Below are 43354 nucleotides of genomic sequence, written 5' to 3' on the forward strand. Positions count from 1 at the left end.
AGTACCGCCGATCGATGTAAGTCCCCTGACGTCCCAGGACGCCGGCGAGCCAGTGGCCCGCCGGCGTCCTTGCGTTTAACACCGGCTTTATCCGGGCGGAAAGAGGGTTTTATCCTGCTTTGACATACTCCTGAACGTGGAGCCAACGCAGGAAAGGAGTACGACGATGTACGACGTATGGGCCCCCTTCACCGATTCGTTCACGGCGCGGGATCTCGTCACGCTTCAGTCGCTGAGTCACACCGGGTTGAAGCTGGTGAGCATCAAGCTGTCGCCCATGAGCGAAGCGGCGGGAAAACACGTGCCGGAACTGGCGCTCCCCAGGGATTGCGTGCTGGTTCTGCTGATCAGGGACGACGCGGTGCTCTATCCGCGGGGCGACACGGCGCTGAAGCCGTGGGATCAGCTCTTCGCGGTCGTGGATGAGCACTCGGAAGGGGAGCTGCGCGACGTGCTGACGCGACTGGCCTCATAATCCCAGCCTTAATCCGTTATAATGAAGGCGTGGAAACATTCGTCCAAGTGGGGGGCTGGCGTTCCGCGGCCCTCCTCCTCAATCTCATCACGTTCTTCCTGGCCTTTTCGGCCTTCGCCGTGGGGTGCCTGATCGCCACGCGGATCAGGCGCCTCCTCGGCTCGGGGCTGCTGAGCGGGATCGTCACCTGCTTCTTGATCGCCTCGGGGGCGCTCGCCCTGCGCAGCCTGCTCATCATCCTCCATCACCTGGCGCTCGTCCCCGAGCTCCTGGCGCTCGTCGTGAGCGACGTGGGCCTGCTGGTGACGGGGGGCGCCCTCTTCGCGGCGTATCTCGTCTTCGAGCGCTTCCTCCGGACCAAGGAAGTGCTCTAAGTAGCTCGAAATGAAGTGTCCGCTTGATTCCCCGCCCCACCGGGGGGCGGGGAGGACTCAGGCGGACGATCGATTCAGGCAAGACGCGCTTAGGCCCCTAGCCTCCGACCCTCACGGTGCCGCGCATGGAGGGATGGAAGCGACAGTAATACTCGAACACCCCGGGCGCGTTGAAGGTGAACGAGTAGCTGCCGCCGACCGGAAGGACCCCGTCGAAGGCCCCGATGGTCGAGACCCCGCCTTCGAGCGGATGCGTGACGGTGTGGGCCACGGAGTCCTGGTTGTACCAGATCACCGTGCCGCCGACCGGGACCTGGATGGTCGCCGGGAGGAACTGGTAGGTCCGGATGGCGACCTGGATGGGGCCGTAGTCCACGCCCCGGTAGGGGATGACGTCGGGGGTGTAGTACGGGTAGCCGAAGTAGGGCGTCACGATGATCGTGCGGCGGCGCTCGCGATCGCGGTCTCGATCGTCGCGATCGCGCCGGCCGTCACGGTCGCGCCGGCCGTCCCTGTCGCCCCGGCCGTCTCGGTCTCGGTCGCCGCGTTGCTGGACCTGGTACGTGCCGCCGCCCGCTCCCGCGTCGAGACGCGCGTGCGTCTCAAAAGCGCCAGGTAGCGGCTGGGAGCAGCCGGCCGTGGTCGCGAGCAAGGCGAGCATCGCGACGCTCAAGAGGCTGTTCTTGGGCATGGGGCCTCCTTCACGGAAGAAAGATCGGTCGCTCGGACCAGTGCCGTTCCACCGGCCCACCATAGAGCAGCGAGCGCAATGGACCATGCGTCACCGGCCCCAATCTTTCGACGAAAATGGCTCGTTTCAACCCTTCGCCCAAGCCTCGCCGGGCATCCGTCACAGCCGCGCGGCGAAGCGTTATGGTATCCAGGAAGATGCAAGCGCATCGCCCCCCTGGAGCCCCCCCATGCGAACGGCCTACTTCGACTGCTTCCAAGGCGCCACCGAGACCATGCTGCTCGGCGCCCTGATCGACGCGGGCGCCGACCCCGAGCGGCTGCGCGCGGACCTCGCGGGCCTCGGCGACGGGTGCGCGCTGACGGTGACGCGCGATCGCGACCGCGGCGTCGCGGCCACCCGGGTGACCCTCAAGGCCAAGGACGACGCCATCAAGCGCGAGATGCGCGAGGTGGCGGGCGTCATCCTCAAGAGCAAGCTCGAGACCGGCGTCCAGGAGCGCGCGCTGCGCGTGTTCCACCGCCTCGCGCTCGCGCACGGCCGCCTGCAGGACCTTTCCCCCGAGCGGGTCATCATGCACGAGGCGGGCAGCATGACGGCGATCGCCACCGTCGTCGCCTTCATCCTCTCGCTCGACCAGCTCGGCCTCACCCGGCTCTGCTGCTCCGCGCTGCCCCTCGGCAGCGGCACGGTCAAGACCCCCCAGGGCCTGATGCCCGTCCCCGCTCCGGTCGTGGTGGAGTTGCTCGCGGGCATCCCCGTCTGCGACAACGGCGAGACCGGCGAGCAGCTCACCCCGCTCGCGGCCGCCATGCTCAGCACCCTCTGCCGCGACGCCGGCAAGCTGCCTTCCATGCACCTTTCGAGCCAGGGCTGGGGCGTCGGATCCGGGCGCCAGGCCCCCATGTGCCGGGTGCTGACGGGTGCCGCCGAGGCCGAGGAGGCCGAGCAGCGCGAGACCGTCGGCGTGGTCGAGACGAACATCGACGACGCCAACCCCCAGTTCCACGAGTACGTGGTGGATCGCCTCTTCGAGGCCGGCGCGCTCGACGTCTTCTTGACCCCCATCGTGATGAAGCGCGGCCGCTCGGGCATCAAGCTCACGGCCCTGGTCGCTCCCGACAAGCAGGAGCTCATCACCGACATCATCTTCGCCGAGACCCCGAGCGTCGGCGTGCGGACCTACCAGGCCGAGCGCCGGATGCTCGATCGTGAGATCATGTCCATTTCGACGGACTTCGGCCCCATCCGAGTCAAGGTGGCCCGCCAGATGGGCGCCATCACCAACCTGATGCCCGAGTACAAGGACTGCGTCTCGGCCGCCAAGAAGCAGGGAGTGCCGCTCAAGACCGTGTGGCAGGCGACCCTCTCGCAGGCCCTCCAGCAGACGGGACGTGCGGGGTGACGAGGCGAGGGGCATGCCGCTTTACAGCGCATGCCCCGGCTCGTATCATGGCCGGGTCCCCACGCAGGAAGGAGCCGCCCCATGGTGGAAATGACGCTCTCGGGGGTCATCCTCGAGCCGAAGACCAAGTCCCCCATCGTGGTGCTCAAGGACGAGGACGAGCAGCGCGCCCTGCTCATCTGGGTGGGCGAGCCCGAGGCCAACGCCATCCTGCTCGCGCACGAGGGGATCAAGACCCCGCGCCCGCTGACCCACGACCTCTTCCGCGACGCCCTCGAAGCCCTCGCGGCCCCGATCAAAGAGGTGCGCATCAACGACATGCGCGAGAGCACCTACTTCGCCGAGCTCGAGCTCGAGGTGGCGGGCGAGACCCGGGTGATCGACGCGCGGCCGAGTGACGCCATCGCCATGGCCCTGCGCTTCGGCGCCCCCATCTTCGTGGCCGAGAAGGTCATGGCCGACAGCGCGGTCCCGATCAACCAGAATCGCGACGAGGAGGAAGAGGCCGAGCAGTTCAAGAAGTTCCTCGAGAACGTGAAGCCCAGCGATTTCGGGAAGTTCGGCGGGCAGTCCTAGGCGTTGGACGCCCCGAGCCCCTCGCTGTTCAACAAATGCCGGGTCATGGCCCGGTCCATCAGGGCGGTCTCGGTGGCCTTGACGTGGGAGCGGATGGCGATCGCCTTCTCGCGCAGCTCGGCAGTGAAGGCCTCGTCCTCGATCTTGGCGGCCTTGGCGAGGCCCGCGAGCAGCGCCCCGTCGATGGCGGCCACGGCGGTGCGGACCGCGAGGATGGCCTCGGTGGCGCCGCTGGGCACCCCGTAGCGGAAGACGGACTCGGCCAGGTTGAAGATCTCCTGGCCGTTCTGGGCGATGAGCATGGGCGCCTGGGCCGCGTTCTTGAGCGCGCTCTGCACCAGGGTGTGGCGGAGATCCTGCTCTTCCGGGGTGGTCAGCGGCAGGGCCGCCGCCGCCGCCAGGCGGTTCATCACGGTGGGGTCCTGGTCGATGAGCTCCTCGCTCTGATCGCCGATGGTGGTCGCGCGCGCCAGGATGCGACGCATCTCCTCCTCGACCGGCTCGAAGCCCTCGCGACCGATGGTCATGCGGGCCACCTTGGCCACCAGGGCCGAAGCGATGGCGCAAAGCCACGAGGCAGCGCCGCAGGCGCCGGGGGGGGGCACCTCGGCCAGCTCCTTGAGCAGGTCCTCGACCGGGTAGCGGTACGAGGGCAGGTTCTCCAGATGTTCCAAAGGACTAATGCTCACGTTTCTCGAAGAAGGACGGGCGACTTACGAGGTCAGAATCGCCCGAAGCATCGACCATTATACCACACACGGTTCAGTGGCTTCCGAATCCCCCCTGCCATGCAGCGATCGCCGGTGCGGACGCACCCGATCTCGGATCGCCAGGTTGATACTTTTATAAATATTGGCTAAGATGGATATAATTTTCGATTTTTTCATGCTTAACCAATATCAAATTCGGCCAATGACGCATGCCAGTTGAACAAGGAGACATTGTCCTGATGAACCTCAATTCGAAACAGGCCCTGGCCCTCGCCGGCGCCCTCTCTCTCATCGCGCTCGCCGGCTGCACCGGCATCCCCGGCTTCGGCAACCCGCAGGTCGCCCCCACCGAAGAACACCCGATGGTCGCGACCAAGGCTCGCCTGATCTTCAACAAGCTGACCTTCAACACGCGCGCAGGCTCGCCTGGGTTCGGTAACCACGAGGTCTACATCAAGAACCTGACCGATGCGGACGTCGACATGACGAACTACGTACTCGCCTATCACCCCGACGGCGCCGTCTCGGACAACGTCGCGACCTCGTCCCTCGTCTTCGCCGCCAACGACGCCACCATCAGCGCCGGTGCCACCAAGCGAGTGATCATGGACCTTGGGTACACTCCGCTGGTCGGCCAGGCACGGATCGCCAGCAACATCGGCGTGCAGTACAGCCGGGGCGGCGGCCTTGGGCTGTTCGACAGCCGCATCGCCACTGCGTCGGCCAACATGAAGGACTTCGTCCAGTGGGGCCGTACGGACACGCAGTACGCGCCGGTCGCGGTGACTGCGGGCCTCTGGAAGACTGGCACGGCGATCGCCACCACGTCGCTTGCGAACGTCGACGGCGTCAACATGACGGTCTTCTCCGAGGGCGCGACCGGTTCCACCAACTGGAATTTCAGCACCTTCTAGCGAGTACGCGCTCGCTACCGTTTTTTGATTGATTGAATAAGGAGAGTCGCTCGATGAAATTCCAGATCAAGCTCGGACACATGCTGCCCGTGGCGGCCGGCCTCATGGTCGCCCTCTACGGCTGCGCCCAGCTGCCCTTCAGCACCACCCCCCCCGCCGACAAGCCCCAGGTCGACGGTCGGATCACCTTCAACAACGCCGAGCCCAGCAACCAGCTCCTGCTCGGCATCAAGCGCTTCGACGGCGCCAACTTCCAGAAGCTGACCAACACCACGACCACCGACACCAAGGGCAACTACGGCTTTGCTCGCCTGGTGGACGGCAAGTACCAGGTGTTCTACGACGACCAGGGTGAGGACGTGACCGATCCGACCGTCAACACGGTCGGCGTCTACAACTCCGAGGCCGTCGAGATCGCCTCGGCCAGCACCCCGGCCGCGAGCATCAGCTTCGACGTGAGCTGGGACTTCACCCCCACCATCAAGCCCGAGGGCACCTTCCGCGTCGGCGGCGCCGACACCTTCGGCTTCAAGGCGCTGCCCGCCCACTCGGACGCCGAGTACCAGATCTTGCTCGCCGACAACGACAAGAAGGCCGTCTGGTCCTCCAACTGGGTGAAGACCACCAGCTTCACCTGGAACGGCAAGCGCGGCACCGCCGTCGCGGCCCCCAGCACCGCCTACACCGGCGTCGGCCGTCACTTCTACCAGATCAAGTTCCAGAAGCCCGGCACCACCTACGGCAAGGAAGGCTACTACGGCCAGACCAAGTGGGTGCCCTTCTTCGTCACCCGCTAGTCGAACCCATTCTCATCCTCGATCGGCCGCGCGACAATCGCGCGGCCGATTCTTCATGCAATTGGCCCGATGCTCCTGCCCGAGCTTCCCCTATCGTATGGACTCGCCCCACCCCCATGAGGAGAGCGAGATGAAGCTTCAGCACAAGCTTGGGATTGCCCTGGCGGGCGCCATCGGGACCAGCGCGCTGGCAGGCTGCCCCACCACGACCGTCCCAGGGATCACTCCCGGTTCGCAGATCGTCAGCGGCCGGATCACCTTCGGCGCCGCGGATCCCGGCCAGGAGCTCACCGTCGGCCTCAAGAAGTTCGACGGCTCGGCCTACCAGAAGCTCACCCAGACCACCAAGACCAGCAACGCCGGCAACTATGCCTTCACCGACACGACGCTCAGCAGCGGCAAGTACCAGGCCTTCTACGACGACGGCGGCCAGGAGGTCACCGACGCCACCGTCAACACGGTCGGTGCCTACGTCTCCGAGGCCAAGGACTCGCCTGCGACCATCAACTTCGACGTGAAGTGGGCGTTCTCACCGAGCATCGCGCCCAACTCCACCTTCACGGCCGGCACGAGCACGTTCGGCTTCGCCGCGAACAGCAACGCATCAGGGGCCGAGTACCAGGTCGCCGTCGCCGACGGCAACAAGAGCGTGAAGTGGTCGTCGGCCTGGGCCAGCACCACCAGCTTCAGCTGGAACGGGAAGGAAGGCAGCGAGACGAACACCCCGACCGGGGCCGATCGCGCGGCCGGCAAGCACTACTACCAGATCAAGTTCCGCAAGGCCGGAACGACTTTCGGCGGGGCCGGCTTCTACGGCCAGACCAAGTGGGTGCCCTTCACCCTGGCCCGCTAAGCAGGTCGAGGTAGAGATTGGCATTCGCTTGATTCACCGCCCCCCGGTGGGGCGGGGCTAGGGTGAACGTCTAACGAAACCGTTCCATCAAGCCGCTTACAGCGGCCACCACAACACATGCCTGGTATTGTTAGATGTGAGGGGTGGGGGGATATGATCAAGTTCCTCATGCTTTCGGCTGGAGGCTCGGATCGGTTAGATCCCCCCACCCCCGACCCCGCCCCACCGGGGGGCGGGGAGGTTTCAGGCAGACGTTAGATCCAGCAATGACATGCTTGACGCAAAAAAGGGGAAGCGCGACGCGCTTCCCCTTCCGTCTCTAGCCCACCAGCTCCGTGAAGGCCTTCAGGAAGGCCTCGTTCTCTTCCGGCAGGCCCACGCTCACCCGCAGGCAGTGCGGCAAGCCGAAGCCCTTCAGTGGGCGCACGATGATGCCCCGGGTCAAGAGCGCCTCGTAGATCCGCGTCACCTCGTCCTCGGTGCCCAGATCGAGCATGATGAAGTTGGTGACGCTCGGAACGTGCTTGACGCCCAGGCGCTCGAAGCCCGCGCGCAGCATGGCGAGACCCTGACGGTTGTTCTCGAGGGTCCGCGCGAGGAACGCGTGATCGCCCAGGGCCGCGAGGCCCGCGGCCTGGGCGGGGGCCCCCGCCTCGAAGGGGAGCTTGACCTTGGAGATCTGCGAGATGAGGCTCTCGTGGCCGAGGCCGTAACCGATGCGGATGCCGGCAAGGCCGTAGGCCTTCGAGAAGGTCCGCAGGGTGATGACGTTGTCCGCCCGGTAGAGCATCGAGTCGGGGTAGTCGTAGCCGTCTCCCACGAACTCGTAGTACGCCTCGTCGAGGACGATGATGACGTGGGGGGGCACCGCCGCCAGGAAGCGCTCGAAGGTCTCGCGGTTGAAGTGGGTCCCCGTCGGGTTGTTGGGGTTGGCCAGGTAGACCAGCTTCGTCCAGGGCGTGATCGCCCGGATCATGGCGTCCAGGTCGTAGGCGTAGTCCTTGAGCGGGGTCGTCACGATGGGCACGCCCTGCGCCTTGGCGAGCACCATGAAGCCGATGAACGTCCCCTCGGAGGTCAGGACCTCCTCGTTGCCGTGGAGGAAGGTCCGCACGATGGTCGCGAGGATGCCTTCCGACCCGGCGCCCAGGATGACGTTCTCGGGCTTGACCTTGTACGTCTCGGCAAGGCCCGAGCGCAGGGCGAAGCCCGCGGCGTCCGGGTAGAGGTGAAGGTGAGAGAGGGTCTCGCGAATGGCGTCGAGGGCCTTGGGCGAGGGACCGAGCGGGTTCTCGTTCGAGGCGAGCTTGTAGACCCGCTCGAGGCCGTACTCACGCTGCACCTCTTCGATGGGCTTGCCCGCCTTGTAGGGGACGAGCTGCTCGATGTTGCGAGGCACGAGCTGGGTGCGGGTGATGGGGTGGGGATTCATGAGCGCTGTCTCTCCGGTAGGCATGGGCTTTCGGCCTGCGACGATACGTCAATTATAGCACCCGCGCGGCTGGCGGCCATTTTCCCTCGCGTTGACAGCTCGGATCGAGTCTGATAGCGTGCGAACCATGAATAAGCGAGAGTTGGAAAAGGGCATCGAACTCGATCTTCGCGATCGCATGACCTACGCGGGCTACCTCTGCCTGGACCAGTTGCTGGGGGCCCAGAAGCCCCTGAGCGACCCCATGCACCACGACGAGATGCTGTTCATCATCCAGCACCAGACCTCGGAGCTGTGGATGAAGCTCATCCTGCACGAGCTGCAGGCGGCGATCGCCTTCATCCGGGACGACAAGCTCGACCCCTGCTTCAAGGTGCTGACGCGCGTCAAGAACATCCAGGCGCAGCTCTTCGACCAGTGGGGGGTGCTCGCGACCCTCACCCCCAGCGAGTACGCGGAGTTCCGCGGCGTGCTGGGCAACGCCTCCGGCTTCCAGTCCCCGCAGTACCGGGCCATCGAGTTCATCCTCGGCAACAAGAACGCCGACATGATCCAGGTCTTCAGCTACGCGCCCGAGTGGCACGCGCTCCTGAGCGAGATCCTTCATGCGCCGAGCCTCTATGACGAGTTCCTGCGCTACCTCGGCCGCCGCGGCCTGGCCGTGCCCGAGGAGTGCCTCGAGCGGGACTGGTCGCAGCCCTACCGGCGCAACGAGCAGCTGATCCCCGTGTTCAAGCAGATCTACGAGGATCCCCAGCGCTACTGGGACGCCTACGAGATGTGCGAGAAGCTGGTGGACGTGGAGGAGCAGTTCCAGCTCTGGCGCTTCCGGCACATGCGGACCGTCATGCGGACCATCGGCTTCAAGCGCGGCACCGGCGGCTCGTCGGGCGTCGGCTTCCTGCAGCGCGCCCTCGACCTCACCTTCTTCCCGGAGCTCTTCGACGTCCGCACGGAGATCGGAGCCCGATGATCAGGGCCGCCGTCCATGCCCTGGGCCCCGGTCCGCTGAGCGAGCAGGCGCTGGTCGACCACGTTCATCCGCTGTTCTCTCGCGCGCTCTCGCGTTCCGAGATCTACCTGGCCAACCACTCGCTCGGACGTCCCTTGGATCGGACCGCCGCGGACGTGCAAGAGGCCCTCGACGCGTGGTACCGGGACCTGAACGGCGCATGGGATCCGTGGGTCGAGGCCATCACGGCCTACCGCGCGCGTCTTGCGCACCTCATCAACGCGCCCCGGCCGGACAGCGTGGTCCCCAAGACCAGCGCGGGACAGGGCCTGCGCGCGGTGCTCAACACCTTCGATCGCCCCATCCGGGTGGTCACCACCCGCGGCGAGTTCGACTCCCTCGACTTCATCCTCAAGGTCTACCGGCAGCACGGCCGCCTGGAGCTGGTCTACGTGGAGCCCGACGCCGAGGGCCGGTTCCATGTCGATGATCTCCTGGCTGCGATCGACCAGCGCACGGACCTGGTGGTCGTCTCGCAGGTCATGTTCGTCTCGGGCCAGGTCGTGACGGGACTCGATCGCCTCGTGAAGGGCGCCCATGCCCACGGCGCGAAGGTGCTCATCGACCTCTACCATGCCGTCGGCGCCATGCCGGTGGACGTGGCGGCCCTCGACACCGACTTCGCCGTCGGGGGGTGCTACAAGTACCTGCGCGGCGGCACCGGGGCCTGCTACTTGTACGTTCACCCCCGTCACCTGGACGGTGCCCTGACGACCCTCGACACGGGCTGGTTCGCCAAGCGCGAGCCCTTCGGCTACCAGCGCCCCGAGGTTCCCCTGTTCGGCGAGGGGGGAGATGCGTTCCTCGAGTCGACGCCGGCGATCCTGCCGATCTACCAGGCCAAGGCCGGGCTGGAGCTGGTGTGCGAGCTGGGTCCCTCGCGAATCCGGACCTACTCGCTGCACCAGCAGTCGATCCTGGTCGGGGCGCTTTCCGAGCGCGGCATCGAGGCCCGTGGCGCGCGCGAGGACCAGGGCGCCTTCGTGGTTTTCTCGCACCCCCGGGCGGTCGAGATCGCCAAGCGCCTCATGGCGCGGGGGGTCAACACGGACGCGCGCCACACGTCGCTCAGGCTCTGCCCCGACGTGGCGAACACCGCCGATGAGCTGCGAATCGCGGCCGAAAAGCTAGCCGAAACGATTCAATCCCTGTAACGAGATCCCCCGCCCCCCGGTGGGGCGGGGTTAGGGGTGGGGGGATCCAATCAAGTTCCTTATGGTTTCCACCACCCCGTCGAGATTGCCGAGCACCTCGTTGTTCCAGAATCTCAGCACGCGAAAGCCCTGATCACCGAGCCACGCGTCACGCTGGCGGTCGTATTCGTTTTCCAGGTGCTGACTGCCATCCACCTCGACGATCAAGGACACATCGAGGCAGACGAAATCAACGATGTAGTTCCCAAGCGGGACCTGGCGCCTGAACTTGGCGCCGAGACTCTCGAAGCGCAGGGCGCGCCAGCGCTTGCGCTCAGCGTCGGTGAGATTGTGGCGGAGTTCTTTTGCTCTTGGCGTGAGGTCCATGTGGCACCTCCGACGAACAAGGAACTTGATGAGATCCCCCCACCCCCGACCCCGCCCCACCGGGGGGCGGGGAGACCAGGGGGGAGATCAAAGGGGAAGGTCGCCGACCCAGTCGATGAAGAGGAAGGCCCGGTCCTCGGAGCGGCCGCTGCCCGAGACGTAGTAGCCCCCCGTGAGGCTGATGCGGTCGTTGATGCTGTAGCCGATCGCGGCGTTGGCCCCGCCGAGCGGGCGGTTCCCCGCGATGTGCGTGCCGCCGCTCGTGTAGTCCCCCATCACGTAGAGGTTCAGGGGCAGGTTGCGGAAGTAACCCGCCATCCAGCCGTTGCTGTCGCCCCCCACCGCGGCGGGGTTCGCGTGGTACAGCCCCATGGTGAACTGGCCCAGGTCCATCTCGTTCCATGACAGCCACTTGGTGGCCGTGAAGTGAAGGACGTTCTGCGAGTACTCGAGGCTCGGCAGGCTGACACTGTAGGCGCCGAGGGCGAGCCCCGGCAGCGTCTCGGTCTCGCGCAGCACCCCCAGCTTGAAGTGCGGCTGCAGGGGCATGGGCGAGCTGCTGGGATCGGGCGAGCCGGGGAAGGGGTACATCAGGTCGACGCCCACCTCGAGCGCCCCCGACTCGACCCCCGGCGCCAGCTCGTAGAAGGGCAGGACCCCGCCCACGAACGAACCCTCGAAGAGATAGGGCGATTCGGGAGTCGAGAGCATGCTGGGCTTGAGGTAGTGGTAGGTGCCCAGGTGATACGACTTGAAGGGGGTCACCCCGGCGGTCGGGACGTTCACGACGGCCGTCGGGAAGGCATGAGCGGGAAGGCCCAGCCCAAGCAACAACAAGGCGGACAGCGAGAGCGAACGCACGGGATCCTCCTACGACGAAATGGCGGCGAATGCTGTCAGCTTACCTCGCTCGCCTCGTTCGCGCAACGTGCCGGGCGCTCAGCGATCGCCCTCTTCGCGACCGCCCCTCAGGACGTGCCACCCTCGCGCCTGGGCCTTGGCGTCGTCGACCTCGCCGATGGGGTCGAACTCCGCCGGCAGCTCCAGCTGGTCCGTCGCCCGCTTGTACACGCGGATCTTCTGGAGGATCTGCTCGATCGGCGTGACGCCGCGAGCGGCCATCTCCTCGGCGAGCTCGCCGACCATCCGGCGCCACTCGGGCTCGCTCAGGGTCACGCGCTGCTGGGCCAGGAACGCGTCGATGTCTTCGGGGGTCTTCAGGTGGTCGAACATGGGTGATCCTCTCTGGTGGGGGTCATGGTATTAAACCCACCGAGCGTCCCCGGCAATCCAAAAAGAGCGTCCAACAATACTGTTCCTGCCGTTTTAGCCGCAGGCGCTCGAGCCGCCCACGGCGGCCAATGGCCGTAACATGCCTGGTTTTGTTGGATGCGCGAAGACGCGCCCCCCTCGCCGAGCGAGGGGGGCGCGTCTTTGCGTGCGGCTACGGGGTGACTTCGAGGATGGTCACCGACGCGGCCGGGAAGCTGTAGGCGCCGCTGAGGTTGGCGGCCTTGGTCTCCATCTTGACCTGGCCCTCGCCCGAATCCCAGCCGGCGGTGCCGGTGAGCTGGTAGGCGGTCGCCTGCTTGGGGGTGAAGCCCATCGCGAGCTTCGCCGAGACGGCGCTTGCCTGCGTGCGGTTGGTGACCATCACGTAGACCTTGCCGTCACGCCCCTTGGAGGCGGTGATGCCGAGGTTCGGCATCGACAGGTCGTTGACCTGGGTCGTGGGGATGCCCTGCGGGGTCACCTTGACCTGCTGGTCGCCCCAGTGCCTGGACAGCATCTGCTGGAACATGAAGATCGGCGTCACGCGGCTGGGATCGCCCCCGTAGAAGAAGGCAGCGTCGGCCGAATCGCCGTGGTCGAAGCAGAACTGGTTGGCGACGAGCATGTTGTGGTTCAGCGCCAGGGTCACGGTGTCGGCCGAGTAGAGCGCCCCGAAGAGGCCGCGGGCCTGCTTGGAGTTGCCGTACTGCTCGGTGAAGAACTCGGTGTTCGCGATCTGGACCGGGTGGGAGGCGTACTGCTTGATGGCCGGCTCGATCTTCTCGGACAGGAGCCTGTCGTTCCAGGCGTTCTGGGCCATCAGGGTCTTGGCGTCCCCCTCGTTCTTGAGCGGCCAGCTCGGGTAGCCGTGGTAGATGAGGAAGTCCACGTCGGCGCCCATGGTCTGGAGGATGTTCTTGACGACCTCGCCCTCGGCGCCGCCGCCTTCCCAGCGGAAGTTCGAGTTGGTCGAGGCGACCGCGCCGATCTTGATGGGGGTGGGGCTCGCCTTGCGCATGGCCTGGGCGAACTCCTTGGCGCGCCTGGCGTACTGGGTCTCGTTGGCGGCGTACTGGCCGTGACCTCGCACCATGGACCAGCTGATCTCGTTGCCGATCTCGAAGTACTTGGCGCCCTGCACCGGGAAGGGGTGGGCCTTGCGGTTGGCGTCGTCGGGGTTGTTGAGGTAGCTGACGAAGCGTCCGGCCTCCTGCGCGTCGCCGGTGCCGAAGTTCACGACATGCAGCTGCTCGGCGTCGAGGTCGTTGGCCTCCTTGAGGCCGTTGCGGACGTCGTCGTAGGGGTAGCCCCCGTTCTTGTCCCAGTGCTTCTCGAAGTGGTAGCCCGTCATGTAGTCGTAGTCGAGGCGGCCGTCGGTCGGGCCGTGGCCGAGCCGGTACATGTACTTGCCCTGGCCCCAGCTCGGGCGCAGCTCCTTGAGCTTCGCGATCTTCGCGCTGGCGTTGGGGAAGTAGTCGGTGGTGTGGTTGCGGTTGGTGGCGAGCACGAAGCTGTTCGAGGGGTGGGTGGTCTCGTTGACGTGGATCTTGTAGCCCACGGCTCCGGCCTCGAGGGCCGGCTCCTGCGCGGCCAGGGTGGGGACGTGCCCGCCGAAGCCTTCGACGCTGCCGCCGCCAGGCACCAGGACGCCGGGGGCCACGCCGCAGCCGGCGAGCATGAGGATCGGGGTGGAGAGGGCGAGCATCATGGCAACCTTGGGACGCTTATGGAACATGCGAGTGAGGGTGTCCTTTCTTGTCGGAACGTAACGAGCGGACAAACTTCCGCAATGATTCTTCGTCTCACCTGTCCTACCCGCCTCAAACCCGCAATATTCTTGCGATAGATGTCGAGATGTTGCGTCGGCCCGAACCCGCCGAGCGGCGAAAATGAAGGATGCCGGGCCGACGAATCGACCCGGCATCCGTTTACATACGGCCCGAAAAAGATCTCAGCGCGCCGCGATCGCACCCGACGCGACCTCGTCGGCCTTGCCGGCCGAACCGTAGAGGCGGATCTTCTCGCGGACCACCTCGCTGATCGCGGCGCGGCCGGCGCCCAGCATGGGCCGCGGGTCGATCTGGTCGGGGTCCTTGGCGGCCGCCTGGCGCAGGGCGTCGGTGAAGGCGCGGTTCAGCTCGGAGGCGACCGAGATCTTGCAGATGCCCTGCGCGACGGCCTCGCGGACCTCGTCGTCGGGGATGCTCGAGGAGTGGTGAAGCACCAGGGGCACCCCCGCGGCGTGGCGGATGGCGCTGATGCGCTCGATGTCGAGCTGCGGCCGCTTCTCGAGGAGCTTGGGGATGGCCCCCACGGTGACGGCGAGGCTGTCCACCCCGGTGAGGGTGACGAAGCGCTCGGCGGCGTCGGGGTCGGTGTAGTCCGAGGCGTTGCCCACCACGTCGTTGGGCTTGCCGCCCGAGTGGCCCAGCTCCCCTTCGACCGGGATCCCCATGACGTGCGCGGCCTCGACGATGCGGCGCGTCTCCTCGACGTTGACGGCGAAGGGCAGGGCCGAGCCGTCGAACATCAAGGAGGTGAAGCCCGCGACCAGGCTCTTGAGGTTGAGGTCGAAGTCGCCGTGGTCCAGGTGCATGGCGACCGGGACGCGGGCCTCCTGGGCGGCGGCGCGGACCATGGAGGCCATGGATCGCAGGCCGGCGTAGTGGATGGCCCGCGCCGAGACCTGGAGGAACACCGGGGCCGAGAGGTCCTCGGCCGCCCGGATGATGCCCTGGACGAACTCCATGTTGTGGGCGTTGAAGGCCCCGATGGCGTAGCGGCCTTTGAGCGCGGCCTGAAGGATCGGTGTGGCGTTGACGAGCGGCATGCGGCCTCCAAAGATCAGAGGATGACGGATCGACTGAGGTGACGCGGCGCGTCGGGGTCGGCCCCGTTGCGCACCGAGCGGTGATAAGCCAGGAGCTGAAGGATGGGGGTGTAGAGCAGGGCGCGCGACGCGTCGCTGGGCGCCTCGAGAGCGCCTGCGGCCAACCCCGCGTCACAGAGGAAGTGATGATCGGCCCGCGCGGCGATTGCGGCCTGGTCGGCCCCTGCGATGACGAGCGTCCGCGCCCCGAGGCCCTTGAGCTCGTCGAGGAGGACGGCCTCGTAGGAGGCGCCCACGCCCGTCAGCAGCATGGTCACCAGGGTGTCGGGCCCCACCGTGGACTTGGGGCCGTGGCGGTACTCCAGGGCGTGGTAGGCGATAGCCGAGGGCTCGAGGGCCATCTCCTGGAGCTTGAGGGCCCCTTCGCGCGCGATCGCATGCAGCAGGCCCCCGCCCAGGAAGACGAAGTGCTTCACCGGAAGCTCCGCCACGGCCTTCAGGGCATCGCTCTGGCGCAACGGGGCCTCGGCTTGGCGCACGGCCGCGGCAAGGGCCGCCGCGCGCTCGGCATCGGGCCGCACGGCCAGGGCCCACAGCGCGAGCGCGAGCAGGGTCCCCGTGAAGGCCTGGGTCATGACCACGCTGGCTTCGCGCGCGGGGATGAGGAGGGCGCGATCGCACGCCCCGGCCAGGGGGCTCTCGCCGGTGCAGGTGACGCCATAGAGGGGGCCCGCGACGCGACCCTGGGCCCGGCGCTCGCGAAAGGCCTCGACCGCCTGCAGCACCTCGGAGGTGGTGCCGGTGCGCGAGAGGGCGACCAGCGCGACGCGATCACGGTCTCGGAAGGTGAGCTCGGGGTAGAGGACGAGCTCGGAAGCGGGCACGAAGCGCGCGCGCAGGCCCGTCCACTGCGAAAAGAGGTTGGCCCCCGTCTCGGCGAGGTGATACGAGCTGCCGCAGCCGGTGAAGATGACCTCCTGCCCCTCGTCGAAGGAGAAAGAGTCCAGCTCGGCGCCGAGGCCCTCCCTGACGCGCTGCCAGAGGTCGGGCTGAGCGAAGATCTCGCGAATGGTATGCTCGCCGTGCAAGAAGGGCGTCTCCCCCCGATGTGCCGCCGTGGCGGGCTCGCTCGCCTGTCGTGGCTCATTATACCACGGGCGATCGCAGCCAGGCGCCGGGCGATTTGACAGCTCGCTCGGCGCATCCATATCATGGCGCATTCGCCGAAGCCCTCATCACGCTAGAGAACGGAACACGATGGAAGCAAAGACGTACGAGAACATCCTGGTGACGCGCGAAGGACGGGTGGGGGTCGTCACCCTCAATCGCCCCAAGGCCCTCAACGCCCTCTCGCCCGAGCTCCTGGGCGAGCTGGTCGAGGCCCTCGACGCCTTCGACCGCGACGACGCCATCGGAGCGATGGTCCTCGCGGGCAGCGAGCGCGCCTTCGCTGCAGGCGCGGACATCAAGGTCATGGCCGAGGCCTCGATGGTCGAGATGAGCCAGCATGCGTTCCTCGCGGTGTGGGACCGCGTCGCCCACATGCAGAAGCCCGTGATCGCCGCCGTGAGCGGCTTCGCCCTGGGCGGCGGCGCCGAGCTCATGATGATGTGCGACATGGTCGTCGCCTCCGAGACCACCCGGATCGGCCTGCCCGAGGTCAGCCTCGGGGTCATCCCCGGCGCCGGCGGCACCCAGCGCCTGACCCGCGCGCTCGGCAAGGTGCTCGCGATGGAGATGGTCCTCACCGGCCGCCAGCTCGACGCCCAGGAGGCCCTCTCCCGGGGGCTCGTCAACCGCGTCGTGCCCGCGGAGCTCTTCCTCGAAGAGGCCATGAAGCTCGCCTCCGACATCGCGGGCCGCGCGCCCGTCGCCGTCCGACTGGGCAAGGAGAGCATCAACAGGGCCTTCGACACCTTCCTCTCGCAGGGGCTCGCCTTCGAGCGCAAGAACTTCTGCATGCTCTTCGGCACCGAGGACCAGAAGGAGGGCATGCGCGCCTTCGTCGAGAAGCGCCCCGCCACCTGGAAGGGCAAGTAGCGATGTACGAGACCATCGCCTACGAGGTCCTGGACGCTCGCGTCGCCAGGATCTCGCTCGAGCGGCCCGACGTCCTCAACGCCATGACCGACCGCATGAAGCGCGAGCTGCTCGACGCCTTCAAGCGCGCCGACAAGGACCCCGCGGTCCGCGCCGTGGTCCTGACGGGAAGCGGCCGCGGCTTCTGCTCGGGGCAGGACCTGGCGGACGCGAGCAAGTCCGAGACGGGCCTCGGCGACAACCTGCGCGAGCTCTACAACCCGCTCATCCTCCAGATGCGCCAGATGAACAAGCCCATCGTCGGGGCCGTCAACGGGGTCGCGGCGGGGGCGGGAATGAGCCTCGCGCTCGCCTGCGACCTGCGCCTGGCAGCCGACAACGCCTCGTTCATCGAGGTCTTCGTCCGGATCGGCCTGGTGCCCGACGCCGGCAGCACCTGGCTGCTGCCCCGCCTGGTCGGGCTCGCCAAGGCCTTCGAGCTCGCGGCGCTCGGCGACAAGGTGGACGCCCAGGAGGCCCTGCGCCTCGGGCTGGTCAACCGGGTGGTGCCCGCGGATCGGCTCGAAGCCGAGGCCCTCGCGCTCGCCTCGCGCCTCGCCGAGGCCCCCACCAGGGCCATCGGCCTGATGAAGCGTGCCTTCGAGCGCGCCTACGACCACTCGCTCGGCGACCAGCTGGACTACGAGGCCCACCTGCAGGAGATCGCCGGCCGCACCCAGGATTTCAAGGAAGGCGTCAGCGCCTTTATCGCCAAGCGTCCCCCCGCGTTCACGGGTCAGTAGTAGAGGAGATCGCAATGATCAAGGAGACCCCCATGGTGAAGAGCATCCAGAGCGTCCTTATCTTCGTGAGCGACATGGATCGCTCGGTCGCGTTCTACCGCGACGTGCTGGGCTTCAGCGTCCTCTCGTCCAACCCGGCCATCACCGAGTTCGAGATGGGCGCGATGACCTTCGGCCTTCAGTACATGCCCGCCGAGGCGCGCAAGAACGGCATGGCCGTCACCATCGACTTCGCGGTGGACGACATCCAGGCGATGATCGAGAAGCTGGAGGCCAAGGGCGTCGCCTTCGTCGCCAAGGAGCTGGACCAGCCCTTCAACAAGCTCGCCAAGTTCCAGGATCCGGACGGCAACCTGCTCGGCTTCATCGAGCAGACGAGCTAGTTCTTCCGCACCAATGCCGATGCCCCCCACCTTTCCGTTCAGGTGGGGGGCATCGCCTATCTGGCTAGCGGAACTGGTTGCGGTTGGCCAGTTGCACCGCGGGGCACTGCGACTCGCCCGAGGGCGGGTAGAGATCGACCTTGCAGAGCTGCTCGGTCTTGTAGCTGCAGTGCTGGATCGCCTGGTGGACCGGCCTGCGCTTCCAGTGGTCCATCTGGTTCAGGTAGGTGACCCGCACGGTATGGCCTTCGTGAGGGCAGTGAAACAGGGTGAGCTTGCGTTCGCGCATCGGGTAACCGCCTCCTTCCAGGCTTCTGTACCCGGCCCGAGAGACTTGTCACACCGACTTAATATTCATTTGATAGATTGATCGCATCCAGTTCACACCTACCGGGGAATGATGATCTTATGTCAAGCCGCCATGGAGCCATACGTCGCAGCGCGCGCGCGATCGCGTCCATCGGGGCCGCCTACCTGATCATGGCGGCCCCGGCCGGCGCGCGCGCACCGGAGCTGAAGGCCGCCCAGGCGATCGCCCGGGCGCAGGCCGCGCTCAAGGCCAAGCAGGTCCATCCTGCCATCGAGATCCTCGCGATCCAGATCGGCAAGCCCACCTTCCGCTCGGACCCCGCCGCTCCCGCCCTCTTGATGATGCTCGCAGAGACCTCCGAGGTCTACGTCCAGGGGATCAACGACCGCTACTGGAAGCGATCGCGGCTCGATCCCAGGAGCCCCAGCTGGCTGCCCTATCTTCGCAAGGAGCAGCGCTGGGCGGCCCAGCGCTACGCCTCCTTCCAGTACTTCGACCCGCGCGGGCGCTACCGCTCGGACGGCGTCGCCTACAAGCTGCTGGTCAATCGCTTCCCCCGCCACCCCCTGGCCGAAGAGGCCGCCTGGCGCCTCATCCCGCGCGAGGACGACGGCGAGCACGACCTGAGCGTGGACCCCGCGCTGATCGACGCCAGCCGCCACGAGCGGTTCCTCAAGCAATACCCCAGGAGCAAGTACCGGCTCGCCGCCAAGCTCGCCATCGGATGGGATTACCTGTACGCCTCGGGCTTCACCTGGGGCGCGCCCGATCGCAGGCGGTTCGAGAAGGGCCAGCGCATCCTCCAGGGGATCATCAAGGAGGCGCCCCAGTCCCCCGAGGCCCAGAAAGCCCGGCGCTTCCTCGACAAGGCGAAGAACCCCTGGCACTAGGGGAGAGCCTCCGGTTGGACAAGCGAGGGATTGCGGGGGAAAATGGTCACGGATCGTTTTCCCCCCTTCCTGTTGCGCCGAGAGAGGACCCGCCGGGCATGCCGACCTCCACCCCGTTGAGCTGGGATCAGTTTCTCGCCGAGGCGGCGCGCCACACCCCCGAGACCTTCGGCCTGAGCGAGCTGACGGCCCTGGTTGAGAGGCTCGTCCTCACCCCCGACCTCTTCGAGGGCCGGATTCAGTTCTGCCCGGACGCCTACGCCCGCAACCTCCTGTTCAAGAACGACCTCTTCGAGGCGGTCTGCATGTGCTGGCAGGACGACCAGCGCACCAGCGTCCACAACCACGGCCGATCCTTCGGGATGGTGGTGATCGTCGAGGGCCGCATGCGCGAGGAGATCTTCCGCCGGGTCGAGGGCGATCGCCTCGCCCTGGCCCACACCCGCGACCTGCAGCCGGACTCCGGCATCGCCGGAGCCCCGGTCGAGATGATCCACCGCCTGGGCAACGCCGGCGGCCCCGGCTCGCGCCTCGTCTCGCTGCACTTCTACGCCGGCCCCCTCGACGAGATGGACGTCTTCGACCTGGAGACCGGCACGGCCTACCGCAAGCCCATGCGCTACCTCAGCGACGGCGACCTGCCGCCGACGAGCTGACCGCCCGATTCCCCGGGAGGTTGCTTGCGATCACGCAATGGACTAACATTTAGTTAGTTCACACAGAAGGAGGCCTCCCCATGGCGAACATCGCCCCCAGCATCACCGAGCGCTTCGGCAAGACCCCCCTGGTCGAGCTCAAGAAGCTCCAGACCGGCACGCGCGCCCGCGTCGTGGGCAAGGTCGAGTTCTACAACCCCTCCAGCTCGGTCAAGGACCGCATCGGGATCGCGATGGTCGCCGACGCCGAGGCCAAGGGCCTGATCGCTCCCGGCCGCACGACCCTCATCGAGCCGACGAGCGGGAACACCGGCGTGGCCCTCGCCATGGTGGCCGCGGCCAAAGGCTACAAGCTCGTCCTGACCATGCCCGAGACCATGTCCCTGGAGCGCCGGGCGCTGCTCAAGGCCTACGGGGCGCAGCTCGTCCTGACCGAGGGCGCCAAGGGCATGAAGGGCGCCATCGCCGCGGCCGAGGAGCTGCTCGCCGGGACCCCGGACGCCCACATTCTCGGCCAGTTCGACAACCCCTCGAATCCCAGGATCCACGAGGAGACGACCGCCCGCGAGATCTGGGAGGACACCGACGGCCAGGTCGACTACGTGATCTCGGGCGTCGGCACCGGCGGCACCATCACCGGCATCTACCGCGCCCTGCACCCTCTCAAGGCCGGCCTGCGCTACGTCGCCGTCGAGCCCTCCGAGAGCCCCGTCCTCGCGGGCGGAGCCTCCGGCACCCACAAGATCGCGGGCATCGGGGCGGGCTTCGTCCCCGGCGTCTTCGACCAGACCCTGCTTGCGGGCTTGCGCGATCGCTCGCTTGGCGAGATCATGGGGGTCTCCTCGGCGGATGCCATGGAAGTCGCTCGTCGCGTCTCGCGCGAGGAGGGCATCCTGGTCGGCATCTCGAGCGGGGCGGCCGTCGCGGCGGCGCTCGAGCTCGCTCGGCGCCCCGAGGCCGAAGGCAAGCTCATCGTCGTGGTCCTCCCCAGTTGCGGCGAGCGGTATCTCAGCACGCCGCTCTACAACTTCGAGGCCACCGGCGCAACGACAGGAAAGTAACCAAGGCGTGGCACCCCGGCTCATCGAAAACATCCGCACCGTCCTCGAGAAGGATCCCGCCGCCAAGCACTGGCTCGAGGTCCTCCTCTGCTACCCCTCGATTCACGTCCAGCTGTTCCATCGCCTGGCGCATCCCCTCTACCGCGCCGGCGTGCCGATCCTGCCGCGCCTGCTCATGCAGGTCGCCCGCTTCTTGACCGGCGTCGAGATCCACCCCGGCGCCCGCCTCGGGCGGCGGCTCTTCATCGACCACGGGATGGGCGTGGTGATCGGCGAGACCGCGGTCGTCGGCGACGACTGCGTCATCTTCCACCAGGTGACCCTCGGGGGGACCGGCAAGGACACCGGCAAGCGCCACCCCACGCTCGCAGACGACGTCGTCGTGGGCGCGGGGGCCGCGATCCTCGGCAACATCAGAGTGGGCAACCATTCCAGGATCGGCGCCAACTCGGTGGTGCTGCGCGACGTGCCCGACCATGCCACCGTGGTCGGCATTCCGGGCCGCGTGGTGGTCATCAAGGGGCAGCCCGTCGCGCAGCCGAGCACCACCACGCCCCAGGAGTTCGAGGACTTCATCCACGGAGCGGGAATCTAGCGCCTTTCGCCGCTTGCCGCCCTGGCGTTCTCAAGCTACGATTGACTATTCGTCTACCCCACCTTGGAGTAAAACATGAACCATCTGCGTCCCGTGAGTTTCGCCGCCGCGTTCGCGTTGTCCGTCGCCCTGTGTGCTCCGGCCTTCGCCAGCCTCGCCTCCGACACCTTCAAGGACGTCCCCGACGGCCACTGGGCCGAGCAGGGCGTGGCCGACGTTGCCGTCAAGCGCGACCTGATGCGCGGATACGCCGACGGCACCTTCCGCGGCGACAAGCCCTTCACCCGCGCCCAGTTCGCCGACAGCCTCGCCAACCTCCTCAAGGAGTTCGAGACCCTCTCGAAGACGTCGTGGCGCCCCAAGACCACCTCGATCAACGTCTACGCCGACGTGCCCCCCGGCGGCGAGCGCGAGAAGGTGCTGTCGCTTGCCAACGACTACGGCCTTTTCGAGGGCGTCCCGGGGATCACCCCCGACTCGTTCGGCATGGAGCGCACCGTCACCCGCTACGAGATGGCCAAGATCATCGACAACCTCATGCGCCTCGCCGAGGCCAAGGACGTCGTCCGGCCGCGCGCGGGCAACAAGTTCACCTTCAAGGACCTGGACGAGCGGGCCTGGGCCTACAACGACGTCCTGGAAGTGGCCAACCGCTACGGCGTGATGGTCGGCTTCCCCGACGGCACCTTCCGCGGCAGCGAAGAGCTGACGCGCTACCAGTACGCCCAGGCCATCTCCCAGACGGTGCCCCTCATCCGCGAGCTGATCAAGGAAACGGTCGGCGTCAAGGAAGAGGAGAGGCGCGCCGCCGAAGGCCCCTGGCGCTTCCAGGAAACGCAGCCCATCCGCCTCTCGCTCGACGGCGGCATCACCACCGGCGCCACGACGGGCAGCCTGGCCGGCGTGAGCGGGCGGTACGTGGCCTATCCGAGCGGCTTGTTCGTGATGCTCGACCCCAAGCTGCGCTTCAGCCCCGGCCTCAACCTGGACGCCGAGCTCGGCGCCTTCTGGCGGATGCCCATGGTGGGCCCCTTCCACCTCCAGCCCTACGTCGGGCCTCACCTCTACGCCCTGGGCACCGCCCCCACCACCGTGGGGCTCGGCGCCGGCATGGCGGCCTACTGGCGCACCTCCGCCGCTCCCATCGGGGTCTACCTGAAGGGCGGCGCGAACTGGGCCCTGAACAACAACAGCGGCATGCTCACGAACATGGAACTCGGCCCCGAGTTCCACTTCAACAAGAACCTGGCCCTCACCGTCGGCCTTAGCATGGCCGACTCGCCGGCCACCGCCGGCAAGACGAGCAACGTCGGCATCACCGGCGGCCTGCTGTTCAAGCTGTAGGACCAGCGGTAAAAGAGAGGGGGCGCTTCCGACGGAAGCGCCCCCTCTCTTTTACCCGGCGGCGACGGCCGACTTGAGGCTCTGGAACAGCATCGCGAGCGCGCGCTGGCTCGCGAACCACTTCACCTTCTCGCGCGGATGGCGCCCGAAGTGGAAGGACCGCACCTCGGTGCCTTGGGGCCCGCTCAGGGCCACGAAGACGTGCCCGACCTCCTCTTCGGGGGTGTTGGCGCTCGGCCCGGCGTAGCCGGTGACGCCCACCCCGTAGGTGGCACCGGTGATCCGGTGGATTCCCTCGGCCATGGCGGTCGTGACCTCGGCGCTGACGTGGGTGTGGGTCTCGATGAAAGCGGGATCGATGCCGAGGAAGCGAACCTTCTCGCTGACGGCGTAGCTGATCACGCCGCCGAGGAAGTAGTCCGAGGATCCCCCCACGTCCGTCACGCGGCTCGCGAGCAGGCCGCCGGTGCACGATTCGGCCACCGCGAGGGTCGCCCCGCGCTCCCTGAGCATCTTGCCCACCACGCCAGGCAGGGTCTCATCGTCCGAGCCGAAGTACCACTCCTCGAGCCTGCGCCGGATCTCGGCCACCACCGGCTCGAGCAGCGCGTCAGCCTCGGTTGCGGTGTCGGCCTTGGCGGTCACCCGCAAGTGGACCTCGCCATTGCCGGCGTAGGGAGCCACCGTCGGGTTCTGGCCCCCGATGAGGTCGCCGACACGGTTGGCCGCATCGGCCTCGTCGATCCCCACGAACTTCATGAGCCGCGAGCGGATGCTGCCGTGCACGAGCTTCTCGAGCTCGGGGCGGGCCCAGGTCTCCCACATCTGGCTCAGCTCGTGCGGGACCCCGGGAAAGGTCATCAGGCGCTTGTCGCCGCGCACGAGGTAGACGCCCGCGGCGGTGCCCGCGGGGTTGCGGATGAGGGCCGCGGTCGAGGGGAACACGGCGAGCTTGTGCTCACTGGGCAGCAGCTTGCGCCCCTTCTCGGCGAAGGCCTTCTCGATGCGCGAGAGGATGTCGGGCCTGAGCTCCATGCGATCGCCCACGAACGCGGCGATCACCTCGTGGGTCAGATCGTCCGCGGTGGGGCCGAGGCCCCCCGTGCAGATCACGAGGTCCGCCCGGCTCCATGCGAGCTCGAGCGCGGCCTGGATGCGCCCCGGGTTGTCGCCCACCGAGGTGACGTAGTACAGGTCGACGCCGAGCCCGGCGAGCTCCTGGGCCAGGTAGGTCGCGTTGGTGTTGACGACCTGGCCGATGAGCAGCTCGGTCCCGATGTTGAGGATCTCCGCCTTCATCTAGTAGGTCCCGAAGGTCCGATCGCCCGCGTCCCCCAGGCCGGGCACGATGTAGCCCTTCTCGTTGAGCTTCTCGTCCACCGAGACCGTCAGGATGGGGACGTCGGGATGCTTCGCATGGACGTTCTGCACGCCCTCGGGGCTCGCGATGAGGCACAGGAACTTGATGCGCTGGACCCCGCGCTTCTTGAACAGCTCGATGGTCGAGACGGCCGACCCGCCCGTGGCGAGCATGGGGTCGATGATGAGGACGGTGGTCTCGGCGGGGTAGGACTCGGGGAGCTTGACGTAGTACTCGACCGGCTGGAGGGTCTTCTCGTTGCGGTAGAGACCGATGTGGCGGACCTCGGCCTCGGGCAAGAGCTCCATGGCGGGCTCCACCATCGCGAGGCCCGCGCGCAGGATCGGCGCGATCACGACCGGGCGATCGCCCAGGGTGCGACCGGGGGCGTTGACGCCCAGCGGGGTGGGGACCTGGATGGGGTCGGTCACGAGGTCGCGGGTGGCCTCGAGCACCAGGAACTTGGCCAGCTCGCGCGCGCGCTGGCGAAAGCGGACGACCGGCGTGTCCCTGTGCCGCAGGTCGGCCAGGGCGTGGTGGACGAGGGGGTGATCGAGGATGACGAGGTTGGTGTTGGCTTCGATCGCGAGATGGACCATGGATTCCTCCGACGCGGAGCCTGGACGTCGCTTGCGCCAGGCGTCGGATTCAATCCTACACCCAGATGCGGCGCGTCTGCCAGATGTATTCCAGTCCCGAGTAGGCGGTCATCACGATGGCCGCCCACCAGAGCCAGTCGCCCCAGGGCTGGACGCCCGCGATCAAGAGGGCGATCGCGACCATCTGGAGGGTGGTCTTGACCTTGCCCGTCCAGCTCGCCGCGAGGACCACGCCCGCGTTGATGGCCGCCGTGCGCAGGCCGGTGATGAGGAACTCGCGGGTCAAAACCAGCGTCACCGCCCAGGCCGAGACGACCCCGTGGCGGGCGAGCCCCACGATGGCAGCGGTCACGAGGACCTTGTCCACCAGGGGGTCCAAAAGGGCGCCCAGGTTGGTCCTCTGGTTGAAGCGGCGGGCGACGTAGCCGTCCACCCAGTCGGTCAACGACGCGACGATGAACAGCGCGAGCGCGACCCGGTGGGTGGGCGAAACCTCGAGGAAGTAGACGAAGAAGGGCACCAGGCCCAGCCTCAAGAGCGTGATGAGGTTCGCGACGGTCATGGGCTAGTGGTCGTCCCAGACGACTTCGCCGTGGAGGTCGTAGGGCTCGGCCTTGGTGATGCGGACGTTGACCAGGTCGCCGGGGAAGGCGGGGAAGGTGGTCGTCGCGTAGGTCGTGCCGTCGATCTCGGGGGCGTCGCGGTGGGTACGGCCCACCAGGCGCCCGGTCTCGACCTCGATGCCCTCGACCAGCATGGGGATGACCTTGCCGACCAGGCCCTCGTGGATTTCAAGGGTGACGGCCTGCTGGGCCTCCATCACCGCGTCGCGGCGCGCCTCCTTGATGGCGTCGGGCACCTGGTCGGGCATCTCGTGGCCGGCGGTGCCGATCTGGGGCGAGTAGGCGAAGGCGCCGACCCGGTCCAGCTTGAAGGTGCGGATGAAGTCCAGCATGTGCTGGAAGTGCTCCTCGGTCTCGCCGGGGAAGCCCGTGATGAAGGTGGTGCGGATGACCAGACCCGGCAGCTTCTCGCGCATGCGGTTGATGAGGGTCTCCACCGGCTCGTGGCGGGGCCGGCGCATGGCGCGAAGCATGTCCGGGTGGGAGTGCTGGAGGGGCATGTCGAGGTAGGGCACGACCTTGGGCAGGCGCGCCATGGTCTCGAGCAGCTCGTCGGACATGTAGTTGGGGTAGGCGTAGAGCACGCGCACCCAGGTCAGGTCCTCGATCTCGTTCAGCGCCTCGAGCAGGCGCGGCAGGAGGTACTGGCGGCTGTGCTCGTGGCCGTAGCGGGTCGTGTCCTCGGCGATGAGCACCAGCTCTCGCACGCCGCCCTCGACCAGCATGCGGGCCTCGTCGAGGATGTTCTCCATGGGGCGCGAGGCGTAGCGGCCGCGCAGGCTCGGGATGATGCAGAAGCTGCAGGCGTGGTCGCAGCCCTCGGAGACCTTGAGGTAGGCCGAGGGGCCGATCGAGGTCAAGAGGCGGGGCAACAGGGTCTGGACGGGGGCCTTGGCCTTGGGCTGCACCTCGGTGAAGCGCTCGCCGGCCTCGACCCGCTTGACCACGTCCACGATCTGGTGGAACTCGGAGGTGCCGATGGCCGCGCTGATCTCGGGCATCTCCTCCATGAGCTCCGCCAGCTCGCCCTGGGCGCGCTGCGCGAGGCAGCCCGTGACGATCAGCTTCTTGTTGAGGGTGCCGAGCTCCATGATGGTCTGGATCGACTCCCGCTGAGACGCCTCGATGAACGAGCACGTGTTGAGCAGCAGGATGTCGGCCTCGGTCTCTTCCGAGACGACCTCGTAGCCGTCCTGCGCGAGCAGGCCCAGCATGTTTTCGGTGTCGACCGTGTTCTTTGAGCAGCCGAGGCTGACGATTCCGACCTTGGAGGCCACGGGATGTTTCTCCTATTGGATGCCGGCGCCGAGGACGATGTCGCTGATGGGGGGCGCCTGACCGGGGGTAGAGGTGTAGGACACGGCGCTCAGGCGGTCGGATCCCTGCTGATTGAGCTGGCCACCGACCATGCCGAAGTAGCCGAGCCGGTTCTGAAGGGAGACCCACAGCTCGGTGCCCGCGGCGTTGACCGCGATCGACTGGGGCTGGGTGGCGTCTGTCACCCGATCGTTGACAGGGACCGTCGACTTGGCGTTGGTCTCGAGGTTGATGACCTGGACCAGGCCGCTGGGCCGGCCCGCCGCAGCGGCCGCTTGGGGCAGGGTGACGTAGGCCATCTTGCCGTCGTCGGTGATGGCGACGTCGTAGCCCTTGTCGTTCAGCGGGATGGAGCTGTCGAACGTGAAGTTCTCGAGGTTGACCTTCCAGAGCTGGCTCGCCCCGCGATCGGCGAGGTACATGCGCTTGCCGTCGGGGGAGATGGCGCCCCGCCAGAGGTTGACCGATCCCGGGATGGTCAACACCGAGCCCAGGCTGCCGTCGTTGTTGATCTTGATGATCTCGCAGTCGGTCGAGCCGGTCGCCGGTGTGTCCGAGAAGACGTAGGCGGCGAGGTTGGCGGCGGCGAAGTCCTTGGTCATCGGGTAGGTGACCACCCCGCGCGGCTTGAAGGTGGCGCTGAAGGGGGTGAAGGTCTTGTTGATCGCGTTGGTCTGGGCGTTGATGCGCGTGACGGTGCGATCGCCGTAGCTGGTGACGTAGACGTACTGCTTGTTCTGGTCGCGCGCGGTGGTGGAGGGGTTCTTCTCGGGCGGGGTGACGGCCACCCCCGAGGGGCGCGAGCCGGCCTGGATGGCCTGGACCTGCTTGCGGCTGCGCAGGTCGACGAACGAGACGGTGCCGTCGTTCTCGTTGGCGGTGTAGAGGTACTCGAGGTCGGGGCGCGGGTTGATGGCGAGGCTCACGGGGGCCTGGCCCACCTCGATGACGCCCACGGGACGCTTGTCGCTGACGCTCACGACCGCCACCGCGTTGTCGGCCGGCATGCTGGCGTAGGCGAGCAGGCTGGGCCGGTCGTTGGGCGACACGGGCGAGCTGAACAGCGAGCAACCGGAAAGCCCCAGTGACAGCGCTAAGCCGAGCCAGACGTTTCGATGGTGCTGCATCCTCGGGGCTTCCTCCATAGAGCGCATGCGTCGCCCTGCGCCGGGCAACCATGATACCAGACTCCCATACCCCAAGGTAGGGAAAATTAGCGCCAGGGGCGGTGATCCAGGCACCTGACCTCAGGGCAGGATCGGCTTCGCCGCAGGCCTCGGACGCGGACGCGTGGGCTTGCCCGCGGCGCTCGGGGTGTCGAAGCGACCGGTCTGGAAGGCCGGACAGTCCGCCGTCAGCGCGCAGCGCTCGCACTTGGGTTTGCGCGCCACGCAGGTGTAGCGCCCGTGCAGGATGAGCCAGTGGTGGGCCTTGGCCCAGTCGTGGCGGGGAATCAGGCGCATCAGGTCGGCCTCCACGGCCTCGGGGGTCAGGCCCTTCGAGAAGCCGAGGCGGTGCGAGACGCGAAAGACGTGGGTATCGACGGCGATGGCCGGCACGTCGAAGACGATGCTCAGCACGACGTTCGCCGTCTTGCGCCCCACCCCGGGCAGGGCCACCAGCTCCTCCATCGTGCCGGGCACCTTGCCTGCGTGCCGCTCGACCAGGAGCCTCGCGGTCGCCACGACGTTCAGCGCCTTGGTCGGCGCGAAGTTCACGCTCGCGATGAGGGGGAGGACGTCTTCACCGCTCGCCGCGGCCATGGCCTCGGGGGTCGGATAGCGCGCGAAGAGGCCCGGGGTGACCGTGTTGACCCGCTTGTCGGTGGTCTGGGCCGAGAGCATGACCGCCACGAGCAACTCGAAGTCGTTGCCGTAGCGCAGCTCGGTGACGGCCTCGGGATAGGCGGCTTTCAGGGTGTCGAGCAAGCGTTTGATCCGGGCTTTTTCCTTGGCGCTGAGGCGTTTCATTGCAGGCTCCTTTTTCAAGGGAGCATTATAGCGCGAGCCTCAGGCCTTGCCCCGGCTGCGGACCCTGCAGTGGAGGCGCCGGCACAGGGCATCGGCCTCCAGGGCGTTTAGGACCTGGCGCTTCTCGACCCAGGCGCGCCGGGCGATCGCGACCGCGTACCGCATCAGGCGCAGCTGCTCGCTCGAGTGGGCGTCGGTCGAGAGGGTGAACGAAAGCCCCGCGTCGCGCGCCGCGCGCGCCAGGTCCACGGGAAGATCCAGGCGCTCGGAGCCGTTGATCTCGAGGGCCTTGCCGTACCGCTCGGCCGCCCGCAGGACGGCGGCGAAGTCCGCCTCGTAGGCTTCGCGAGAACCGACGACGCGCCCGGTGGGGTGATTGAGGCCATCCACCTCGCGGTCCCTCAGGGCGCTCAGGAGGCGCGCGGTGTTCTGCGCCTCACCCTTGCCGCGCGTGCCCACGTGCAGCGAGGCGCCCACCCAGTCGAAGCCCCGCAAGAAGGCATCCTCGAAGTCGAGGGTTCCGTCCGGCCGGATCTCGACCTCCACCCCCTGGAGGATGCGAAAGGGCGCAAGCTCCCGGTTCAGACGCGCGATCTCGCTGCGCTGCGCAAGGGCCTTCTGCTCGGTGAGTCCGGTCGTGACCGGCAAGCCGTAAGAGTGGTCGGCGACGACGATCCAGCCGTACCCCATGGCCATGGCGGCGCGTGCCATGGCCTCGAGGGTGTCGCGCCCGTCCGAGTAGCGCGTGTGCGTGTGGCAGTCGCCCCGGACGTCCTCGATCGAAATCAGGTCGGGCAGGCGCCCCTCGGCGGCGGCCTCGATCTCGCCGGTGTCCTCCCGGATTTCGGGGGGCATCCATTCGAGGCCCAGCGCCTCGTAGATCTCCGGCTCGGTCGCGCCGCCGACGCGCGCGCCGGTGTCGAGGCGGAAGATGCCGTACTCGTTGACCTTGTAGCCCTTCGCGATCGCGATGGTCCGAAGGTGGATGTTGTGCTGCTTGGAGCCGGTGAAGTACTGGAGCGCCGCTCCCCAGGTCTCGGGGGGAACCACCCGGACGTCGACCTGGAGCTGAGCGTGGGTCAGGACGGTGGACTTGGTCGGGCCTCTGAGCAGGACCTCCTGGACCGGAGGCAAGGTCGAGAGGTGATCGAAGACGTCCTCCGGATCGCGCGACGCGACCAGCAGGTCGATGTCGCCGATGGTCTCCTTGCGGCGGCGGATGCTGCCGGCGGGCTCCACCGCTTCCACGGCGGGGTGCGCCCGCAGCATCTCGGCCATGGCGTCCGCCAGGGGCCAGGCGACGAAGAGGGGCAGGCGCTGCGTGCGCTGAGTGACGCGACGGGCCTCCTTGAGGACCTGCTCCTCGGAGCGAGCGCCCATGCCCGGCAGCTCCTGGAGCTGGTGGACTTCCGCCGCGTGGATGAGCTCCGTGACGCTCTTGATCTTGAGCCGCTCCGCGATCAGCTTCGAGCGCTTGGGCCCCAGCCCCGGCACCTGGGTGAGGGCGATCGCGCCCGCCGGAACCGCCTGCTCGAGCTCGCTCAGGTACGCGCTCTTGCCGTGCTGGAGGAAGTCCGCGATCTTGGCTGCGATGGACTCCCCGACCCCGTGGATCTCCTCGAGGCGCCCCTCGCGCCAGAGGTCGGCGACGTCCTCGCCCATGGCCCCGATGGTGCGCGCGGCGGTCTGGTACGCTCCGACCCTGAAGCGATCGGCCCCCTGCAACTCGAGCAGGACGGCGATCCGCGAGAGCAGGGCAGCCACTTCGGCGTTGCGCATGACAAGACCCTCCCACGCCCATTTTGGGGGCACGGGAGGGTCGTTGCAACCAGTGTCTAGGTGGTGGGAAACCTGAAGAGCCTCAAGGCGTTCTCGGTCGAACGCTCCGCGATGTCCACGAGTCCCACCCCGTGCACCTCGGCGAGCGCCTCGGCGATCTTCACGACGAAGGCAGGCTCGTTACGCTTGCCCCGGTGAGGCGGTGGCGCCAGGTAGGGCGCATCCGTCTCGATGAGCGTCCGATCCAGCGGCACCACCTTCGCGGTCGCGCGCAGCTCCTCGCTCTTCTTGAAGGTCACCACCCCGCTGAACGAGATGTGGAAGCCCATCTCGAGCGTCGCCTGCGCGAGCGCGGTGGAGCCGGTGAAGCAATGGATGACCCCGTGAGTCGCCCCCTCTTCCTTCAGGATGGCGACGGTGTCCTCCTCGGCGTCCCGGGTGTGGACGATGACGGGCAGCCCAAGCTCCTTGGCCAGGCGCAGCTGCTCGCGAAAGGCGCGGTGCTGCGCCTCGCGGCTGCCGTGGTCGTAGTAGTAATCGAGCCCGATCTCGCCGATGGCGAGCACCTTTGGGTGCGCCGCGAGGGCCTTGAGGCGCTCGTACGACGCATCGTCCCAGCTGTCCGCCTCGTGCGGGTGGATGCCCACCGCGGCGAACACGTGAGCGTAGCGCTCGGCCACGGCCAGCACGGCGGGCATCTCCGCCCAGGTGGATCCCGGGTTCAGCATCCACTCCACCCCGGCGTCTTGCGCCCGCTGGACGGCCCGCTCGATCTCGAGCCAGGAGTCCTCGAGCGACAGCTCGCCCTCGACCCACCCGGGCAGCATGTCCAGGTGGCAGTGCGAGTCGATGAAGCGCACGGCCTAGCCCTTCTTCTTCGCGCCGGCGAGCTCCGCGCCGATGCGGGGGTAGATGGGGCCGAGCTTGTTGGTGACCGTCCCCTCGGCGAGCCCCCCCCAGGCGAGATCCGACCAGCGCTGGGCCGAGAGAGGCGCCTCGATGCCGAGCTGCTCCCAGATCTTGGCAGCCAGCGTCGGGATGTAAGGGGAGGCGAGGGTGGCCGCGATACGCAGGGCCTCGAGCACCGCGTACAGGACGCCGCCGAGCTTCTCGGTCTCGCCGTTCTTGGCCAGGGCCCAGGGCGCGGTCGAGTCGATGTACTTGTTCACCGCATCCAGCAGGCCCCAGACCGAGGCGATCGCCTCTTCGATGGCCATCTCGTCCATCCGGGCGACGACGGTCGCGAGCGTCTCCTCGACGCGGCCGGGCAGATCGCCCTCGATCTCGGGGAAGCGCGGGCTGACCTTGCCCTCGAAGTTCTTCTCGAGGATGGTCAGGGTGCGGTTGAGGGCGTTGCCCAGGTTGTTGGCGAGATCCGCGTTGACGCGGGCCTCGAAGGCTTCGTAGGTGAAGTCGCCGTCGCGGCCGAACGAGACCTCGCGCAGCAGGTAGTAGCGGATGGCGTCGGCGCCGTACTCTTCGGCGAAGGCCTTGGGCTCGACGACGTTGCCGATGGTCTTGGACATCTTGAGGCCGGCCATGTTGACAAAGCCGTGCCCGAAGATCTGGCGGGGCAGGGGCAGGTCGAGCGCCATCAGGAGCGCGGGCCAGATGATGGCGTGGAACTTGGTGATGTCCTTGCCGACCAGGTGGAGCTCGGCGGGCCACCACTGGTTGAAGCGCGCCATGTCGGTGTCGTAGCCGATCCCCGTCAGGTAGTTGGACAGGGCGTCGATCCAGACGTAGATGACCTGCGACTCGTCGCCGGGCACCGGGATCCCCCAGCGCACGTTCTGGCGCGAGACCGAGATGTCGGGGAAGGTCTCGAGCAGGTTTAACAGCTCGTTGCGGCGCGCCTCGGGCTGCAGGAACCCGGCGTTCTGCTCGATGTGGGTCCGGATCCGGTCACGGTAGTTCGAGAGCTTGAAGACGTAGTTCTCCTCGCTGGACCACTCGACCGGCTGCTGGTGCTGAGGGCAGATCTTGTCCTCGGGCAGGTCGCGCTCGTTCTTGAACTCCTCGCAGCCCTTGCAGTACCAGCCCTCGTACTTGGCCTTGAAGATGTCGCCCTTGTCCACCAGGCGCTTGAAGATGCGCTGGACCGCTGCGCGGTGCGCGGGATCGCTGGTGCGGATGAAGCCGTCGTAGCTGACATTGAGGGCCGCCCAGACCTCCTTGGCCTTGGCCGCGATGTCGTCCACGAAGGCCTGGGGCGAGACGCCGGCGGCATCCGCGGCCTTCTCGATCTTGTTGCCGTGCTCGTCGAGCCCGGTCAGGAAGAAGACCTCCTCGCCGCGCAGCCGGCGGTAGCGCGCGAGGGCATCGGCGGCGATCTTCTCGTAGGCGTGCCCGATATGGGGGGGCGCGTTGCCGTAGTCGATCGCCGTGGTGATGTAGTACTTCTTCGAGGTCATTCCAAAAATCTCCTACTGGCGCTCAAGCCGCGTGAAACGGACGTTTCAGGTTAGCAGATCGGCGGAGATTCAGCAACCGACCTTACCCTGTGCTTGACACGGATTTAAAGCTTGCTATACTGAAAAAGTCAGCGGTTCGCGCCGCGACGCGGCCAGGTAGCTCAGTTGGTAGAGCACGAGACTGAAAATCCCGGTGTCGGCAGTTCGATTCTGCCCCTGGCCACTAAATAACAAAGAAGCGGGTTTCGGCGATTTGGCCGAAGCCCGCTTCTTTCTCCATTCCTGCTTCTTTCCTATCGCCGACTCAACCAGCGTGTTGCGCATGGCCGCCTTCTCGTTCCCCTTCCCTGATCCAAACTTGGTATACTGCCGACACGTCGGCTCGCTTGCACCTTGGCAGGCGTTGGGCCGCTTCACCCTGCGTTTGGATGCCTCGCTTGCGGAACCGGGAGGACCCATGGCCTACGATCTCACGCCCATGAACGCCCCACGGGCGACCGGCGCCCTCCTCGACCTCATGGCTCGTCTCCTCGAAAATCCCCTCACCGGCCCCCTCCTCGCCAGACCTCAGCTGGACGGCATGGGCCTCTCTCGGCTCCGGGAAATGCCCATCGCCGAGCCGATCCCTGCCGTTCACCCCCTCTTTGAGAGCCTTCCTCCGACCCTTGCCGAGCCCGCCCCGTTCACCGTACCCGACTCCCCCTTCGAGGGTCTGGGCTTTCGCTTCGAGACCGCGGCGGACTTCGCGGAGGCCTACCGCTCCGGGGCCACTACTCCCCTCGAGGTGGCGGAGCGCCTCTTGAACCAGTCCCGGGAGCTCGATCGGCTCGATCCTCCCATGCGTCTCCTCATCGCCCAGGACGCCGACGACCTGCTCTCCCAGGCCCGCGCGTCGACGGAGCGTTACCGGATCGGATCGCCGCTCGGCGCCCTGGACGGTGTGCCCGTGGCCATCAAGGACGAGGTCGACCAGGTCCCTTATCCCACCACGGCGGGAACCCGCTTCCTCGGCAAGGAGCCCGCAGTCCGGGACGCAGAAACCGTCGCCCGCTTCCGGGCGGCTGGAGCCCTCCTCATCGGGAAGGCCAACATGCATGAGATCGGTCTGGGCGTGAGCGGCATCAATCCCCACCACGGCACTCCCCGCAACCCCTACGATCCGATGCGGATTCCCGGAGGGTCCTCGGGGGGCTCGGCAGCGGCGGTGGCCGCGGGGCTCAGTCCCCTTGCCCTCGGCGCCGATGCCGGAGGATCGATCCGGATTCCTGCGGGCCTCTGCGGTGTCGTCGGCCTCAAACCGACCTTCGGCCGCGTCAGCGAGGATGGAGCCGCCCCCATCTGCTGGAGCGTCGCCCACCTGGGTCCTTTCGGTGCGACTGCCCGCGACGCGGCGCTGGGCTATCTTGTCATGGCGGGGCCTGACGTGAAGGACCCCAACACCCACTTTCAGCCCTCGCCCCACCTCCGGGGCTTCGAGACCCGCGATCTCCGGGGCATCCGGCTCGGATTCTACCGGGACTGGTTCGAGGACGCCCAGGCCCCGGTGGTCGAGGCATGCCGCCAAATGCTGGAGATCCTGCGGGATGCCGGAGCGGAGATCGTCGAGGTGGAGATCCCGGAGCTCGGGCTCTTGCGACTGGTCCACAGCATCACCACCGTCGCCGAGATGCTGGCGGCCCATCAGGGCTACTACGAGCGGCATCCGGAGGCATTCGGGCACGAGGTCCGGGTGAACTTCGCACTGTTGCGCCAAGTGCGCTCGGACGACTACCTCCTGGTTCAGCGCCACCGGGCGCGGCTGCATCGGCAAGTGATGGCCGTCATGGGAACGATCGACGGCCTGGTGACTCCCGCGACAGCCTGTACCGCCCGCCCCATCGCCGCAGGTGCCCTGCGCTACGGGGAGTCCAACCTGCCGCTGATGAGCGAGCTGATGCGCTACATGCCGCTCGCGAACCTGACGGGACTGCCGGCGATCGTCTTCCCAGCGGGCTACGATCCAGATGGCTTGCCGATCGGGCTTCAGGTGATCGGCCGAGCATGGGAGGAAGCCTTCCTCTTGCGCGTGGCCCATGTGGCCGAGCGGCATGTCGAGCGCCATGCCCCCCGGATCCATCACCGCCTCCTGAATGCTCAGCCTTCCCTCAGGCCGATCTACCGCTGAGGATAGGGTCGGGAGTGAGGTAGCCAAACAGGAAAGGGGGACGCACCGCACGGTGCGTCCCCCCTTGTGCCCCGATTGAGACGAATTTCAGGCCAGGACAGACACGACCTCGAAGCGATGAACGTCGATGTAGCCCCGATCCGTGAGCTTGAGCTCTGGAATGACCGATAGCGCCAGGAAGGCAAGAGTCATGTAGGGATGATCGACCGTGATTCCGAGCGCCTCGCGGGTCTTTGCCTGGAGCACCTCGATGCGATCGGCCACCCAGGGCATTGGCTGATCCGACATGATGCCGGCAATGGGCAGGGGAAGCAGCTCGACGACCTGGCCATCCTTTACTGCGCAGAGGCCGCCCTGGCTTTGAACCAGTGCCTCGACCGCCGCGCGCATGTCGGCATCGTTGGTGCCCATCACCACCAGGTTGTGCGCGTCGTGGGCGACGGTGCTTGCGATCGCCCCCCCGCGGATCCCGAAGCCCTCCACGAAGCCCACCCCGATGTTGCCGGTGGCGTGGTGACGCTCGACCACTGCGATCTTGGCGATGTCCTGGCTAGGATCCGGTAAAACCTCGCCGTGGCGCGCCGGCAAGTCCCGCTCGAGGGCATGCGACCAGCACTGCCCCGGCACGACGCCGATCACCCGGGCGCGCACCGAATCCGCTTCGATGGGCGCCGGAACGCGGAACGAGCAGGCATCCAGTTGAGCCACGCGCATCGTGTCGGTCACCTCGGCCGGCGCAACGCCTTCCGAGCAGAAGAGAGGCCGGCCCTGTCGGGCCACGACCCGGCCACTCTTGATGACCGTATCGATCCGGAGGTTCTCGAAGCCGTCGGCGAGGACGATATCGGCCTGCCAACCCGGCGCGATGGCGCCCACGCGATCGAGCTGGAAGTAGCGCGCGCAGTTGATCGTCGCGAGCTTGACCGCGAGCACCGGGTCCATGCCGTGGGCGATCGCCTTGCGCACGGCGTTATCGATGTGGCCGTGGTGCAGCAAGTCGTCCGCGTGCCGATCGTCGGTGACGAACATGCAGCGCTCCTGGCTGGTGGGCGTGACGGCTCCCAGCAGGTCCACCAGGTTCCGCGCGATGGACCCCTCCCGGATCATGACGTGCACGCCCAGGCGCAGCTTTTCCATGGCTTCCTCGACGGTTCGGCACTCGTGGTCGCTCGAAATACCGGCGGCCACGTAGGCGCAGAGGTCCTTCCCGGTCAGATCCGGCGCATGGCCATCGACCAGCAGGTTGGTGAAACCGAGCTTCGCCATCACCTCGGGGTCCTGGTGGAGCACCCCCGGGAAGTTCATCATCTCACCCATGCCGAGCACCTGGGGCTTGGCCAGGAGGGGCCCCAGGTCCGTGCTCTTGAGGACGGTCTTCGCCGACTCGAAGGGGGAAGCCGGTACGCACGACGGAAGCATCATGTACACGTCGAGGGGAAGGCGCGCCGCGTCGTCGAGCATGAAGGCGAGGCCGGGCAAGCCGCAGACGTTCGCGATCTCATGGGCATCGATGATGACGCAGGTGGTGCCGTGCGGCACCACCGCCTGGGCGAACTGGCCAGGCGAGCACATGCTCGACTCGATGTGCACGTGACCGTCCAGGAAACCAGGCATGACCAGGGCCCCGGCGGCATCGATGACTTCACGGCCCTCGTACCCCGAGCCCACTCCTGCGATGCGATCGCCGATGATGGCGACATCCGCGGCGTACACCTCGCCGGTCAGGACATTGACCACGCGGCCGCCCCTGATCACAAGGTCTGCGGGGTGGTTGCCGCGTGCGGCGGCGATGAGCGTGGTCAACTCCATCATGTTCTCCTTCGGTGAGCGCAGGGGATCGGCTCCTTACATTGTGCCCCCATCGAGCGAGATTTCGCTCCCCTGGCTGACCTCCCTAGCGTCCTCTTGGCGAAGGGGCTGCCCTTGCTTGGATGCAGCCCCTTCGGTTGGGAAACGAGCTTCGCGAGCGCGAGGTGCCTAAGCGTTACAACTGCGATGAGATTTACTGTTCTCCGCCTTCGAGATGCTTGGCGATCCGCTCACATCGCACACACCTGGCGCTCAGGCCTTCGGCATGGGCATTGCCCCGAGGCTTGCACTCGGCGCAGTTCTCGATGACATCCAGGAGCAAGAACCGCTGACGGGAGATGGTGGTGGTCGCCTTATCGAGCTCGCCCGCCATTGTCAGCAGGGACTCTTGCAGCGTACCGACGGCCGCCATCATCCGAGCCTGCACGTCCAAGAGTTGGCGCTCGAACTCGGCCTGCAAGTGCTGCAAGCGGGCGGAAAGTTCTTGTTGGTCGATCGGATCCACAGGGCTACCTCAAGTCGTCTGGTCAGAGGGGTGAACATCTGAATCACCGCAATTCCGCAGTCACGTCATCCTGGAACTTCTAGCGCGAAACGGCCTTGCGCCCAACTCGCATGGCGATTGGCCAGCTGACCCGCCTCACGCGATCCGGTTCGCCCCACTTCGCCGCAAGCTCTGCCTCGATCAGACTCACCGGATCGACTCCTTCGAGTTCCTGGAAGCGTTGCGTCGCCGACCAGCTGCGGAGATAGCCCATCAGGCTCGCAAAGGTCCAGTCGACCTCCAGCTTCAGGGCAGGCGGCTCCAGCTCCTCGAAAGGCCAAGGCAAGGTACGGTAGCCGGCTTCTAGCACCTGTCGCTCGGGAGGCCAGTAAGGGCCCACCGTTTGATGATAGAACCGCTCAAGGATTTCGTTGAGCCCCTCGGCCATCTCGAACTGGCCGTAGCACCAGGCCGCGATCACGCCGCCAGGCTTCAGCACGCGCTCGGCCTCCTGGAAGAAGCGCTCCGCGTCGAACCAGTGAAGGGCCTGGGCCACGGTCAGCAGATCGACGCTCGCATCCGGCAGGCTACAGGCCTCGGCGGGCTCGCATGCATAGGTGATGTTGGGGCGCGCTTCGGCGTGCGAGATCTGGTCGGCGCTGGCGTCGGTGGCATGGACACGCGCGAATCGCGAGGCCAGGCTTACAGCAGCCTGACCACTGCCGGTGGCGCAATCCCAAGCCAGGGCGTGGGCGGGCGCCACCTCGGAGAGCCAGTCGAACAATCGCTCGGGATAGCGCGGGCGGTAGGTCGCGTAGGCGGCCGCAATACCGGAAAAATGATCCTTGAAGCTCACGACCTACCTTGCGGGTTATGGGCGAGCGAGAAGCTCCCCGGTGTAGGCATCCACGACGAACGTGCCGAGCCGGCTCTGAGCGTATCCCCCGCCGTAATAGGGCTGATCGTAGGGATAGGGCGCAGAAGTGGGCGACGGATACGGCATCTTACCACGGTAAACCGGCTGCGGGCTTCCCTGCGGGCTTTGAAAAGAGAGGGTGTTGTCGATCTCGTAGACGGCGCCGCCGTCATCTCCGGCGCGCAGCGCGACCTTCACGCCGAAGGGCCCCATGTTGAGTCCATTCTGGGCGCAGATGTCCAGGACCTTCGAGAGCGAGAGCGCACGTCCGAAGTCGAAGGTTTCGATGGCCGTCGCCTTGAGGGTTTCGGGTGCGAGAAGCTGATTTGTGCCGGTCAGGGCCAACGTCAGGTACTGCGTCTCGAAGCGCGACGGCACCTCGACGCCCTGGGCTGCGTAGGAGGCGCTCGACTGATCGGCTGGCACGACCTCGGGGCTCGCCGAGGCTGCAGGAGCGACCTTGTAGCTCACGGCGTACGTGAAGTACCAGGTTCCGTCCTTCGCGATCCGCCCGGAAGACCCGACCTGATCGGCCCAGGACTTGACCATGCGCGCTTCCCCGTAGTGCAGGGAAACGTAGCGCTGGACCTGGTGATACGCGTCGTAGAGGCTCGGGCCGCTCGCCATGTCGGGGGCCGCGATGGACATCCCCATGTCGTAGGGCCCCGGCGCCGCTATCATCCCCGGCGAAGGCGAGGGCCCGAAGCACCCCGCCAGCGAGAGGGCGAGGAGCGGCAGTAGGGCGTGGAAAGGCTTGAAACGCATCGAGGATGCCTCCTGCTATTGCGGGACACGGACCGAGCAAGGAACTAACATTACTATGATAATATTATACACAATTGAAAGCCAGTTCTATCCGGCGGATCCCGCCGATTTCGAACAAAAAAGATGATGCAATACAACTTCTCCTCAAGCTTAAATCGAACTTAAGAAACATTCCGCCCGCGTACGCGATGAACCAAGTGCACCCGCTTGGAGGTTTCTCGATGATCCGCATGCGCGCCACCCTCAATCGCTCCCTGCTCTTGCTCGCGCTCGTCCTGACGGGCTGCGGTACCCAGGCCGGTCTGCTGCCGCAGCGAAGCGACAGCGCCGGCGTTGCCGCCCTCAGCGCGAGCAAGGCCGCGCAGCTGCCCATGGAGAACTTCACCCGCGTCAACGCGGGCCTGTACCGCGGCGGCATCCCGACCGACGAGGACATGAAGGGCCTCAAGGCACTGGGCATCAAGACAGTCGTCAACCTGATGGGTGGCGCGGGCGACGCCCAGGAGCGCGCCATGGTGGCGCACGAGAAGGAAGTCGCCGCCAAGCTCGGGCTCACGTTCGTCAACCTCGCCATCCCGTTCAACGTGGACGTGCCGGAAACCATGGTGAAGCAGTGGCTCCAGCTGGCTCAGGCTTCGGACGCGCAGCCCGTCTACATCCATTGCCGGCACGGGCGCGATCGCACCGGCATGATGGTCGGCGCCTACCGCATCGCCAACGACGGCTATTCCGGAGAGCAGGCGCTCGACGAGATGAAGACCTTCGGCTTCAAGCCCGAGCGCTATCCCACCTTCGCCAAGTTCGTGCTGAACTTCAAGCCCACCCCCTCGAGCGGCCGGGTGGCACTCGCCAACTAGCCCTTCCACGATCTCGGACCGGCCGAACCCCTCGTAAGGAGCTGACCGGGCTTCCTTTCCATCGCCTGTTCGAGATGCTAGGATGGCGTGGCTACTCGCTCTTGCGCAAGCAATACCCCGAAAGGCCGCATGTCATCGCTGAGCCGCCTCGTCCATGCCCTGCTAAACGTCAACGTCACGTCATCGGACGGTCAATCCCGGCGCCTTCGCAAGGTGAGCGTCAATGCCACCCTCGTCCTGGGGGCCGCCTGCGCCGCGATCTGGGCGATCGCCTTCGCCGGTCTCGGCGCCTGGTGGCTGGCATGCGTCGATCTGGGCATGGCCCTGCTATATGCGATCCTGCTCGCGGGCATTCACCGCTTCAAGCGCATCGAGCCTTTCCGTAGCCTGGCGCTCGGCATGCTCCTGGTGGCCAGTCTCGCCCACCACATGATCCTCGGCGGCTTCGCCGGCTCGGGCAGCTCCATTTTGTTCGCCTTCCTCACTCCCGCCAGCGCGCTCATCACCTATCGGGCAAAGGATGCCTGGCCGTGGTTCGTCGCCTTTCTGGGGGTGCTGGTCCTGGCGGCGCTGACGGACAAGCGCTTCGCTCCTCTCGGCCACATCGACTCCCAGGTCGTGTTGAGCTGGACCACCGCCGCGGCGATCGCGAGCTTCACCGTCATGCTCTTCGGCTTCTTTCGCTACTTCCTCATCCAGCGCGAGGAGATCCTCGAGGCCCTGCGGGTCGAGCAGGATAAGTCCGAGCGCCTGCTGCTCAACATCCTGCCCGAGGAGATCGCCGGCCGCCTCAAGCAGCAGCCCGGCATCATCGCGGACGGCTTCCCCGAGGTCACGGTCCTCTTCGCCGACCTGGTGGGGTTCACCAAGCTCTCGGAGGAGCTGAGCGCCCAGGAGCTGGTCCACCTGCTCGATTCAATCTTCACCTCCTTCGACCACCTGACCGAGCGTCACGGTCTCGAGAAGATCAAGACCATCGGCGACGCCTACATGGTGGCCGGCGGCCTGCCGCAGCCGCGCCCCGATCACGCCGAGGCGATCGCGCGGCTCGCTCTGGACATGCGCGACGCCATCACCCGCTCACCGCTCGCGCAGCGGCACGATCTCGCGATGCGCATCGGCATCCACACCGGCCCGGTCGTCGCCGGCATCATCGGCGACACCAAGTTCAGCTACGACATGTGGGGCGACACGGTCAACACCGCGAGCCGCATGGAGTCCCACGGGCTCCCGGGCGAGATCCAGGTCTCGGAGGACACCTACGGGCGACTGTCGGTGGCCTTCGAGCTCGAAGGACGCGGGAGCGTGGCGGTCAAGGGCAAAGGGGAGATGCCGGTCTACCTGCTGCAAGGGATGCGCTCCTTCACCGCGAGCGAAGCGCCCTCTCTGGCCTGAGCCGGTCCGAAGGACCATCAAGCAAGACGAAGGCCCCTGCGACCACTTGGTCACAGGGGCCTTCGAGGCGTAGCGCGCTAAGCGATGGCTGAGGCGTCGCGCCGGCGCATCATCTCCTGGACGACGAAGGCCGCCACGTCCTCGGCGTAGTTACCCACGCCGAAGCCCGCGTCGAAGCCGAGCTCGGTGGCCAGGTCGTGGGTGATGCGGGGGCCGCCCACGGCCACCACGAAGCGGTTGCGCACCCCTTCGGCCTCCAGCACCTCGACCAGGTTAGTGAGCGTCATGATGTGAAGGTTCTTCTGGGTGACGACCTGCGAGACGAGGATGGCGTCGGCGTCGAGCTCGAGCGCCTTGGCCACCAGCACCTCGTTCGGAACCTGGGCGCCCATGTTGATGGCGTTGACCATCTTGTAGCGCTCCAGGCCGTAGTGACCGTTGTAGCCCTTCATGTTCATGATCGCGTCGATGCCGACCGTGTGCGCGTCGGTGCCGGTGCAGGCGCCGATGATGGTGATCTTGCGGCCGAACTCCTGCTCGATCAAGGCGTCGATCGCCCCCATGTCCATGGCCTCGTACTCCGAGCGGGGCACGTGGATGGTGGTGTAGTCCACCCCCTGGACGCACGCGGCGTACATGATGAAGAGGCTCATGGTCGGGCCCACGGCCTGCATCGAGACCACCGCGGGGTCCTGCATGCCCATCTGGAGCACCAGGCGCTTGGCGGCCTCGTAGGCCTCGGGACCGGCGGGCACGGGCAGGGTGAAGCTGAGCTGCACCTTGCCGTCGTCCATGGTGTCGCCGTAGGGCTTGAGGTTCTTGAGGTTGGCTTCCTTGGGATAGGTGTTGGTCGTCATATCCGGCTTCTCCTAGACCGTCGCCCGGGCGACGCCGTTGATGGCCTCGAGTCGGGTCATGAAGGGGTTGAAGTAGTCCTTGGCGCGCTCGAACACGCCCGAGAGGCCCTTGCCGCCGTCGGGGGCGCGCTTGACGTCGGCAAACTCGCCCTTGCCGATGGCCTCGACCAGGCCGGCGCTCTCGACCTTCTCCAGCAGCTCCACCGCCTGTTCCAGCACCAGCCGTGCGCGGGTCGCGACCATGCCGTCGGGCTTCCAGTCCAGGTCCGCGCCCATGTTGCGGGCGTAGTTGAAGACGTAGTCCGCGTTCTGGAGCGCCAGGTGGCGGTCCGAGGCGAAGGGGGTGTGGATCGCCTCGGTCATGATGCCCAAGAGGTGAATCTCTTGATTGGTCAGCACCGAGACCAGGTTGAAGAGGGCGTTGTGGGCGTAGGCCTGGAAGATGTCGCCCGTGATGTGCTTGGTGGGGGGCATGTACTTGAGGGGCGCCTCGGGGAAGACCTGGCGCACCAGCTGGGCCATGGCGATCTCGTAGCTGAGGCCGTCGGGGGTCTTGGGGTTCATCTCGAAGGCGTGGCCCAGGCCCATCAGGTCGGGGGTCATGCCGGCGGCGAGCGCGAAGCGCTCGTTGATGAACTGGCTGGCGAGCACCGTGTGGCCCTGCTCGAACGCGTCCGCCGTGGTCAGGTAGTTGTCCTCGCCGGTGTTGATGATGATGCCGCTCGCGGCGTTGATGAGGCGCGAGAAGTACTGGTCGCAGAGGGTGCGGAAGATGTTGATGTCGCGGAAGAGGATGCCGTACATGGCGTCGTTGAGGAGCATGTCCAGCCGCTCCCAGGCCGCCGCGAACGCGATCTCCGGCATGCACAGGCCGGAGGAGTAGTTGGTGAGGTGGACGTAGCGGTTGAGCCGGCGCGACTCGTCGTCGAGCGCCTCCCGCATGATCCGGAAGTTCTCCTGGGTCGCGTAGGTCCCGCCGTAGCCCTCGGTCGTCGCGCCGTGCGGCACGTAGTCGAGGAGCGACTGCGCGGTCGAGCGGATCACGGCGATGACGTCCGCGCCGGCCTGCGCCGCGGCGCGGGCCTGCTCGACGTCGTCGTGGATGTTGCCGGTCGCGACGATG

The 43354-nt window shown here is 66.9% G+C and carries 44 protein-coding genes, 1 tRNA gene and 1 pseudogene; 21 read left to right on the top strand and 25 right to left on the bottom strand.

The annotated features are described in order from the left end of the window. Positions 1-166 precede the first annotated feature (166 nt). Together V6D00_03785 and V6D00_03790 are read left to right on the top strand one after the other, a co-directional pair. Positions 167-475, top strand: a complete 309-nt coding sequence (locus V6D00_03785; protein HEY9898281.1) for a TrkA C-terminal domain-containing protein — start codon at positions 167-169, stop codon at positions 473-475. Positions 476-504: 29 nt separating this feature from the next. Next, a complete protein-coding gene (locus tag V6D00_03790; GenBank protein ID HEY9898282.1) occupies positions 505-849 on the top strand; it encodes a hypothetical protein in 345 nt (114 codons plus the stop codon). 97 nt (positions 850-946) lie between these two features. Here V6D00_03790 and V6D00_03795 read toward each other — a convergent pair whose 3' ends face one another. Next, positions 947-1540 (bottom strand): cupredoxin family copper-binding protein, encoded by a 594-nt coding sequence (locus tag V6D00_03795; GenBank protein HEY9898283.1) that lies wholly within the window; start codon positions 1538-1540, stop codon positions 947-949. A 229-nt stretch (positions 1541-1769) separates the two neighbouring features. Here V6D00_03795 and larC point away from each other — a divergent pair, with 229 nt between their 5' ends. Further along, positions 1770-2945 (top strand): nickel pincer cofactor biosynthesis protein LarC, encoded by a 1176-nt coding sequence (gene larC, locus V6D00_03800; GenBank protein HEY9898284.1) that lies wholly within the window; start codon positions 1770-1772, stop codon positions 2943-2945. An 81-nt stretch (positions 2946-3026) separates the two neighbouring features. Then, the gene (locus V6D00_03805; protein HEY9898285.1) at positions 3027-3521 is read left to right on the top strand and encodes a bifunctional nuclease family protein; all 495 of its coding nucleotides are present in this window, start codon (positions 3027-3029) and stop codon (positions 3519-3521) included. Here the strand turns inward: V6D00_03805 and V6D00_03810 are convergent. Further along, positions 3518-4195, bottom strand: a complete 678-nt coding sequence (locus tag V6D00_03810) for a cyclodeaminase/cyclohydrolase family protein (protein ID HEY9898286.1) — start codon at positions 4193-4195, stop codon at positions 3518-3520. The genes V6D00_03805 and V6D00_03810 overlap by 4 nt on opposite strands. Before the next feature lie 275 nt (positions 4196-4470). On the opposite strand from V6D00_03810, the gene V6D00_03815 reads away from it, so the two are divergent. The 3 genes from V6D00_03815 (at position 4471) to V6D00_03825 (ending at position 6795) form a co-directional block, all read left to right on the top strand. Next, positions 4471-5145, top strand: coding sequence for a hypothetical protein (locus V6D00_03815; GenBank protein HEY9898287.1), 675 nt, complete (start codon positions 4471-4473; stop codon positions 5143-5145). Between the two features lie 53 nt (positions 5146-5198). Beyond that, positions 5199-5942, top strand: a complete 744-nt coding sequence (locus V6D00_03820) for a hypothetical protein (protein HEY9898288.1) — start codon at positions 5199-5201, stop codon at positions 5940-5942. 130 nt (positions 5943-6072) lie between these two features. Continuing rightward, positions 6073-6795 carry a hypothetical protein gene (locus tag V6D00_03825; protein ID HEY9898289.1) on the top strand — a complete coding sequence of 241 codons (723 nt, stop codon included), beginning with the start codon at positions 6073-6075 and terminating at the stop codon, positions 6793-6795. 319 nt (positions 6796-7114) lie between these two features. Here the strand turns inward: V6D00_03825 and hisC are convergent, their stop codons facing one another. Next, on the bottom strand, positions 7115-8227 hold the full coding sequence (gene hisC / locus V6D00_03830; GenBank protein HEY9898290.1) for a histidinol-phosphate transaminase: 1113 nt from the start codon (positions 8225-8227) through the stop codon (positions 7115-7117). A gap of 127 nt (positions 8228-8354) precedes the next feature. Between hisC and kynA the strand changes: the two genes are divergently transcribed. Together kynA and V6D00_03840 are read left to right on the top strand one after the other, a co-directional pair. Continuing rightward, positions 8355-9200 carry a tryptophan 2,3-dioxygenase gene (kynA, locus tag V6D00_03835; GenBank protein HEY9898291.1) on the top strand — a complete coding sequence of 282 codons (846 nt, stop codon included), beginning with the start codon at positions 8355-8357 and terminating at the stop codon, positions 9198-9200. Continuing rightward, positions 9197-10393, top strand: coding sequence for an aminotransferase class V-fold PLP-dependent enzyme (locus V6D00_03840; protein HEY9898292.1), 1197 nt, complete (start codon positions 9197-9199; stop codon positions 10391-10393). The genes kynA and V6D00_03840 overlap by 4 nt, the downstream gene beginning before the upstream one ends. Positions 10394-10423: 30 nt before the next feature. Here V6D00_03840 and V6D00_03845 read toward each other — a convergent pair whose 3' ends face one another. The 6 genes from V6D00_03845 to V6D00_03870 form a co-directional block, all read right to left on the bottom strand. Continuing rightward, on the bottom strand, positions 10424-10759 hold the full coding sequence (locus V6D00_03845; protein HEY9898293.1) for a DUF559 domain-containing protein: 336 nt from the start codon (positions 10757-10759) through the stop codon (positions 10424-10426). A gap of 87 nt (positions 10760-10846) precedes the next feature. Continuing rightward, on the bottom strand, positions 10847-11620 hold the full coding sequence (locus V6D00_03850; protein HEY9898294.1) for a hypothetical protein: 774 nt from the start codon (positions 11618-11620) through the stop codon (positions 10847-10849). 78 nt (positions 11621-11698) lie between these two features. Further along, on the bottom strand, positions 11699-11992 hold the full coding sequence (locus V6D00_03855) for a hypothetical protein (GenBank protein HEY9898295.1): 294 nt from the start codon (positions 11990-11992) through the stop codon (positions 11699-11701). Between the two features lie 211 nt (positions 11993-12203). After that, on the bottom strand, positions 12204-13766 hold the full coding sequence (locus tag V6D00_03860) for a hypothetical protein (protein ID HEY9898296.1): 1563 nt from the start codon (positions 13764-13766) through the stop codon (positions 12204-12206). A gap of 216 nt (positions 13767-13982) precedes the next feature. Next, a complete protein-coding gene (locus V6D00_03865; protein ID HEY9898297.1) occupies positions 13983-14861 on the bottom strand; it encodes a class II fructose-bisphosphate aldolase in 879 nt (292 codons plus the stop codon). 14 nt (positions 14862-14875) lie between these two features. Next, positions 14876-15949 carry an SIS domain-containing protein gene (locus tag V6D00_03870; protein ID HEY9898298.1) on the bottom strand — a complete coding sequence of 358 codons (1074 nt, stop codon included), beginning with the start codon at positions 15947-15949 and terminating at the stop codon, positions 14876-14878. A gap of 169 nt (positions 15950-16118) precedes the next feature. Between V6D00_03870 and V6D00_03875 the strand changes: the two genes are divergently transcribed. Genes V6D00_03875 through V6D00_03885 form a run of 3 tightly spaced genes read left to right on the top strand, consistent with a single transcriptional unit; the run spans position 16119 to position 18066 of the window. Further along, positions 16119-16901, top strand: a complete 783-nt coding sequence (locus tag V6D00_03875; protein ID HEY9898299.1) for an enoyl-CoA hydratase-related protein — start codon at positions 16119-16121, stop codon at positions 16899-16901. Between the two features lie 2 nt (positions 16902-16903). Beyond that, positions 16904-17683: an enoyl-CoA hydratase-related protein gene (locus tag V6D00_03880; protein ID HEY9898300.1), complete on the top strand. Its 780-nt coding sequence runs from the start codon at positions 16904-16906 to the stop codon at positions 17681-17683. 14 nt (positions 17684-17697) lie between these two features. Beyond that, positions 17698-18066, top strand: a complete 369-nt coding sequence (locus tag V6D00_03885; protein HEY9898301.1) for a VOC family protein — start codon at positions 17698-17700, stop codon at positions 18064-18066. A 64-nt stretch (positions 18067-18130) separates the two neighbouring features. On the opposite strand, the gene V6D00_03890 is transcribed toward V6D00_03885, so the two are convergent. After that, positions 18131-18355 (bottom strand): hypothetical protein, encoded by a 225-nt coding sequence (locus V6D00_03890; GenBank protein ID HEY9898302.1) that lies wholly within the window; start codon positions 18353-18355, stop codon positions 18131-18133. Positions 18356-18474: 119 nt separating this feature from the next. Here V6D00_03890 and V6D00_03895 point away from each other — a divergent pair, with 119 nt between their 5' ends. From V6D00_03895 to V6D00_03915, 5 genes and pseudogenes are all read left to right on the top strand, one after another. Further along, a complete protein-coding gene (locus tag V6D00_03895) occupies positions 18475-19266 on the top strand; it encodes a hypothetical protein (GenBank protein HEY9898303.1) in 792 nt (263 codons plus the stop codon). Positions 19267-19364: 98 nt separating this feature from the next. After that, entirely contained in the window at positions 19365-19922 is a 558-nt protein-coding gene (locus V6D00_03900; protein ID HEY9898304.1) for a cysteine dioxygenase family protein, read from the top strand. An 80-nt stretch (positions 19923-20002) separates the two neighbouring features. Then, the gene (gene cysK, locus V6D00_03905; protein HEY9898305.1) at positions 20003-20983 is read left to right on the top strand and encodes a cysteine synthase A; all 981 of its coding nucleotides are present in this window, start codon (positions 20003-20005) and stop codon (positions 20981-20983) included. 7 nt (positions 20984-20990) lie between these two features. Further along, positions 20991-21494 (top strand): annotated as a pseudogene (cysE, locus tag V6D00_03910) (serine O-acetyltransferase). Between the two features lie 159 nt (positions 21495-21653). Beyond that, on the top strand, positions 21654-22922 hold the full coding sequence (locus V6D00_03915) for an S-layer homology domain-containing protein (protein ID HEY9898306.1): 1269 nt from the start codon (positions 21654-21656) through the stop codon (positions 22920-22922). A 51-nt stretch (positions 22923-22973) separates the two neighbouring features. Here the strand turns inward: V6D00_03915 and V6D00_03920 are convergent, their stop codons facing one another. From V6D00_03920 to metG, 9 genes are all read right to left on the bottom strand, one after another. Then, positions 22974-24221 carry a competence/damage-inducible protein A gene (locus tag V6D00_03920; protein ID HEY9898307.1) on the bottom strand — a complete coding sequence of 416 codons (1248 nt, stop codon included), beginning with the start codon at positions 24219-24221 and terminating at the stop codon, positions 22974-22976. Beyond that, on the bottom strand, positions 24222-24881 hold the full coding sequence (gene upp / locus V6D00_03925) for a uracil phosphoribosyltransferase (GenBank protein HEY9898308.1): 660 nt from the start codon (positions 24879-24881) through the stop codon (positions 24222-24224). 55 nt (positions 24882-24936) lie between these two features. Continuing rightward, positions 24937-25443 (bottom strand): CDP-diacylglycerol--glycerol-3-phosphate 3-phosphatidyltransferase, encoded by a 507-nt coding sequence (gene pgsA, locus V6D00_03930; GenBank protein ID HEY9898309.1) that lies wholly within the window; start codon positions 25441-25443, stop codon positions 24937-24939. 3 nt (positions 25444-25446) lie between these two features. Beyond that, positions 25447-26781 carry a 30S ribosomal protein S12 methylthiotransferase RimO gene (rimO, locus tag V6D00_03935; protein HEY9898310.1) on the bottom strand — a complete coding sequence of 445 codons (1335 nt, stop codon included), beginning with the start codon at positions 26779-26781 and terminating at the stop codon, positions 25447-25449. A gap of 12 nt (positions 26782-26793) precedes the next feature. Beyond that, positions 26794-27948: a YncE family protein gene (locus V6D00_03940; protein HEY9898311.1), complete on the bottom strand. Its 1155-nt coding sequence runs from the start codon at positions 27946-27948 to the stop codon at positions 26794-26796. 120 nt (positions 27949-28068) lie between these two features. Beyond that, positions 28069-28791, bottom strand: a complete 723-nt coding sequence (gene nth, locus V6D00_03945) for an endonuclease III (protein ID HEY9898312.1) — start codon at positions 28789-28791, stop codon at positions 28069-28071. Between the two features lie 39 nt (positions 28792-28830). Then, on the bottom strand, positions 28831-30570 hold the full coding sequence (gene polX / locus V6D00_03950) for a DNA polymerase/3'-5' exonuclease PolX (protein ID HEY9898313.1): 1740 nt from the start codon (positions 30568-30570) through the stop codon (positions 28831-28833). Positions 30571-30626: 56 nt separating this feature from the next. Further along, the gene (locus tag V6D00_03955; GenBank protein HEY9898314.1) at positions 30627-31430 is read right to left on the bottom strand and encodes a TatD family hydrolase; all 804 of its coding nucleotides are present in this window, start codon (positions 31428-31430) and stop codon (positions 30627-30629) included. Positions 31431-31433: 3 nt separating this feature from the next. After that, positions 31434-32984: a methionine--tRNA ligase gene (gene metG / locus V6D00_03960; protein ID HEY9898315.1), complete on the bottom strand. Its 1551-nt coding sequence runs from the start codon at positions 32982-32984 to the stop codon at positions 31434-31436. Positions 32985-33134: 150 nt separating this feature from the next. On the opposite strand from metG, the gene V6D00_03965 reads away from it, so the two are divergent. Together V6D00_03965 and V6D00_03970 are read left to right on the top strand one after the other, a co-directional pair. Further along, positions 33135-33207 (top strand) — tRNA-Phe (locus V6D00_03965). 234 nt (positions 33208-33441) lie between these two features. Beyond that, positions 33442-35148: an amidase gene (locus tag V6D00_03970; protein HEY9898316.1), complete on the top strand. Its 1707-nt coding sequence runs from the start codon at positions 33442-33444 to the stop codon at positions 35146-35148. 87 nt (positions 35149-35235) lie between these two features. On the opposite strand, the gene ade is transcribed toward V6D00_03970, so the two are convergent. From ade to V6D00_03990, 4 genes are all read right to left on the bottom strand, one after another. Beyond that, positions 35236-36957: an adenine deaminase gene (gene ade / locus V6D00_03975; protein HEY9898317.1), complete on the bottom strand. Its 1722-nt coding sequence runs from the start codon at positions 36955-36957 to the stop codon at positions 35236-35238. Positions 36958-37150: 193 nt separating this feature from the next. Next, a complete protein-coding gene (locus V6D00_03980) occupies positions 37151-37462 on the bottom strand; it encodes a hypothetical protein (GenBank protein HEY9898318.1) in 312 nt (103 codons plus the stop codon). 79 nt (positions 37463-37541) lie between these two features. Further along, on the bottom strand, positions 37542-38297 hold the full coding sequence (locus tag V6D00_03985) for a class I SAM-dependent methyltransferase (protein HEY9898319.1): 756 nt from the start codon (positions 38295-38297) through the stop codon (positions 37542-37544). Positions 38298-38312: 15 nt separating this feature from the next. Continuing rightward, positions 38313-39122: a hypothetical protein gene (locus tag V6D00_03990; GenBank protein HEY9898320.1), complete on the bottom strand. Its 810-nt coding sequence runs from the start codon at positions 39120-39122 to the stop codon at positions 38313-38315. A 221-nt stretch (positions 39123-39343) separates the two neighbouring features. Here V6D00_03990 and V6D00_03995 point away from each other — a divergent pair, with 221 nt between their 5' ends. Both V6D00_03995 and V6D00_04000 read left to right on the top strand, forming a co-directional pair. Next, the gene (locus V6D00_03995) at positions 39344-39979 is read left to right on the top strand and encodes a tyrosine-protein phosphatase (GenBank protein HEY9898321.1); all 636 of its coding nucleotides are present in this window, start codon (positions 39344-39346) and stop codon (positions 39977-39979) included. Positions 39980-40108: 129 nt separating this feature from the next. Next, on the top strand, positions 40109-41374 hold the full coding sequence (locus tag V6D00_04000; protein HEY9898322.1) for an adenylate/guanylate cyclase domain-containing protein: 1266 nt from the start codon (positions 40109-40111) through the stop codon (positions 41372-41374). Between the two features lie 77 nt (positions 41375-41451). Here V6D00_04000 and V6D00_04005 read toward each other — a convergent pair whose 3' ends face one another. Continuing rightward, positions 41452-42231 carry an OAM dimerization domain-containing protein gene (locus V6D00_04005; protein HEY9898323.1) on the bottom strand — a complete coding sequence of 260 codons (780 nt, stop codon included), beginning with the start codon at positions 42229-42231 and terminating at the stop codon, positions 41452-41454. A 12-nt stretch (positions 42232-42243) separates the two neighbouring features. Further along, on the bottom strand, positions 42244-43354 hold a 1111-nt coding region (locus V6D00_04010), incomplete at its 5' end, for a lysine 5,6-aminomutase subunit alpha (protein HEY9898324.1).

Source organism: Pantanalinema sp. (genome assembly GCA_036704125.1).
GTDB lineage: Bacteria > Cyanobacteriota > Sericytochromatia > S15B-MN24 > UBA4093 > JAGIBK01.

Excerpts from the sequence above, each read along its gene's own strand:
- V6D00_03785 (HEY9898281.1), top strand. The coding sequence starts at position 167 with ATGTACGACGTATGGGCCCCCTTCACCGATTCGTTCACGGCGCGGGAT.
- V6D00_03795 (HEY9898283.1), bottom strand. The coding sequence starts at position 1,540 with ATGCCCAAGAACAGCCTCTTGAGCGTCGCGATGCTCGCCTTGCTCGCG.
- larC (HEY9898284.1), top strand. The coding sequence starts at position 1,770 with ATGCGAACGGCCTACTTCGACTGCTTCCAAGGCGCCACCGAGACCATG.
- V6D00_03805 (HEY9898285.1), top strand. The coding sequence starts at position 3,027 with ATGGTGGAAATGACGCTCTCGGGGGTCATCCTCGAGCCGAAGACCAAG.
- V6D00_03815 (HEY9898287.1), top strand. The coding sequence starts at position 4,471 with ATGAACCTCAATTCGAAACAGGCCCTGGCCCTCGCCGGCGCCCTCTCT.
- V6D00_03820 (HEY9898288.1), top strand. The coding sequence starts at position 5,199 with ATGAAATTCCAGATCAAGCTCGGACACATGCTGCCCGTGGCGGCCGGC.
- V6D00_03825 (HEY9898289.1), top strand. The coding sequence starts at position 6,073 with ATGAAGCTTCAGCACAAGCTTGGGATTGCCCTGGCGGGCGCCATCGGG.
- hisC (HEY9898290.1), bottom strand. The coding sequence starts at position 8,227 with ATGAATCCCCACCCCATCACCCGCACCCAGCTCGTGCCTCGCAACATC.
- kynA (HEY9898291.1), top strand. The coding sequence starts at position 8,355 with ATGAATAAGCGAGAGTTGGAAAAGGGCATCGAACTCGATCTTCGCGAT.
- V6D00_03840 (HEY9898292.1), top strand. The coding sequence starts at position 9,197 with ATGATCAGGGCCGCCGTCCATGCCCTGGGCCCCGGTCCGCTGAGCGAG.
- V6D00_03845 (HEY9898293.1), bottom strand. The coding sequence starts at position 10,759 with ATGGACCTCACGCCAAGAGCAAAAGAACTCCGCCACAATCTCACCGAC.
- V6D00_03855 (HEY9898295.1), bottom strand. The coding sequence starts at position 11,992 with ATGTTCGACCACCTGAAGACCCCCGAAGACATCGACGCGTTCCTGGCC.
- V6D00_03860 (HEY9898296.1), bottom strand. The coding sequence starts at position 13,766 with ATGTTCCATAAGCGTCCCAAGGTTGCCATGATGCTCGCCCTCTCCACC.
- V6D00_03865 (HEY9898297.1), bottom strand. The coding sequence starts at position 14,861 with ATGCCGCTCGTCAACGCCACACCGATCCTTCAGGCCGCGCTCAAAGGC.
- V6D00_03875 (HEY9898299.1), top strand. The coding sequence starts at position 16,119 with ATGGAAGCAAAGACGTACGAGAACATCCTGGTGACGCGCGAAGGACGG.
- V6D00_03880 (HEY9898300.1), top strand. The coding sequence starts at position 16,904 with ATGTACGAGACCATCGCCTACGAGGTCCTGGACGCTCGCGTCGCCAGG.
- V6D00_03885 (HEY9898301.1), top strand. The coding sequence starts at position 17,698 with ATGATCAAGGAGACCCCCATGGTGAAGAGCATCCAGAGCGTCCTTATC.
- V6D00_03890 (HEY9898302.1), bottom strand. The coding sequence starts at position 18,355 with ATGCGCGAACGCAAGCTCACCCTGTTTCACTGCCCTCACGAAGGCCAT.
- V6D00_03895 (HEY9898303.1), top strand. The coding sequence starts at position 18,475 with ATGTCAAGCCGCCATGGAGCCATACGTCGCAGCGCGCGCGCGATCGCG.
- V6D00_03900 (HEY9898304.1), top strand. The coding sequence starts at position 19,365 with ATGCCGACCTCCACCCCGTTGAGCTGGGATCAGTTTCTCGCCGAGGCG.
- cysK (HEY9898305.1), top strand. The coding sequence starts at position 20,003 with ATGGCGAACATCGCCCCCAGCATCACCGAGCGCTTCGGCAAGACCCCC.
- V6D00_03915 (HEY9898306.1), top strand. The coding sequence starts at position 21,654 with ATGAACCATCTGCGTCCCGTGAGTTTCGCCGCCGCGTTCGCGTTGTCC.
- V6D00_03920 (HEY9898307.1), bottom strand. The coding sequence starts at position 24,221 with ATGAAGGCGGAGATCCTCAACATCGGGACCGAGCTGCTCATCGGCCAG.
- upp (HEY9898308.1), bottom strand. The coding sequence starts at position 24,881 with ATGGTCCATCTCGCGATCGAAGCCAACACCAACCTCGTCATCCTCGAT.
- pgsA (HEY9898309.1), bottom strand. The coding sequence starts at position 25,443 with ATGACCGTCGCGAACCTCATCACGCTCTTGAGGCTGGGCCTGGTGCCC.
- V6D00_03940 (HEY9898311.1), bottom strand. The coding sequence starts at position 27,948 with ATGCAGCACCATCGAAACGTCTGGCTCGGCTTAGCGCTGTCACTGGGG.
- nth (HEY9898312.1), bottom strand. The coding sequence starts at position 28,791 with ATGAAACGCCTCAGCGCCAAGGAAAAAGCCCGGATCAAACGCTTGCTC.
- polX (HEY9898313.1), bottom strand. The coding sequence starts at position 30,570 with ATGCGCAACGCCGAAGTGGCTGCCCTGCTCTCGCGGATCGCCGTCCTG.
- metG (HEY9898315.1), bottom strand. The coding sequence starts at position 32,984 with ATGACCTCGAAGAAGTACTACATCACCACGGCGATCGACTACGGCAAC.
- V6D00_03970 (HEY9898316.1), top strand. The coding sequence starts at position 33,442 with ATGGCCTACGATCTCACGCCCATGAACGCCCCACGGGCGACCGGCGCC.
- ade (HEY9898317.1), bottom strand. The coding sequence starts at position 36,957 with ATGGAGTTGACCACGCTCATCGCCGCCGCACGCGGCAACCACCCCGCA.
- V6D00_03990 (HEY9898320.1), bottom strand. The coding sequence starts at position 39,122 with ATGCGTTTCAAGCCTTTCCACGCCCTACTGCCGCTCCTCGCCCTCTCG.
- V6D00_03995 (HEY9898321.1), top strand. The coding sequence starts at position 39,344 with ATGATCCGCATGCGCGCCACCCTCAATCGCTCCCTGCTCTTGCTCGCG.
- V6D00_04000 (HEY9898322.1), top strand. The coding sequence starts at position 40,109 with ATGTCATCGCTGAGCCGCCTCGTCCATGCCCTGCTAAACGTCAACGTC.
- V6D00_04005 (HEY9898323.1), bottom strand. The coding sequence starts at position 42,231 with ATGACGACCAACACCTATCCCAAGGAAGCCAACCTCAAGAACCTCAAG.